At 37.4% G+C, this 57,671-nt stretch carries 57 protein-coding genes (1 of these 57 running past the window's edge); 18 read left to right on the top strand and 39 right to left on the bottom strand.

The window, feature by feature from the left end; genetic code table 11:
• The 5 genes in view from mobF to H4J67_RS07915 are tightly spaced (at most 2 nt apart) and all read right to left on the bottom strand, a layout consistent with a single transcriptional unit that may run on beyond the window.
• Positions 1 to 2,160 carry the 5' portion of a MobF family relaxase gene (gene mobF, locus H4J67_RS07935; RefSeq protein ID WP_182203418.1) on the bottom strand. Its footprint begins 402 nt before the window's first position, so 2,160 of the gene's 2,562 nt are visible here — the first part of the coding sequence; the start codon lies at positions 2,158 to 2,160; its stop codon lies beyond the left edge, outside the window.
• On the bottom strand, positions 2,157 to 3,830 hold the full coding sequence (locus tag H4J67_RS07930; protein WP_182203416.1) for a type IV secretion system DNA-binding domain-containing protein: 1,674 nt from the start codon (positions 3,828 to 3,830) through the stop codon (positions 2,157 to 2,159). The genes mobF and H4J67_RS07930 overlap by 4 nt, the downstream gene beginning before the upstream one ends.
• A complete protein-coding gene (locus H4J67_RS07925) occupies positions 3,830 to 4,123 on the bottom strand; it encodes a hypothetical protein (protein WP_182203415.1) in 294 nt (97 codons plus the stop codon). The genes H4J67_RS07930 and H4J67_RS07925 overlap by 1 nt, the downstream gene beginning before the upstream one ends.
• 2 nt (positions 4,124 to 4,125) lie before the next feature.
• A complete protein-coding gene (locus tag H4J67_RS07920; protein ID WP_182203413.1) occupies positions 4,126 to 4,365 on the bottom strand; it encodes a hypothetical protein in 240 nt (79 codons plus the stop codon).
• Positions 4,365 to 4,553, bottom strand: a complete 189-nt coding sequence (locus tag H4J67_RS07915; RefSeq protein ID WP_182203411.1) for an AlpA family transcriptional regulator — start codon at positions 4,551 to 4,553, stop codon at positions 4,365 to 4,367. Before H4J67_RS07915 ends, H4J67_RS07920 begins: the two co-directional genes overlap by 1 nt.
• A gap of 163 nt (positions 4,554 to 4,716) precedes the next feature.
• On the opposite strand from H4J67_RS07915, the gene H4J67_RS07910 reads away from it, so the two are divergent.
• Positions 4,717 to 5,442 (top strand): hypothetical protein, encoded by a 726-nt coding sequence (locus H4J67_RS07910; RefSeq protein WP_182203409.1) that lies wholly within the window; start codon positions 4,717 to 4,719, stop codon positions 5,440 to 5,442.
• A 247-nt stretch (positions 5,443 to 5,689) separates the two neighbouring features.
• Positions 5,690 to 6,355 carry a YceH family protein gene (locus tag H4J67_RS07905; RefSeq protein ID WP_182203408.1) on the top strand — a complete coding sequence of 222 codons (666 nt, stop codon included), beginning with the start codon at positions 5,690 to 5,692 and terminating at the stop codon, positions 6,353 to 6,355.
• A gap of 68 nt (positions 6,356 to 6,423) precedes the next feature.
• On the opposite strand, the gene H4J67_RS07900 is transcribed toward H4J67_RS07905, so the two are convergent.
• From H4J67_RS07900 to H4J67_RS07890, 4 genes are all read right to left on the bottom strand, one after another.
• Positions 6,424 to 7,020: an HAD family hydrolase gene (locus H4J67_RS07900; RefSeq protein ID WP_182175326.1), complete on the bottom strand. Its 597-nt coding sequence runs from the start codon at positions 7,018 to 7,020 to the stop codon at positions 6,424 to 6,426.
• Between the two features lie 273 nt (positions 7,021 to 7,293).
• Positions 7,294 to 7,416: a hypothetical protein gene (locus tag H4J67_RS20540; RefSeq protein ID WP_259368526.1), complete on the bottom strand. Its 123-nt coding sequence runs from the start codon at positions 7,414 to 7,416 to the stop codon at positions 7,294 to 7,296.
• Positions 7,417 to 7,423: 7 nt separating this feature from the next.
• On the bottom strand, positions 7,424 to 7,753 hold the full coding sequence (locus H4J67_RS07895; RefSeq protein ID WP_182175324.1) for a hypothetical protein: 330 nt from the start codon (positions 7,751 to 7,753) through the stop codon (positions 7,424 to 7,426).
• A gap of 171 nt (positions 7,754 to 7,924) precedes the next feature.
• A complete protein-coding gene (locus H4J67_RS07890; RefSeq protein WP_182203406.1) occupies positions 7,925 to 8,359 on the bottom strand; it encodes a thioredoxin family protein in 435 nt (144 codons plus the stop codon).
• Between the two features lie 154 nt (positions 8,360 to 8,513).
• Here H4J67_RS07890 and rph point away from each other — a divergent pair, with 154 nt between their 5' ends.
• Positions 8,514 to 9,227, top strand: coding sequence for a ribonuclease PH (gene rph, locus H4J67_RS07885; protein WP_182203405.1), 714 nt, complete (start codon positions 8,514 to 8,516; stop codon positions 9,225 to 9,227).
• Positions 9,228 to 9,253: 26 nt separating this feature from the next.
• Complete coding sequence (gene pyrE, locus H4J67_RS07880) at positions 9,254 to 9,907, top strand: orotate phosphoribosyltransferase (protein WP_182203403.1); 654 nt, start codon at positions 9,254 to 9,256, stop codon at positions 9,905 to 9,907.
• Positions 9,908 to 10,030: 123 nt separating this feature from the next.
• Here pyrE and H4J67_RS07875 read toward each other — a convergent pair whose 3' ends face one another.
• From H4J67_RS07875 to bioH, 3 genes are all read right to left on the bottom strand, one after another.
• Entirely contained in the window at positions 10,031 to 11,014 is a 984-nt protein-coding gene (locus H4J67_RS07875) for a putative metalloprotease CJM1_0395 family protein (protein WP_182203402.1), read from the bottom strand.
• 3 nt (positions 11,015 to 11,017) lie between these two features.
• Positions 11,018 to 11,332: a hypothetical protein gene (locus H4J67_RS07870; protein WP_182203400.1), complete on the bottom strand. Its 315-nt coding sequence runs from the start codon at positions 11,330 to 11,332 to the stop codon at positions 11,018 to 11,020.
• 191 nt (positions 11,333 to 11,523) lie between these two features.
• Positions 11,524 to 12,324 (bottom strand): pimeloyl-ACP methyl ester esterase BioH, encoded by an 801-nt coding sequence (gene bioH / locus H4J67_RS07865; protein ID WP_220471623.1) that lies wholly within the window; start codon positions 12,322 to 12,324, stop codon positions 11,524 to 11,526.
• A gap of 68 nt (positions 12,325 to 12,392) precedes the next feature.
• Here bioH and H4J67_RS07860 point away from each other — a divergent pair, with 68 nt between their 5' ends.
• Positions 12,393 to 13,187: a ComF family protein gene (locus H4J67_RS07860; RefSeq protein ID WP_182203398.1), complete on the top strand. Its 795-nt coding sequence runs from the start codon at positions 12,393 to 12,395 to the stop codon at positions 13,185 to 13,187.
• 64 nt (positions 13,188 to 13,251) lie between these two features.
• Here H4J67_RS07860 and H4J67_RS07855 read toward each other — a convergent pair whose 3' ends face one another.
• The gene (locus H4J67_RS07855) at positions 13,252 to 15,828 is read right to left on the bottom strand and encodes a M14 family zinc carboxypeptidase (protein WP_182203397.1); all 2,577 of its coding nucleotides are present in this window, start codon (positions 15,826 to 15,828) and stop codon (positions 13,252 to 13,254) included.
• 244 nt (positions 15,829 to 16,072) lie between these two features.
• On the opposite strand from H4J67_RS07855, the gene nfuA reads away from it, so the two are divergent.
• Both nfuA and H4J67_RS07845 read left to right on the top strand, forming a co-directional pair.
• Positions 16,073 to 16,651: a Fe-S biogenesis protein NfuA gene (nfuA, locus tag H4J67_RS07850; RefSeq protein WP_182203395.1), complete on the top strand. Its 579-nt coding sequence runs from the start codon at positions 16,073 to 16,075 to the stop codon at positions 16,649 to 16,651.
• Positions 16,652 to 16,709: 58 nt separating this feature from the next.
• Entirely contained in the window at positions 16,710 to 16,964 is a 255-nt protein-coding gene (locus H4J67_RS07845; protein ID WP_182175310.1) for a hypothetical protein, read from the top strand.
• Here the strand turns inward: H4J67_RS07845 and H4J67_RS07840 are convergent.
• A complete protein-coding gene (locus H4J67_RS07840; RefSeq protein WP_182203461.1) occupies positions 16,954 to 18,267 on the bottom strand; it encodes an MATE family efflux transporter in 1,314 nt (437 codons plus the stop codon). The genes H4J67_RS07845 and H4J67_RS07840 overlap by 11 nt on opposite strands.
• A gap of 147 nt (positions 18,268 to 18,414) precedes the next feature.
• Between H4J67_RS07840 and H4J67_RS07835 the strand changes: the two genes are divergently transcribed.
• A complete protein-coding gene (locus H4J67_RS07835) occupies positions 18,415 to 19,464 on the top strand; it encodes a polysaccharide deacetylase family protein (protein WP_182203393.1) in 1,050 nt (349 codons plus the stop codon).
• Positions 19,465 to 19,522: 58 nt separating this feature from the next.
• Here H4J67_RS07835 and H4J67_RS07830 read toward each other — a convergent pair whose 3' ends face one another.
• From H4J67_RS07830 to H4J67_RS07810, 5 genes are all read right to left on the bottom strand, one after another.
• Entirely contained in the window at positions 19,523 to 20,155 is a 633-nt protein-coding gene (locus H4J67_RS07830) for an SCO family protein (RefSeq protein WP_182175306.1), read from the bottom strand.
• A 177-nt stretch (positions 20,156 to 20,332) separates the two neighbouring features.
• Entirely contained in the window at positions 20,333 to 21,277 is a 945-nt protein-coding gene (gene cyoE / locus H4J67_RS07825; protein ID WP_182175303.1) for a heme o synthase, read from the bottom strand.
• Positions 21,278 to 21,286: 9 nt separating this feature from the next.
• Complete coding sequence (locus H4J67_RS07820) at positions 21,287 to 22,294, bottom strand: heme A synthase (RefSeq protein ID WP_182175300.1); 1,008 nt, start codon at positions 22,292 to 22,294, stop codon at positions 21,287 to 21,289.
• 1 nt (position 22,295) lies between these two features.
• Complete coding sequence (locus H4J67_RS07815) at positions 22,296 to 22,856, bottom strand: hypothetical protein (RefSeq protein WP_182175297.1); 561 nt, start codon at positions 22,854 to 22,856, stop codon at positions 22,296 to 22,298.
• 26 nt (positions 22,857 to 22,882) lie between these two features.
• Positions 22,883 to 23,614 (bottom strand): SURF1 family protein, encoded by a 732-nt coding sequence (locus H4J67_RS07810; protein ID WP_182175294.1) that lies wholly within the window; start codon positions 23,612 to 23,614, stop codon positions 22,883 to 22,885.
• A gap of 56 nt (positions 23,615 to 23,670) precedes the next feature.
• Here H4J67_RS07810 and H4J67_RS07805 point away from each other — a divergent pair, with 56 nt between their 5' ends.
• Positions 23,671 to 23,886, top strand: coding sequence for a DUF2909 domain-containing protein (locus tag H4J67_RS07805; RefSeq protein WP_182175292.1), 216 nt, complete (start codon positions 23,671 to 23,673; stop codon positions 23,884 to 23,886).
• Positions 23,887 to 23,964: 78 nt separating this feature from the next.
• Here H4J67_RS07805 and H4J67_RS07800 read toward each other — a convergent pair whose 3' ends face one another.
• The 6 genes from H4J67_RS07800 to H4J67_RS07775 form a co-directional block, all read right to left on the bottom strand.
• On the bottom strand, positions 23,965 to 24,849 hold the full coding sequence (locus H4J67_RS07800; RefSeq protein ID WP_182175290.1) for a cytochrome c oxidase subunit 3: 885 nt from the start codon (positions 24,847 to 24,849) through the stop codon (positions 23,965 to 23,967).
• 52 nt (positions 24,850 to 24,901) lie between these two features.
• On the bottom strand, positions 24,902 to 25,483 hold the full coding sequence (locus H4J67_RS07795) for a cytochrome c oxidase assembly protein (RefSeq protein WP_182175287.1): 582 nt from the start codon (positions 25,481 to 25,483) through the stop codon (positions 24,902 to 24,904).
• 11 nt (positions 25,484 to 25,494) lie between these two features.
• Positions 25,495 to 27,087: a cytochrome c oxidase subunit I gene (gene ctaD, locus H4J67_RS07790; protein ID WP_182175285.1), complete on the bottom strand. Its 1,593-nt coding sequence runs from the start codon at positions 27,085 to 27,087 to the stop codon at positions 25,495 to 25,497.
• Positions 27,088 to 27,098: 11 nt separating this feature from the next.
• Complete coding sequence (coxB, locus tag H4J67_RS07785) at positions 27,099 to 28,655, bottom strand: cytochrome c oxidase subunit II (RefSeq protein WP_404842781.1); 1,557 nt, start codon at positions 28,653 to 28,655, stop codon at positions 27,099 to 27,101.
• A gap of 569 nt (positions 28,656 to 29,224) precedes the next feature.
• Positions 29,225 to 29,860, bottom strand: coding sequence for a transcriptional repressor LexA (gene lexA, locus H4J67_RS07780; RefSeq protein WP_182175283.1), 636 nt, complete (start codon positions 29,858 to 29,860; stop codon positions 29,225 to 29,227).
• 76 nt (positions 29,861 to 29,936) lie between these two features.
• Positions 29,937 to 30,755 (bottom strand): alpha/beta fold hydrolase, encoded by an 819-nt coding sequence (locus H4J67_RS07775; protein ID WP_310650656.1) that lies wholly within the window; start codon positions 30,753 to 30,755, stop codon positions 29,937 to 29,939.
• Positions 30,756 to 31,224: 469 nt separating this feature from the next.
• On the opposite strand from H4J67_RS07775, the gene H4J67_RS07770 reads away from it, so the two are divergent.
• The gene (locus H4J67_RS07770) at positions 31,225 to 31,755 is read left to right on the top strand and encodes a DUF6942 family protein (RefSeq protein WP_182203392.1); all 531 of its coding nucleotides are present in this window, start codon (positions 31,225 to 31,227) and stop codon (positions 31,753 to 31,755) included.
• A 120-nt stretch (positions 31,756 to 31,875) separates the two neighbouring features.
• Positions 31,876 to 34,875 (top strand): ATP-binding protein, encoded by a 3,000-nt coding sequence (locus H4J67_RS07765; RefSeq protein WP_259368525.1) that lies wholly within the window; start codon positions 31,876 to 31,878, stop codon positions 34,873 to 34,875.
• A 17-nt stretch (positions 34,876 to 34,892) separates the two neighbouring features.
• Here H4J67_RS07765 and H4J67_RS07760 read toward each other — a convergent pair whose 3' ends face one another.
• The 3 genes from H4J67_RS07760 to H4J67_RS07750 form a co-directional block, all read right to left on the bottom strand.
• Positions 34,893 to 38,063: a two-component regulator propeller domain-containing protein gene (locus tag H4J67_RS07760; RefSeq protein WP_182203390.1), complete on the bottom strand. Its 3,171-nt coding sequence runs from the start codon at positions 38,061 to 38,063 to the stop codon at positions 34,893 to 34,895.
• A gap of 100 nt (positions 38,064 to 38,163) precedes the next feature.
• The gene (locus tag H4J67_RS07755; RefSeq protein ID WP_259368524.1) at positions 38,164 to 39,861 is read right to left on the bottom strand and encodes a S8 family peptidase; all 1,698 of its coding nucleotides are present in this window, start codon (positions 39,859 to 39,861) and stop codon (positions 38,164 to 38,166) included.
• Between the two features lie 292 nt (positions 39,862 to 40,153).
• Positions 40,154 to 42,004 (bottom strand): S8 family serine peptidase, encoded by a 1,851-nt coding sequence (locus H4J67_RS07750; protein ID WP_182175272.1) that lies wholly within the window; start codon positions 42,002 to 42,004, stop codon positions 40,154 to 40,156.
• Between the two features lie 438 nt (positions 42,005 to 42,442).
• On the opposite strand from H4J67_RS07750, the gene H4J67_RS07745 reads away from it, so the two are divergent.
• Positions 42,443 to 44,818: a S8 family serine peptidase gene (locus H4J67_RS07745; protein ID WP_182175270.1), complete on the top strand. Its 2,376-nt coding sequence runs from the start codon at positions 42,443 to 42,445 to the stop codon at positions 44,816 to 44,818.
• Between the two features lie 143 nt (positions 44,819 to 44,961).
• On the opposite strand, the gene H4J67_RS07740 is transcribed toward H4J67_RS07745, so the two are convergent.
• From H4J67_RS07740 to H4J67_RS07730, 3 genes are all read right to left on the bottom strand, one after another.
• Positions 44,962 to 45,132: a hypothetical protein gene (locus tag H4J67_RS07740; RefSeq protein ID WP_310740549.1), complete on the bottom strand. Its 171-nt coding sequence runs from the start codon at positions 45,130 to 45,132 to the stop codon at positions 44,962 to 44,964.
• Positions 45,089 to 45,460, bottom strand: a complete 372-nt coding sequence (locus tag H4J67_RS07735) for a formyl transferase (RefSeq protein ID WP_310740547.1) — start codon at positions 45,458 to 45,460, stop codon at positions 45,089 to 45,091. The genes H4J67_RS07740 and H4J67_RS07735 overlap by 44 nt, the downstream gene beginning before the upstream one ends.
• A 308-nt stretch (positions 45,461 to 45,768) precedes the next feature.
• Positions 45,769 to 47,706 carry a S9 family peptidase gene (locus H4J67_RS07730; RefSeq protein ID WP_182203385.1) on the bottom strand — a complete coding sequence of 646 codons (1,938 nt, stop codon included), beginning with the start codon at positions 47,704 to 47,706 and terminating at the stop codon, positions 45,769 to 45,771.
• Positions 47,707 to 48,165: 459 nt separating this feature from the next.
• Between H4J67_RS07730 and H4J67_RS07725 the strand changes: the two genes are divergently transcribed.
• Entirely contained in the window at positions 48,166 to 48,354 is a 189-nt protein-coding gene (locus tag H4J67_RS07725) for a DUF2892 domain-containing protein (protein WP_182203383.1), read from the top strand.
• Between the two features lie 252 nt (positions 48,355 to 48,606).
• Here H4J67_RS07725 and H4J67_RS07720 read toward each other — a convergent pair whose 3' ends face one another.
• Complete coding sequence (locus tag H4J67_RS07720) at positions 48,607 to 48,870, bottom strand: hypothetical protein (RefSeq protein ID WP_182175264.1); 264 nt, start codon at positions 48,868 to 48,870, stop codon at positions 48,607 to 48,609.
• Between the two features lie 338 nt (positions 48,871 to 49,208).
• On the opposite strand from H4J67_RS07720, the gene H4J67_RS07715 reads away from it, so the two are divergent.
• From H4J67_RS07715 to H4J67_RS07700, 4 genes are all read left to right on the top strand, one after another.
• Complete coding sequence (locus H4J67_RS07715) at positions 49,209 to 49,967, top strand: ABC transporter substrate-binding protein (protein WP_182175262.1); 759 nt, start codon at positions 49,209 to 49,211, stop codon at positions 49,965 to 49,967.
• Between the two features lie 171 nt (positions 49,968 to 50,138).
• Positions 50,139 to 50,510, top strand: a complete 372-nt coding sequence (locus H4J67_RS07710) for a VOC family protein (RefSeq protein ID WP_182175260.1) — start codon at positions 50,139 to 50,141, stop codon at positions 50,508 to 50,510.
• Between the two features lie 133 nt (positions 50,511 to 50,643).
• A complete protein-coding gene (locus tag H4J67_RS07705) occupies positions 50,644 to 50,841 on the top strand; it encodes a CPXCG motif-containing cysteine-rich protein (RefSeq protein ID WP_070375466.1) in 198 nt (65 codons plus the stop codon).
• Positions 50,842 to 51,106: 265 nt separating this feature from the next.
• Positions 51,107 to 51,994, top strand: a complete 888-nt coding sequence (locus H4J67_RS07700; protein ID WP_182175258.1) for an MYG1 family protein — start codon at positions 51,107 to 51,109, stop codon at positions 51,992 to 51,994.
• Positions 51,995 to 52,268: 274 nt separating this feature from the next.
• Here the strand turns inward: H4J67_RS07700 and H4J67_RS07695 are convergent, their stop codons facing one another.
• The 6 genes from H4J67_RS07695 to H4J67_RS07670 form a co-directional block, all read right to left on the bottom strand.
• Positions 52,269 to 52,643 (bottom strand): TPR end-of-group domain-containing protein, encoded by a 375-nt coding sequence (locus H4J67_RS07695; RefSeq protein ID WP_182203381.1) that lies wholly within the window; start codon positions 52,641 to 52,643, stop codon positions 52,269 to 52,271.
• Positions 52,644 to 52,666: 23 nt separating this feature from the next.
• Entirely contained in the window at positions 52,667 to 53,833 is a 1,167-nt protein-coding gene (locus H4J67_RS07690) for a hypothetical protein (protein WP_182203380.1), read from the bottom strand.
• Between the two features lie 17 nt (positions 53,834 to 53,850).
• The gene (locus H4J67_RS07685) at positions 53,851 to 54,039 is read right to left on the bottom strand and encodes a hypothetical protein (protein WP_182203378.1); all 189 of its coding nucleotides are present in this window, start codon (positions 54,037 to 54,039) and stop codon (positions 53,851 to 53,853) included.
• 47 nt (positions 54,040 to 54,086) lie between these two features.
• Complete coding sequence (locus H4J67_RS07680; RefSeq protein WP_182203377.1) at positions 54,087 to 54,227, bottom strand: hypothetical protein; 141 nt, start codon at positions 54,225 to 54,227, stop codon at positions 54,087 to 54,089.
• A gap of 111 nt (positions 54,228 to 54,338) precedes the next feature.
• Entirely contained in the window at positions 54,339 to 54,542 is a 204-nt protein-coding gene (locus H4J67_RS07675; RefSeq protein ID WP_182175251.1) for a hypothetical protein, read from the bottom strand.
• Positions 54,543 to 54,997: 455 nt separating this feature from the next.
• A complete protein-coding gene (locus H4J67_RS07670; protein WP_182203375.1) occupies positions 54,998 to 55,639 on the bottom strand; it encodes a LysE family translocator in 642 nt (213 codons plus the stop codon).
• 115 nt (positions 55,640 to 55,754) lie between these two features.
• On the opposite strand from H4J67_RS07670, the gene H4J67_RS07665 reads away from it, so the two are divergent.
• Positions 55,755 to 56,678, top strand: coding sequence for a LysR family transcriptional regulator (locus H4J67_RS07665; RefSeq protein WP_182203373.1), 924 nt, complete (start codon positions 55,755 to 55,757; stop codon positions 56,676 to 56,678).
• Between the two features lie 222 nt (positions 56,679 to 56,900).
• Here the strand turns inward: H4J67_RS07665 and H4J67_RS20535 are convergent, their stop codons facing one another.
• Positions 56,901 to 57,032, bottom strand: coding sequence for a hypothetical protein (locus tag H4J67_RS20535; protein WP_259368523.1), 132 nt, complete (start codon positions 57,030 to 57,032; stop codon positions 56,901 to 56,903).
• Positions 57,033 to 57,671 lie beyond the last annotated feature (639 nt).

Genomic DNA, 57,671 nt, shown 5'->3' with positions numbered 1-57,671 from the left:
TGAATCCAAGTGTACTCTTAGCCAAATATCACCGTTGTCCATGAGTTGAGCCTTGGTGACAGTGCCAATGTCACCGTTAGTATATTTTTTAGCGTAATCATTTTTTGTGAATCTAATTCTTTCACCAACAGATACCTGAAAGTCGATATCCCTGTCGCTTACAGTTCCTTGAATTTGGATGTTTTCATAACCAACTAATCCTTCTGTTTGTAATTCTTTACGCATACGATTATTTAGCTGGATCACATCATTCCAGCTTTGAGCTATAACAATTGATTTTTTATCAGGTTTGCAGCGTCGATACTCATTCCAAGATTGGATAAGACTTTCTTTTGCTACATCATCATTTTCTGCAAAGTGCAATTGGCCACGTTTGCTGTATTGAGCTAATGCTTGATGCGCATAGCCGTCTCTAAAGTCTGCGACGGCTTGTCGATCCCATGCGTTGTGCTGTCTACGAATAGTTTCAACTCGGGTGGTTCCAATAATTTCAGGTGTGGATAATAACCTAAGTACACCGCCATGTTGAATAGCATCAAGCTGCCGATCTTCACCGACAAGGACAATTTTAAAACCAATCTCTTTAGCAAAAGTTAGCAGCGAATTCATCTGAAATGTACCAATCTGGCCAGCCTCATCGACAATGAGCACATCTCCACTTTCTAGCGGTGGTTTTTTGGAATCGAGAGAGTAAAGTAACCTAGCAATTGTGTGACATTCAATTTTGGCCTCCTTGGCTAAGTTGTTAGCCGCAGCTTTCGCAATAGCAGCCCCGACTACTTTTTTTCCATGAGCCTGATGAATATCCCGCACACAGAGCATTGATGCTGATTTCCCTGCTCCTGCTGACCCCTGCAAAATTGATAATTGTGAATCGTCACAAACATTCATTACCGCGAATTGTTGTTCGTCAGATAACTGAAAGGGCTGATTATTGATTGCAAAATTTATTGCCTCGGTATCAATGGTAGCCCAGTTTGATTTTCTAAGGCTTATTGCCCTTGCTATCATTGATTGCTCAGCAATTAGTACAGACTTGCTAGTAAACAATTTGTTGTTCTTCCAGTCGGTTCCCAAAGAAATTGTTTCTTCAGATGCAATTGATTGCTCGGTTACAACACGTAAAGTTTTAATTGTTTGGTTATATTGTATGACATTTAAACCTGCTTGGTAGAATGCATCTTGGAGGCGGTATGTTGAATTACTCTCTGTAAGCTCGCTAATCAACTGGTCTTCATCAATTGTGTTTAATGATAAGAGATCAATTTTATTATCAGACTTTCTTAGCTCATTAACTGTGTTTAAGTTAAAACCCAATGATACCATTTCCTTTTGCCATTGTGCGAAAAGTGCTGGCCTATCAATTTCAGTTTTAGTATCACGTGTAGCAAGTGCAACAATATCACCTGACTTTGAAAAGCGGGATCTAATTCCACGCTTTTTTAGTTCATTATTTATTTGGACTGAACGTTTTGAAAAGTGCTCACAAAGCTTTTTTGGTACACCTGCGATTTTAAAAGAATCTTTATCCAATTCAGTTTCAAAACCAAGCTCTCGCATTGAAGCTGCAAGACTTCCTTTATAGACCATTCCTGCCGCTTTTTGCCAAAGCATAATTTGTCTTGAATCAATTGTGCCCCAAGTACCGTCAGAACGTTGGGCAACATTGCATAAAACACTATGAGAATGGAGGTGAGGATCTAAATCTCTACTGGTACTATGAGGGAAGACTGCTGTAATAAGCCCTTCGACTTTTTCTCGTTCAGAACCTTGTGCTCCACGCCTTGTATAGGCCGCATGCTCTTCTATTAGACTAATAGAGTCTTTAACAGCGTTAAGCTGGGCCTGTTGAATGCCATCCCTAAGTTTATCGTCTGCAGCCGCCCACAATATGGATACAGATTTTGGAGCTCCGAAGGTTAAATCCCAACCTGCTTTATGATTTTCTCCGGCATTTTGGCAAAGTGTTTCTTTACCATTAGGAGTAGAGCCTTTCATTAAGTTGCTGAGTTGTTTTGCTTCTACTTGCCCTTTTAGATTTAAGCTATAAGTACCTAATCCAACCCATACACCTGGTGGCTCACCACCTTGCAGGTAGTAATCTTCTGCAGCTAGATTTAAATAATAGTTTTCATTACTTACTGCTGAGAATGTCATCATGATGCTTTCTTTCTTGAAAGGCGGTTTTTTTTCTTTATTGTGGTTGGTTTGATAATTTTTTCGATTCGGGCTTCAGCTACTTTTTTAAAATTGGTATAAATAGGCCAATGTACTTTGTAGACGGCATTCAATCCGGAGAGCAATACATACCCATCTACACCATATTTTTTAGTAGGTTGAGGCAAATGAATAATGGCTTCTGGAGGAACTATTGCCATTGATTCTTGTTGTAATGAATGAGTAATTTCACCCTTTTCATTTCTTGATTTTGTAATATATTCGACTCGTCTTTTTCCTAGGGATTGAGAAGCCGACTCTGCTGAACCACCTGATGGGCCTAGCTTTAACGCAATAACATTGCCAAATAAACTTAGTATGGTTTCTGCTTCCTTATCTCCGTATATTGATTGGATTTGAGACAGCGATTGGGTTCCAGCAATTGTGCAAACACCTTTACTTCGTCCAAGTGATAAGACGCGAGTAAGCGACTGTGATTTATTTAAATTTCCTAATTCGTCAAGAACTAGCCAGATGCGTTCATTTCCATTGTCAGGCCTTGACAAAACTAGGCCCGTTGTTACCGACATCATTGCTGTTATTAAAGCTGAGCTCAGAGTTGGTGCGTTCAAATCACCTTGAATAATCAAAGTCGGTTTATCGTTGTTATTCAGCCACTGTTTGAGAGAAAACGATATTTCTGTATTTTTCCATAACTCTGAAACTTCACCTATCCAAGGCAGCTGTGATGCTATTACAGCTCTTATTGATGCAGATGTTTTATCTTCGGGCTTTATTAGTCCTGATGCTTGTACATAATATTTCGAAAGCCATTGATGTAGCTCTTCATCGCTAGAGAAGAGCACTCTATTGAGTTCGAGCCATCCCCATTTTTTACTTCGCTTAACTAACCCTGCGATTACTCCTTTTAAAACAGCTCTCGCTGAGTTTATCCAAAAAGATTCATTACCAGAACCTTCTGTTAATACCGCTTCAGTAAATAACTCCGCCATAGCAAGGCTATTGATATCTTGGCTAATGTTCCAAACTGCGCTTCTCGCGTCGTAGACACTAATAAGAGTAGTCCGTTCGTCATAAAACAATTCTGTATATTCACCTTTGATATCGTATATTAGAGTTTTATCTCCTCGAATTATAATTTGCTGTAGATGGTATTTTATAAGGTTTGATTTACCTGAACCCTGCATTCCATGAATAAGAAAATTTTGCAGTTCTCGCAGCATTGGTAGAGGCATATTATTGTGTAGTTTAAGCCCTGTAGAATCCTCACACTTCACTAACTTTTTAAAGTGATTTATGGCTTTTTTACCGTCTAGTAATTGAGGGCCGTCTAGGTGGTGATAAATGCTCGCTTTGTTCCTCCTAATACGAAAAAACCATACTATGAACGAGCTTATACTAAGCGAAAAAACAGGGATCAGTTTTAAAGCTATTTCGAGTTGTTTAGATATTTCGCCATAGGATGGAAAGTACTGATACAGAAAGACCGTTGGTAACAGTTCAGTTAAGCACCAAAGCAATAAATCGTTAAATTCAGACCACGTTTTAGAAACAAGAACAAACGTAAAGACAGATACAAGCGAAAAAATCGTTGTTAGTGCTAAGGCTACAGCACAATGCTGTAACCATTTTGACTGTCGTGTGAGTAACATTATAATTTTCTCCCTAACATGTCTTCAGCTTGTTTAAGTGCCGCTTTTTTTTCTTGAGCATCTAGCCCTGCAATAGATGAAGTAACTATAAAGTTTTCTTTTGTGATATGTTTTAAAAGGCTAGCGATCAAGCTTTTCATCTCTAGTTGCTTCTCTGCTTGCTGGATACGTTGTCGTGCTATCTCTGCGACTGTAGTGCCTTGGATTTCAGATTCACGTACTAAACATTCAAAATCTCTGACTGGCAAACGAACACTCACCTGCTTTTTTTGTATTGTATTTGAATTACTCATTGCTACTTCTCCTTGAATTCAATGAAGTCATTTATTTCTAAAGGCTTGCTTCGACCAGTGATTGTTAAATTGACTTTAACTCTATGATTACTCGTATCCTTTGCCGGTTCTTGATCAAAGTTGAATTCAAGTTGTTCATTAATGCACCGTAGGTGCGTGGTTGTCTGAAAAGAATCACTGGTTAATTCCAACTTGCTGCTTGCTCCATCATGTACAGCATCTGTCTGCTTTACTTTGCTCATTACTCGGCTCCATTCAAGTTGGCTAGCCAAGTATTAAGTACATCATTTTTCCAGCCAATAAATCGAGGGCCAAATGAAATTGGTTCAGGCAATATGCCCTTGCGACGCCAGTTCCAAAGGGTGACTGTACTGACGCTGAGTGCTGCTGCTAATTCAGCTGGACGTACGATAGGTTGTTTAAAATACATATGAACTCCGTTTCAAATTAATTATTAAGTGAGGCTTTCTTGCCGCACAAATAATATGGTAACGTATTATTTTTATTAATCTTTCAAAAATCACACAACTCTATTAATATGTTCTACTCAATTTATAAAATAATTTAATTAATAGTTTGTTTATAAGGAATAAATGGATAAGAAATTTTGTGTTTTATGCTGGCGTCCTAGAAATACGAAGTATTTTTGTCTAGAGCACTTAGGAAGTGGAAAGACACGGAAATTACAACAAAGGCATAAGAGGCGCCTTCTTTCAGTCCTTGAGGAAAAAGTGCTTTGTATCATTCCAACATTAGAAAAGCCTAATTACTATTCATTCTTATATGAATGTGCATATAAGTTAAGTGTAAAACCAGCTGTTGCCATTCAAGGTGCTTCGTACCCTTCACTTGGAATTCGGAATCAATCCAAGGTGATATGGGGGATAGCCAGTCGGTATTATCCGATTAGCTACAATAAACTTAATCTGTTAAATATTGATCTGTTTATGAATAAGCATGAACTTGTTGGTGCAATTGTCCAGGTGTTGGAAGATTGTGACGACGTCAGCAGTATTAAATCTAGCTATACTGCACTCTCTATAGATTTAGATGCGCAAGTATGGATTCCAAACGTGGTAGAGTTATTGGCTCGGCATGAGTCATTTATGGCAGTCAATGAAGTAAGTGTTAAGCCTGGCCCACGACAAAGAACTAACGAAGACAAAAAGCTTCGTGAAAAGCTTGTTGCTCGAATAAATACTTTTAACTCAAAGGGGCAGGAGTATACTTTGGCTCAATTGGGAAATGAGTTTAATCTGTCGCCTGCTCGGGTGTGTGTGTTGAGAAAGCAGTTAATTAAAAGAAAACTAATAGAATGACAGAAAGCATTACATAAATCATTGTTTTATTTTTAATTGCATCATAAGTCACTGTATTTGATGTACTGTTTAATCTTGAGCGATAAGCAGATCGCTAATATAGAATAAGGTATTAAGTAGGTTTTATTCTTTTAAAAGCCATAGCATACTATGGCTTTTTTTATGGCTAATAAGACAACTTAACATAGTAAATATAGACATAGCTTGCTATAACATCAGCAAAGACTTTTATCAGGAGACTTTAAAAATGATCACACTATCCGCCGATCAATGCCGCATTATTGGCGTAATGCTTGAGAAAGAAATCACAACACCCGAGCAATATCCACTCTCATTAAATGGTATTACCCTAGGCTGTAATCAAAAAAGTAACCGTGAGCCAGTAACGAATTTTTCTGAAAGTGATGTACAAAACTTAGTCGATGAATTGGTAGAAATGAATCAATTAATGGTAGATAGAAAAGCTTCGGTAAGGGTAAATAAATATTTTCATCGTTTTTGTGATACTGAATTTGGTCACTTAAAATTTACACGCCAGCAAAAAGCCATTATTTGTGTGTTATTACTCAGAGGACCTCAAACCCCGGGAGAGTTAAGAACTCGTACCAATCGCTTAGCTGAGTTTACCGATGTCAGTGAAGTTGAAACGACTTTGCATCAATTACAAAATTTAAACAATAAGACATTAGTCAAAAAGCTAACGCGAGAGCCTGGCAAGCGTGATTCTCGCTACGTTCACTTACTTTCAGATACCAATGAAAATCAATTAGCTGAGACTAACATTGTCAATAGGGATGATATATCAGCTGAAAATCAGCCTCATCTAGGGCAAAGAGTAGCAGATCTAGAAAAGCAAGTTACCGTATTGAGTGAACAAGTATCATACCTAACAGTATTACTTGAAAATAAGTAATTAACGATTTAATGTGCATGCAGGCCTACTGTAAAGAACATACACTGTAGATAATTCCATTATGTTTGTTATACAGTTGATACTTGCTTAATGGTCTCGCTTAATTCATTAAGGTCGTGAACGACAACATCTGCCAAATTTTCATAGCTTGCTGTTACACCATAATTAATAAGGCAAGACATGGTGTTAGCATTTTTCGCCGCTTGCAAATCATATAAATAATCACCAACATACAATAAGTTTTCAGGGGCTATCTGCCAAAGCTCAGCTAAATGTAGTAACGCATCAGGAGCTGGTTTAGCTTTGTGATCTTCTCGGGTCAGTAATATCTCAATATCGATATTATTGTTTTTTACTTTTATTGTCGCTGCTTGTCGACAATTTCTGGTAACAATCGCACAAGGTAGAGAAAACTCTGCTAACAAAGTTAAAATTTGGTCGGTTCCCGCCAACTTTTTTGCTGTCAGAGCATCATTTATTTCATATTCGACTATCAGCTCATTAGCTTCAACTTGATGAATTTCGGGTAAAGCATCAATAAAATCTAATAAATCTATGCCTTTTGGACATCCCAAGGAGGCTCTTATACTGTCAAAATCTAAAGATGAAGAGACCAAGGTGTTGTCGAGATCAAATATCACGCCTAGTGGTTTATGTGCTAACAATGCTGTATGACTCCTCGTTATCGGACAAACGGGTTAAGTGTAATAATAACATTCGCTTTGATTAGCGATTTATTACACCAAATTATAATTAAACTGTGCAGTAATACGTAGCTATAGCGAATTCAGATCAGACTTGTCAATTAGCCTTAGAAAATTGATATCTCATTAGAACCTAATCAATAATCTGTTGTGAGAGAATACTTTTACGCCGATCACCCAACGTTTGGGTAACTAGAAATAACGTTTGCCCGTTTCAGATAATAGAAAGCCCACTTAATGATCTAGCCATTGCCAATCTGTACCTTTTGAATTACCGCCATAAGTGGGTAGCGATAACATTACGACAAAAATATAACCCAGCAGATTAGAGCCAGTTTTCTCAAGCTCTCGAGCCACAGCGCCGTCATAGCATGGTTTCTTTTACAACTTTGCTTAACTCAATAAAAGTTTTTTGTAATTGGTTTTGTATATAGCGATTTAACCAACCGACACCTTTAAGAATAAAGTCAATTTCACTTTTTTCAGTAGATTGCTGATACACAACATTATATGAATAAATAACGACTTGTAACTCTTTGATGCTTAAATTACTACTTGATTCTGGTAAGAAATGATCAAGCGCGCCACTCAGAGTTAACCAAAGCTCTTCCTGCAAAGTATCAAAGACTTTATCTTTTTCATGTTCACTTAATGCTACCTTAGGAAGTGCAGAGATTGCCTTTGCTCCCGCCACTAATTTCAATCATTTACAACGAAAAAACTTATGTGGTGACCAAGATGGTGTTTGATAACTTTTATCAAAAATCTGTTGATATTATTTAATGCTTTACCTGACATTGATTTATCCTTTTTTTGCACTGCTTTGTCATTTATTAATAAAGGCTAACCACTGTTTTTTAGAATATTATTTACCAATGAGTAATTCGGCAGTATATTTTGATAAAAGCATTTTACCGCTACTTGTTAATACGTACCTATGAAGATAGCCTAAAACAGGTGTTAACGATTTCATAAACGCTTCATTTTCATTACTGTTACTGACGCTTATTTTTAACAAGACAAACTCACTATGGAGTTTCTGATAAACCTCAGGGTTTTCAGCCAAAAAAACATCCATTTTTTTACACCAACGGCACCAGTTGCCACCAATTTCAATTAGCACATTACGCTGAGTTTTTTGAGCAAGTTTTATTGCCGCATTCGCATCTTTAAAGGGATCGCTTTTTTTATCATAGACTTTACTGTATTTAGGTAAATCATCAGCGTTAATGGCTAAGGCGGGTGTTATTAACAAAAAGGAGGCGAAAGTAACAAGCATTAATACAACAAAGCTTATCATAAGTAGGCTCAATATAAATTAGGATATTGTAAAGTACTGCTAACTAGACCCTAATTAGGTTAACTATATTTCAAATTGTTTTCACGTGATTATGTCAAATTTGTTGCTGAACGATTATAATGCGCAACAATTATTTCACCATAGGTATATTAACATGCGTCCAAGCGGCAGAACTCCAGGTCAAATACGTCCTGTAACCATTACTCGTCAATTTACTACTCATGCTGAAGGTTCAGTATTAATTGAATTTGGCGGCACCAAAGTTATTTGTACTGCCTCAGTAGAAGTCGGTGTACCACGTTTTTTAAAAGGACAAGGTAAAGGTTGGATCACAGCAGAGTATGGCATGTTACCTCGCTCTACTCACACTCGTATGCGCAGAGAAGCAGCTAACGGCAAACAAAGTGGTCGTACGTTAGAAATATCTCGTTTAATCGCTCGTGCATTGCGCGCAGCTGTCGATTTGAAAGCCCTAGGTGAAAATACCATTAGTGTAGATTGCGATGTTATACAAGCTGATGGCGGTACACGTACTGCTTCAATTACTGGTGCTTGTGTCGCATTAGTCGATGCTTTAAATTATATGCGCGCTAAAGATATTATTAAAACTAATCCATTAAAGCACATGATAGCAGCAGTTTCTGTTGGTATTTATAAAGGTGAAGCCGTTTCGGATCTTGATTACCCAGAAGATTCTGCTGCCGATACCGATATGAATGTCGTTATGACAGACACAGGTAAATTGATTGAAATTCAAGGCACAGCAGAAGAGGCACCGTTTAGTTTTGACGAAATGCACAATATGTTAGCGTTAGCAAAAGACAGTATTAACGAATTATTTGATTTACAAAAGTTAGCGCTTAGCTAAATACTCTGATTAAAGTGGGAATAAAGATGAAAGATTATCAACGTGAATTTATTGAATTTGCTCTAGCGAAAGAAGTATTACGCTTTGGTGAATTCACTTTGAAGTCAGGCCGTACAAGTCCATACTTTTTTAATGCGGGTTTATTTAATACCGGTGGTGATTTAGCACGCTTGGGGCGTTTTTACGCACAAGCACTGGTTGATTCTACTATCGCGTTTGATTTGCTTTTCGGTCCAGCTTATAAGGGCATACCAATTGCAACCACCACTGCGGTAGCATTAGCCGATCATCACGGTATGGACATGCCTTATTGCTTTAACCGTAAGGAAGCAAAAACTCACGGTGAAGGTGGAAGCTTAGTTGGCTCTCCTTTACAAGGTAAAATAATGTTAGTGGACGACGTTATTACTGCCGGTACTGCTATTCGTGAATCAATGGAAATTATTAAGGCCCATGGCGCTCAATTGTCAGGTGTATTAATTGCACTTGACCGCCAAGAAAAAGGCCAAGGTGAATTATCTGCTATTCAAGAAGTTGAACGTGATTTTGGTACACAAGTTACTGCCATTGTTACCCTAGCTGACGTGGTCACTTACCTTGAAGAGAACCTTGCTTTGCAACCTGCATTAGCGAAAAGTTTAGCGAGTATTAATAAATACCGTAAAAATTACGGTATTTAGCTGACAATCATTACTATCACTTTAGCTTAATGATACAAGCACAATAAAAAGCCTCATTATTTATTAATAATGAGGCTTTTTCTTTATAGCGCAATAACTTAAGAGGTTTAGGCTTAAGAGGTTTTAGGCCGTTAATTGGAAATGAAAACTGGGTTCTTTTTCATAGGCTTGAGTAATGCCAGCATAAAGGTTTTCAATTCTTAAAGCTCGCTCATCAACAGAGCTATCACGGTTAGCTATAATTTCGTCCTGAGACGCTAATGTGCGATTAACTAGCGTATCAAAATCTTCTGTTTCTTGATTTTCTTCTGCTGAAAAAACATCACTAGACTTACCTTGGACCGTTACATTTTTTCCTTCACTGGTCTCTGCTGAACTAATCGCGGCCAGCTCTGTTTGCGCTTGTAAAATAGCTCTCGACGCTGAAGCTGCAACACGGATGTCTTGAATTGATGGATCTGCAGGTGCTAGTGCGGCGGCATAGACCTTTTGCATTTTCGTTATGGTTGCTCTTGGATCGCCATTAACCGTAGAAAGGTCTGCTGAAACTTCACCACCAACAGCATATTTCTTTCCGTCAGGGCCCGTTTCAAAAGTATATGAAGGTGAGCCTGTTGATGCGCCACCGACAGAAGCATGTGCCAATTCATGAGCACGTACTTCTTGATCTCTTAGTTGTAGCTCATTAATAATTCTTTGTTCGGTAAAATCTTCTCGACTGTTAGGAGCCGGTTTGCCATCAGGGGAGCTTGCTGAATTTTGACCATTTTCACTATCATCTTCAATAGCATTTTTGTTTGCTAAAAAAGCCTCAGCTGCAGATTGTTGCTCCGATGAACCACTTTCGCGATTACTATCACCGCTAATCGTTTTTGTTGCTGATTCCGCTTGCTTTCGGATGCTTTCAAAATCAAAATTTTCATTATTCTGTGCGGGGGTTCTGCCTCTTTCTCTGTCAGAAGCTACCCCTTTTTCTGCTGCAGACTGGTTTGAGGCCGCTGGTTTTGCAATAACTTCACGGATATTATTTTCACGACGCAAGCTATCCGTTTGCGGATTGACCGCAGTAGGAATAGACAGAGTAGGTGCTTGCGGCGTAATATTCATAGGTTATACTCGAACGTCTAATAGCGTACCTAAAGTTTCATCAGCTGTTTGAATAACATCGGCGGACGCTTTCGCTTGAAATTCTGCAACTTTTAAATCGACAACAGCTTTGGTAAGATCAGGTAATTCTGCTGAACTAGCATTTTTACTAGCTGTATATGGGCTAGCTGCATTATCAGTATTGTTTTCTTGGCCGATACCAAAATCTTCAGGACTAACAGCTAAGTTAGCCGCAATATCTTCTGCAGCTTCTGTGACATCGCCTTGCGCTTTTTGAAAGCCTTGTAGACCACTTGCTAATGCTGATTGTATTTCCATAACAAACTCCTCTATACCTATTAATAGAATATCAACGAACAAATAAGTAAATACTTAATTTATAGACTTAATTTACATACTTAGCTTAAATAATCAGCTTAAGTACTCAATTTTCACTTAATTTTTGCTATTTAACCCTGTAACCTCTTGTTCAATTATCATACAATATGGCTAAAAAGTAAAGGTTCGATTTATCGATAAGTATGTTCAACTAAAGGGGCTAGCCAAGTCGTTAGTGTTTCAATAAACGCCCCTGGGTGAGAAATAAAAGGCGCATGTGATGCCTGCTCAAAAATAACAACATCACTGTTAGGTGATAATGCAGTAATAGCTGTAATTGCCTTGCGCGGCACTAAGCCATCAAGCTTTCCGTATAACCGTAAGTAGGGTATCGATATTTGGGCGAGACTCGCGCGCTGATCAACGGTTGTCAATAATTTTAGCGACTCATCTAAGGTTGATTTTGTTGGCATTGGAAACTGCATAACGAGCTCTCGTAGCAATTTAATATCATGACGTAAATGAGGGCTGCCCATCGCCTGAACTTTTAAAAAGTTATTAATCGTCTTGGCGGTATCTTCTGCTAGTTGTCGATGAAATATTGCTAAAACATCTGGCTTAATGCCAAACCAGTTTTCTTGCTCAACGAAACAAGGCGAGCTAGCAACCGTGATTAATGCTTTCACGTGCTTTGGAAAATTTAATGCTATTTCACTAGCAATCAAACCACCTAACGACCAACCTATATATACCGCAGGTTTTGCTACAGACTGCGCTATTAATGATGCAACTTCAGCTAGAGCATAAGGAGATAATGAGTGTTCTAAATTGGCACCAAAACCAGGTAAATCGACAGTGATGACCTCAAAGTGCTCTTTTAATACTTCTACACTCGGTTGCCAAACGCCCGAGTTTAATCCCCAGCCGTGAATAAAAACTAGCGGAAGTCCGCATCCTTGACTCGATATTTTTAAAGTTTCTGCCATGCTCATAATAGAGAGTATTACCGTTAATTTTTATTAAACGAAGTTAACAACAGTTTACTTAAACAAGGTATTAAATGGAATTTAACTACGTAAAATTTATTCAATATTTAAAACAAAATTCATTTAGCTTGATTGATCGTTTAAAGTTGTTTAAAACACAATTAAGTTGTTGTGACTTATGTGGTGGTTGCTGTCAAAGCCAAGCGATTATTTGTGATTTTTGCTTGGCTGATTTACCACTTTTTGATTTAAAAAAATTGCACGGCGATTTATTAACCTGGCCAGCGATAAATACTTTATTACCTAAAAGAGTATTTGATCAGTTAATCTCAGTATCGGCTTACCAATGGCCCATAGACTTATGGGTCAGGCAACTAAAGTATCACGGCCGTTTTGAGTTAGTGGCTTTACTGAGTGTTTTATTATTTAAACAATGGAAAAACGCCTTACGGTATGAATATAAACATTGTTCCCATCAGCCCTTACTATTGTCCGTACCAATACATTTGAAAAAATGGCAAACACGAGGTTTTAATCAAGCGCATTTATTGGCAGAAAATTTTTCCCGCCTTGCACAAATGCCCTATTGCCCAGATGCATTGCAGCGTATTAGTCACGATAAAAGCCAAGCAGGTCAAACAGGTGTTATCCGCCGTAAAAATTTACGTCATGCCTTTAAACTGTCAAACGAATATTTAGCCAATAAAAGTGATCAACACTCTCGTTTACCTGAACACGTATTGCTCCTTGATGATGTGGTAACAACAGGCTCTACGTGTAATGAAATTTGTCGCTTATTGAAAGCTAATGGCGTTAAAAAAGTTACCGTATTAAGCCTTTGTTTATCTTTACCTAATAACAAAATTTAATAACAGTTAACTTATACGGTGTTAGCTTTACACAATTTAAACCTTTTCATCTCTCAAAAAATCATTAATGAGTCGTAGAAACGTTAAAAGCTTTAGCAAAAAATAAGCTGTTCGCTATTAACTTTGAACTGCCTAACCAATAGCCTCTAAAAGCTAAATTGTCAGTACTGGCAATCACTCGCCCATTGCCATAATTATGGGCAACTATAGCTGAAGAACTTGCCACTCGATTGACCATATTTTTATCAGCATAACCGCTCAATAATGGGCGTGCATTATACTTCGCCACTGAGATGAAGGGCTTTGAACTATGTTGCAAAATTAATGTACTGTTGCGAAATAACGGTAAACGGTTATCCGTATAACCATAAGCTAACGGATGCGAAGTATCGAGTGTTGACTCAAAAATCGCGCCAGCAATACGTTTACGTCCAGCCAGTTTTTCTTTGTCTTGGTAGCGGACATTATCCATATCAAATAACTGGTTGATTTCATTAGTAGTAATAAAATTCATCGCCAGTAATTCATATTCTGATAAAAATTTAGCTGCTCGTTTCTGCCCAAAAATAACACCACCACTTTTTGTCCATGCTGCTATTTTATCGACATCATCTTGACCAAGAGAATCGTATTTTCCATCAACCATAATAATATGGCTATAACCACTTAACTCAATTTTTGCTAAACGCTGCTGTTCTACAACCGTTACAGGAATTGACAGGGTATCGTCAAGATAAAATAACATCTCTGCACTCTCGTATTGAGATACGCCTTTACCTCCGAGCATTAAAACCTTTACTGGCGATAATAACCGGAAAGAGCCACTACCTATATCGATACCTTTAACGGTTAATCCTGTCGACAAGCTAATAATAGGTATATCAATTTTTTGACTACTTTGCCTGACAATATCACGCCAATTTAATTGCGTTTGTATGCCTGCAGGAATAATAATACTGCCACGCGCAAAATCTTTATTAACCATTTTTCCATCAATTTTAAATCGTGAAGAAAAAGTTTTTGTGGCAACCTTTGCTTTAATACCTTTATTAAGCAAGTCATTGAGTAATTTTGGGGCTAAAAAATGATGCCACTCAAATGCGTAGGCATACGCCTGTTGCTCAATACCACTGTTATCTGCTATATTTGTTGGCTTGTCCCAAGCATTATCTGCCAGTTTTAATCCCCAAGTACGACCAACCCGATAAAAGTCTATGTCCATTGCCAGTGGCATTGTCCAACCAGAAACATCATAAAAGGTATTGTCTTCGAACTGAGTTTGCTGCGAAAACAACGCTTGAATAACTCGATACTGACGCTGGTCTAATGGCACATAAAAGCTATGCTCTTTAGCATAAACAACACCGGCTAAACGAAAATCGTCAGTCAGCGGATAGGCCTTGATCTGATGTTGTTTTAATTTATCAAGTAAGACGTTGAGGCGATAAGAATCATGTGTTTCATGTAATAAGTAGCCACTAAAGCTCTCTTGATCAGCCAATTTTTCTGACTCTTTATAAAAGTTTTTTTGATAACTCAGTAGCTCGGTCTTATTTTTCCATGCCCCCTCAATGGTAGAGAGTGAAGTTAATACGTGATTTTGAATACCAAACTCAAAGGTTAATAAGCCATTATCACTGTTTTGTTGCATGCCTCGGCTACTTGCTTGTTCGAATAAAATACCGACTCCACCGTTAATGTCTGGGTAAGTAGATCCTTTACCGTAATAAAAGTCATCGAAATTTTCTTGGCTGTAATAAAGGCGATTATCTTTATCAAGTGCCTTCGCATGATAGCTTGCTAAAAGTTGTGTTATTTCTGTATTGGCACTTGGCGTTAATGGGTGAGTACGCGTTGGGATGCCCGGTTGAAAAAAATAACTGCCATTGGCACTCATCTCATGAAAATCCCCTAATACATGAGGCTGATATTGGTGAAAATACGCTAATCTATGTTGACTTTCTTTTTGTGCAAGTAATAACCAGTCACGGTTAAGATCAAAACCAAAATGGTTGGTACGACCGGTAAGCCAACCTTGGTGATGCTCGATATGATTAGGATCCGCATTAGGTGTGCTGCCACGGTGCATATTCGCCCATTGCACAAATCTATCCATGCCATCGGGGTTTATACTTGGTTCAATAACAATTAGGGTATTTTCTAGCATTTGTTTTATATCAGTATTTTCACTTGCCGCCAAATGATACGCCACAGCCATCGCCGCATTAGCGCCACTTATCTCATCACCGTGTACACTGTAGCCAAGCCAAATGACTAGCGGTGAACTTATGTCATCGGTACTACCCGTGGCTGATCTTTTTGCCAAAATTTCACTCAAATTAGCTAAATTATCTTTAGAAGAAATCGTCAATAACACTTGCTGGCGAAGTTCTTGGGTCTGTCCAATATCAGTTAGTGTGATCCGCTCTGAGCTGCTTGCTAATACTTTGACGTAGTTGAGAAGTTGATCATGACGAATATGTCGCTCGCCAATGCCAAAGCCTAATGAGCTTTCCGGGGTAGGAATAGCTTGATTGTAAGTATGATCGGTTGGTAAATAGTCGGTAACTTTTGCCGCATAACCCAATGGTGACAAAATAAAAAAACCGACCAGCACGGCTAAAAACAATCGTGGTAACATAAAATATATCCTTGAATTCAATAACAATAAAATACCAAAATCTATCGAAACACACCAGAATAACTGTCTCTTTTTATCATATTGTTATTTCAATTAACTATAATTTCACTAGCGTATAGGTGGATAACAGCGTAAAATATTAATACCTGACTAAATTAGTCAGGTATTAATATTTTCAATCTTTAAGGTCCGTGAGAAACTTTAGAGAAATTTTGGTAACAAGTGTAAGAGAGTAATAACCGTGATGATCAATATTTCCGAAACAGCACAATCGCATTTCACTAAATTATTAGAACAACAAGCAGAAGGCACAAGTATCCGTGTATTTGTTGTTAACCCAGGTACTGCTAGTGCAGAGTGTGGCGTGTCTTACTGCCCAGCTGACGCGATAGAACCTGAAGATATTGAAATGAAATTCGAATACTTCTCTGCTTATATCGACGGTGACAGTAAGCTGTACTTAGAAGATGCTGAAATTGATTTCACTACAGATCAAATGGGTTCACAATTAACTTTAAAAGCGCCAAATGCTAAATTAAGAAAAGTAAATGACGATGCGCCATTATTCGAACGTGTTGACTACTTCTTAAAAGCAGAAGTTAATCCACAATTAGCTGGCCATGGTGGTGAGTGTACGTTAATGGAAATTACTGACGACGGTTTCGCTATTCTACAATTTGGTGGTGGCTGTAATGGTTGTAGTCAAATTGATGTCACTGTAAAAGATGGTATCGAAAAACAACTTCTCGAAACAATGGCAGGCGAGATAAAAGGTGTTCGTGATATGACTGAACACGAACGTGGTGATCATTCTTACTATTAAGTTATTTGTTCGTTAACCCAACAACTATACTGACTGCTAAGTTATTCATTAATTTAAAATGATAACAATACTTGAAAAATTAGGCCAAGACCCGCAAAGAAGCTTAGTGCTTTTTACTCGCGGACTTGGTCTTTTTGCTATTGGCGCATGCTTAATTTTTATCGGTTACTATTACCATTATTATTGGCAAATCGCCGGCATTATTTTTTTAGCCCTTGGTCTGTTAACCTCTGCTTGGGGTTACAGTGGGATATTTGCTAATCGTTTACTCAATATTTTTGATCGACGAGCAAATAAAAAAATTAAAGACTAATGGCTTGTTTTTCTATAACGCGATAATAATGCCAAGCTAAGCTTAATCCTCGTACCAGCAAAAACACACTAAATGCAGCCCATAAACCATGATTACCAAACCCTTGTAATAGCCACCACATTGGAAAAAAGCAACCAAAGGTCGCAATTATCATGCTATTTCGCATCACATTGGCTTTCATTAGACCAACAAAAACGCCATCAAATAAATAACACCAACAGCCTAATATAGGTAAGATAATCATCCAATGTACATATTGTTCGGTCGTAAAAACAACCTCTGGAATGTCGGTTAGTAAACCAATCAAGAAATCACCTGCTATGGCAAAGAGTGCACTATAAGTTAGCGCAAAGAGTCCTGTCCAAAATAAAGCGATTTTGACGACAAAATTACGCTGTTGAAGATTTTTTTGCCCTTGTGCTTTACCCACTAACACTTCTGCTGCATTAGCAATGCCGTCTAATCCAAATGAAATTAACAAAACAAAGTTCATTAAAATGGCATTAGTTGCTATAACATCGTCCCCTAACCTAGCCCCTTGAAAAGTAATAAAGACAAAACAAATCTCTAAGCATAGTGTTCGAATAAGAATATCTCGATTAAGTTGAAAGTAATTGATCAACGCTGACTTCTCGAATAACTGATCTCTGATATCAGTAAATTTCCCCATCATTTTTATTAATATACTTTTTAGGGATTGTCGATTACCTATCTGTTGCGCAAAGATAATATAAGCCAACCCTATAATAACACCTGAATATTCAGCAATTAACGTTGCTGACGCCACCCCTTGTACTTGCCAGTCAAACACTAAAACAAACAATAGATCTAGCGACAAGTTAATTAAGTTAGTGACGATCAATATCCACATTACCGCCTTCGCTTTATGATTGCCCAACAACCATCCTAATATAACAAGATTTGATAACGCAGCAGGTAAACCCCAAATACGGATATCGCAATATTGTTTAGCATAAAATTGTATTTGTTCAGATCCCCCAGCTAACCCCAAGCTTAGATCAAGATAAAATGACTGTAACAAAATCAGTGCACCACCAATTAAGCAAGCCACTAACAACCCCCGTAGCAGAACCAATAAACTTTTTTGTGCGTTTTCTTCACCTAATGCTTGAGCGGTAAGACCTGTAGTCGACATACGTAAAAAGCCGCACAACCAAGTAACAAAGGTAATAATCATTGCCCCAACTGTACTACCACCTAAATAATAGGCTTGGTCTAAATGTCCTAAAACAGCAGTATCAACTAAGCCTAAAAGAGGTATGGTGATATTTGAAAATATCATCGGTAAGGCGATGAGAAATAGTTGTTTATGGTGTTTGATAGTATTAACGTTCAAAAAAGTATTCCATATAAAAATTACCTGAAGATTTACTATAAAAAGAAAGCAAAACGCGCTATTTTTATGACTGACTAAACAAGGGCTTCACTCATGAAATTTTTATTACCTGCACTATTGCTATCTTGCTTCCACTTTTCTAGCTTTGCCGCTGTAATTTTACAATATCACCATGTTAGTGACAAAACACCGGCAAGTACTAGTATTTCACCGGAACAGTTTAAAGTTCATATGCAGTATTTATCTGATAACAATTTTAATGTCATCGCGCTCTCAGATTTAATGAATTCTATCAAGAAACAGCAACCTATTACTGACAAAACAGTGGCAATAACATTTGATGATGCTTATCTTGATATTCTACTCAATGGTAAGCCCATTCTCGACAAGTTTAATTATCCTTTTACGATTTTTATCAACCCTGCCATTGTTGATCGTGGTTCGAGTAACTATCTTACTTGGCAACAACTTAAAACAATGGCTAATCAAGGCGTTATTATAGCTAACCATGGCATGGAACATGACTCTATGGCCCGTATTAGTGAGGGTTTAACAGAACAGCAGTGGCTAATAAAACATACTGAGCTGTTATTAGAGGCTGAAAGTATTATTAAAGAAAAAACCGGACAAAGTTGGCGCTATTTTGCTTACCCTTATGGTGAGTACACACCGGCAATACAAGAATGGGTAGCAAAAAACGATTTTATTGCTTTTTCACAACAATCAGGAGCCGTAGGCTTAGCGACAGATTTAACAAGCGTGCCACGTTTTCCTGCGTCAAAACCCTATGATCAAATATCTAGTCTGCGAGATAAATTAAAATCTTTACCTTTCAACATGACTTTACGTAATGAAAATGCAAGTACCATTGTCGAGTATAACCAATCGAAATCAGTGACTTTTGATGTTGTTGTTGAAGATTTTCTTCCCGCACAATTGAACTGTTATATTTCGGGTTTAGGTCGACAAAAGATAGAATGGCAAGAAGAAAATAGCTTTACCATTAATTATAGCGCGCCCTTGCCCATTGGCCGTGTTCGCTGTAACTGTACCGCGCCAAGCATTAGTGAGCCAGGACGTTATTATTGGTACTCAAAGCCATGGTTTGTCTTAAAAGAAGGTTTGCAGTGGTATCCACTTTAACAAATATAACGATTTAAAAAACTTGTCAGCCAGTAAAGTTAAGGATGGCAAGTTTCCTTTATTCAGCTAATTTTACAATCTTTGCAAAATCACTGACCAGCTTCTCGCCATCAATGGTAGGTAATACACCCAAGGCTTGTCTTGGCTTAAATATAGCCGCGATATCTCCCTGTGGATTAATTAACACTAAAGAAGCACTGTGATCGACCAAGTAACCATTATTGTCGCCTTCAGGCTCGTTAATCGCATACATCATGCCTAAGTTACGAGCAAACGGAAATAACACACCATGGTCAGCCGTAAGCGCAATAAACTCCTCATTAAAGTAAGCTATATACTGAGCTAATTTTTCTGGCGTATCTCTAATAGGATCAACCGAAACCAATAAAATTTGTGTATCTTTACTGATCGCTTTTAAATCATCATAAACAAAGTTTAGTTCTTGTAATGTAGTTGGGCAAACATCAGGGCAAGAAGTATACCCTAGAAATACCCACGACCATTTATTGGCTAACTGTTCTTTGGTAAAGGCTTGGTTATGATGATCCGTTAATTGAAACGGCTTAACTTCCCGAACCTGCTGATAATATAAAGCATGTTCGGGCTGTGGTAATACTGTCGCTTTTTGAAAGACAAAAAAACCTACTGCACAAGCAACAAGGGCGACAATGACATACAACAACTTGTTCATATTTAATTATTTCCGTTTGTCTTATCCAATAGCCATTTGACAGATTAAATGATCTACTTTTCATCAGTCAAAAATAGATAAATACCCGATATAAAATTTACTAAGTCGTTACCCTACTACTAAAGATTATATCGAAGTAGCTTTGTCTTTAACCCATAACAATGAGCAGATAATTGATCAGCTTGGTATCATAGGTAATAAATAATGGTCAAGCAATAGGATAATAAACAAGCCCATTAAATGTACGATTGAAAATTTAAAGGTGTCCATTGCCGTATTCTCATCGGCATTAAACTTAAGTTTCCAGGCGTAAGCAAAAAACATTAGATTCAATGTTACTGCACCAATTAAATATAACCAATTACTCATTCCCACTAAATAAGGTAACAAGCCAACAACAAAAAGTAACACGGTATAAAGTAAAATTTGGGTTTTTGTAAAATTTACCCCATGGGTTACCGGTAACATGGGAATATTTACTTTTGCATATTCGTCTTTACGGTGTATCGCTAATGCCCAAAAATGAGGAGGTGTCCAAGTAAAAATCAATAACACTAATAACAAAGCATTAGGGTGTATTTCATTGGTCATTGCTGTCCAACCTAACAATGGTGGAATGGCTCCAGCTAAGCCACCTATCGTGATATTTTGAGGCGTAGCTCGTTTCAAATACATAGTATAAACAAAACTGTACCCTACCAAACCTGCAAAAGTAAGCCATGCCGTTAGGGGATTAACCAAGCTATATAAAATGGCAAAACCACTGACCGCTAAAAACATAGCAAACAAAGTTGCATTTCTTGGCGTTAAACGTCCCGTAGCAACGGGCCGGTTATAAGTTCGCCCCATAATACTGTCAATTCGTTCATCAACAATGTGATTTATCGCGGCGGCGGCCGATGATAAAAATCCAATACCCACCATTGAAGGAATAAGCACTTGCCATGGAATGGTACCCGGAACAGAAAGACACATACCCACCAAAGCAGTTAACACTAAGAGTGCCACTACACGAGGCTTAGTGATTTCATAATAATCTCGCCAAATAGCGGTTTTAGTCTCTGTAACTTCAGGGGTAGTTACTGGTCCATTGGGGCTTTCTGTTGATACTGATTCGCTCATAGGTATTCCTTATAATTTCCGTCGTAAACTGTAGGTTAACGTGATCAAAGACAACATTAGACATGCTGCTACCACGTTATGACTCACCGCAACTGCTAACGGTAATGAGAACCAGATATTGCTAATGCCCAATAATATTTGGCAACTAAGAATAAACGCTAAGCTAATAGCTGCATTCTTAAAAAATGCAGATTGAGATTTTCGAAATACCATTAATGCTAACCAAAAAAGATAAAGCCCAGTGACAATGGCTCCCAATCGATGAACAACATGAATCGTTACACGTGAAGCATGAGATAAATGACCAAATTCGTAACTGTCTTTTTCTGGTGGGATCAAATCAAATGAATCTTTGAAGGTCATTTGCTCTTGCCAGCCTGATTGGCAAATAGGTAATTCAGTACAAACCAAGGCAGCATAGTTTGACGATGTCCAGCCCCCTAAACCTATTTGTGCGGTTAACAGTACAATACCAATTAAGCCGTATCTGCCATATTTCTTAATGGCGAAATCACCACCTGGTACCCTAAAGTCAGCCAAGCGTAAGTATAATAAAAATAATAAACTCAAGGTTGTAAAACCACCAAGTAAATGACCCATAACGACAATCGGCATTAATTTCATGGTTACGGTCCACATACCCAAAGCCGCTTGAAAAATAACCACCGCGAGTATTAACATCGGCAACCTTAAAGGCGTTCCTTGATCGCGTTGTCGATAAGACATAAATGCTATCGCTAAAATTAATAAACCCAACGCACCAGCAAAATATCGATGGATCATTTCATTCCATGCTTTATGCACTTCAACTTTTCTTTCTGGAAATGCTTGCTCTGCTTTAATGATTTGTTCTGCAGTTACTGGCACATCGATTAATCCATAACAACCTGGCCAATCTGGACAGCCTAAACCTGCATGCGTTAAACGCGCATAAGCACCTAAACTAACCACGATTAGTGCTAATACAATACTAATTAATACTAAGGTACGAACACGATGATTAACTTGATTTTTCATTTTAACCAACCCTCGAATACTTAAGTAATTTCTTCATATCTGCTAAAATTTCTTTACCAAACATTGCTTGAGCATCATCATTTCTCGGTGGTTTATGCGATAAAACCACATTACCTAAAGGGTCAACAACTAAGACTTTTGCATCTGATAAAAAGTTATCAACTAGGCTTGGAGTAGGAATAATCACCCAGCTGTTTTCAGTTAACCTTTGCGTTTGCTGAGGTGAGAGTGGATTAGGAGAAAGTGCAACACGCTTTACTCTGGGCATTTCTCTACCCAAGGCTATGTAAGAGTTATTAACACTAAGTAACGTTTGTTCACAGTGATCATCACAATGCTGTGGCAAGCTATAAATAATTGACCAAGTATCTTGTAAAGTGGCTTGACTTAAACCTAATTTCTCAAGAGTAAGTTCATTCTCGACTAAAGTGCCCTTGTTTGTCACACCATATTCAAGCCAATTTTGAGTTAAGGCGAGTTTTGCTAATACGATAGGGAGGATAAAAGCGCCCAGCACCATGACCATACTACGACGAGATTTTTTCTGTGATACATCATTCATACACTTACACCTTATTATTTTTTTTATTAGTGATTTAACGTTTGTTCACTATTTTTACCCAACTTGATTGACGCCCATATCATTAACAATAACCATGCTATCGCTAAACTGAACCATTGAAAGGCATAAGCACGATGTTTTTCGGGTGGCATAACAATTGGTTGCCAATTTTTTTCATAACCCACACTCTCTGTTTTATCTAAGTAGACGACAAAGGGCAAGAGTTGACGTGAAATTAATGTTGAAAATTTATCTAATTCTATTTGCTGAACACGCAATGGCCACTCATCTTTAACCAAGACTTGCTCCATTAACATTATGCCTTGCTCGATTTTACGTACGTGACCTGATAGTTGATACCTTCCAATAATAGCCTGCACATCGGGAATTTCTTGACGATTTATAGAACCTACTACCCAACCTAAATTAACTAAGACCGCCTGATCACCACTATTAAACACTTGATAAACACGATAACCTAATTGTCCTTTATTCGTTTGGTTGTCTAATAAAAAAATAGTATTATTATCAAATTCCCCAAACATAGTGATCGGTAGATCATTAATTTCATTTTTTTCTGAAAGTACTTGAGAAAGAGACAAGGCTTGTGTTTGACTCAATTGTGTAATGGTTTCGATGCGTTGCTCTTTTTGTAAAGCACGATCACTTTGCCATAATCCGAGTTTTACTAATCCGGAAAAAACAAGTAGGGTAAATATCAACCAAGGTAGGCGAATGTTTGATATAAAATTTTTCAAACAATTAACTCCTTAAATATGCTTAAAGCGAACATAACAACATAGGAAATTTTTAAATGGCATTTACGATAAAAATAATTATTATTGGCTGCTTAGTCTTCATGGTATTTAGCCTGTTTCAGGCACTTTTTGTCTTAAACAAAAATGACCCAAGTAAACCGTCAATGTCAAAATTTATTGGCCGACGTGTGATGATTTCAGCCTTCATTATTATACTTATGTTAGTCGCTATTTTAACAGGCGTTATTACACCACACCCACGACCGTTCTAATCGACTCGCTTAAAAATAAAAGGTAGGTGAAGCTAGCTCCACCTACAACATTTTTTAAACTTTTATATCAGTAATTGTTTATACAATATAAACAAAAACAAATAGTATCACCCAAACCACATCAACAAAATGCCAATACCAGCTTGTCGCTTCAAAAGCAAAAGCATTGGTTGGGGTAAAGTGGCCTTTCAACACTCTTAAAAACACCACAATAAGCATGATGGTACCTAAGGTAACGTGCATACCATGAAAGCCGGTCAGTAAGTAGAAAGTTGAACCATAGATACCACTGGTTAAGTACAATTTCATTTCTTCTGAATAGCCGTGCATGTACTCGACAACTTGCAAGAATAAAAAGACAACACCTAACAATATGGTAAAACCTAACCATATTTTCAGCATTTTACGATTATCTTTTTCTAAGGCTGAGTGTGCTAAATGGGCAGTAATTGAAGAAGTTAATAACAAAATAGTATTAATTAACGGTAGGCCATACCAGCCCATTTGCGTTGTTTCGGTTCCATCTGGTGTGACTAATAACGGCCAACTTGCGACAAACTCAGGCCATAAAACAGCACCGGTCATGGCATTATTATCTGCACCGCCCAACCAAGGTACCGATAACGTGCGGGCATAAAATAAGGCACCAAAGAATGCTGCAAAAAACATCACTTCAGAAAAAATAAACCAGCTCATCCCTTGACGAAATGAGTTATCCATTTGATGGCTATACTTACCCGCCATCGATTCGTTTATAACATTACTGAACCAACCATAGAGCATGTATATAACTAAACAAATGCCGGCAAGCAATATATAACCGCCAATGCCACCTTCGCCACTATTTAACGTAGAAACATAGTTTCCGGCGCCAATAGCAATTAAAAAAAGTGCCACTGCGCCAACAATTGGCCAATGACTTTGTGATGGTACGTAATAACTTTCATATTCTTTTGTTGTCATTATTATTCCCCTAAACAAATACTGTTACACGCTAAGTGAACAGTATAAATTGCTACGATTCCACTTTTCCGGTCACGTCATACAAAGTGTACGACAACGTTAGCGTTGAAATATCTTCAGGTAATTCTGGGTCAACATAAAACTGTAACGCCATCTCTACCTCTTCATTCGCTTGTAGCGGTTGCTGCGTAAAACAAAAACATTCAATTTTTTGAAAATACGCTGCCGCTAAACCGGGCGATACTGACGGAACTGCTTGGCCAATAATATCGCGGGTGGATTCATTTTTTGCATAAAATTTAACAAGTTTCATTTCACCGGGATGAACTTTTATTTCACGGACCATAGGTTCAAACTGCCAAGGTATACCTTGAGCGGTTCGACTAATAAACTGCACCGTTACAATTCTTTTTGTGTCAATCTGATCAACATTATAGACAGCGGCGGCAGTGGTTGACGTTTTTCCATTCAAACCAGTAATATCACAAAACACATCATATAAAGGGACAAGTGCAAAACCAAAAGCAAACATACCAAAAACAATCATAACCAGCTTTTTTATCACTTGATTGTTTTTCGTTATAGCAGCACTATCTTTGTTATTTGAATTTTGCAATTCGTCACCTTTATTCATATTTTATTAACTTAATCAATTTTTGGTGGTGTTGAAAATGTATGGTACGGAGCAGGACTTGCAACAGTCCACTCTAAACCTTCAGCGCCATCCCAAGGCTTAGCCGCTGCTTTCTCTCCACCTCTAATACACTTAATGACTACCGCTAAGAATATTAGTTGCGAAAGGCCAAAGGCAAAACCACCAATACTCACCCACTTGTTGAAATCAGCAAACTGCAACGCATAATCTGGGATACGACGAGGCATGCCCGCTAATCCTAAAAAGTGCATAGGGAAGAATAGTAAATTAACTGAAATCAGTGAACACCAAAAATGCCATTTAGCTAATGACTCGTTATACATATGACCTGTCCATTTTGGTAACCAGAAGTATGCACCAGCATAAATCGAGAATAATGAACCTGTAACCAACACATAATGAAAATGGGCAACAACAAAGTAGGTATCATGGTATTGAAAATCGACAGGCGTTAATGCCAACATCAAGCCTGAAAACCCGCCTATAGTAAATAAGATGACAAATGCGATAGAAAATAGCATTGGTGTTTCAAAACTCATTGAACCACGCCACATAGTTGCGACCCAGTTGAACACTTTAACACCCGTAGGTACGGCAATTAACATGGTGCAATACATGAAGAACAGTTCACCAAATAACGGCATACCTGTCGTGAACATGTGATGTGCCCAAACAATAAATGACAACACAGCAATCGATGCCGTTGCATAAACCATTGAGCTGTAGCCAAATAACTTTTTACGAGCAAACGCTGGTATAATTGTCGAAACAATGCCAAAAGCAGGTAAGATCATGATGTAAACTTCAGGATGCCCGAAGAACCAGAAAAGATGCTGGAACAATACCGGGTCACCGCCACCAGCGGCATCAAAGAAACTCGTGCCAAAATAAGTGTCCGTTAACAACATAGTTACCACACCAGCGAGCACCGGCATTACCGCAATCAATAAGTAGGCGGTAATAAAAAATGTCCAAACAAACAATGGCATTTTCATGTAAGTCATACCCGGCGCACGCATATTCATAATAGTAACAACAATATTAATGGCACCCATTATTGATGAGATACCCATAATATGAACAGCAAAAACAAAAAATGCCGTACTACCATTTGAATAGGTTGTAGAAAGTGGTGCGTAGAATGTCCAACCAAAGTTAGGCGCACCTGACTCCATAAAGAATGTAGACAAAAGAATCCCAAAAGCAAAAGGTAGAATCCAGAAGCTCCAGTTATTCATACGTGGTAAAGCCATATCTGGCGCACCAATCATCATAGGTATCATCCAGTTTGCAAACCCCGTAAAGGCCGGCATAATTGCACCAAACACCATGATCAAACCATGTACAGTAGTTAGCTGATTGAAAAAATCAGGCTCTACTATTTGCAAACCGGGTTGGAATAACTCGGCTCGAATAACCATAGCTAAAGCGCCGCCGGTTAATAGCATAATAAAAGCAAACCATAGATATAACGTACCTATATCTTTATGATTTGTCGTGTACAACCAACGCTTGATGCCTTTCATTTTATGGTCATCATGATGATCGTCGTGCGATTCTTGTTCTATAACGTCTGTAGTCATTTTATATCCCCCTACTTCGCACTAGCAGCATTAACGGCTGCAGGTTGTACTAAATCACCGGTGTTATTGCCCCAAGCATTACGCTCATAAGTAACAACAGCCGCTATTTCGGTTTTAGTTAACTGGCTACCAAAAGCAGCCATAGCAGGGTTTTTCTTACTGCCATTAATAACCATGTCTATATGCACAGCAATGTCACCCAGTGCAATTACACTATCTTTTAGTGCAGGAAATGCCGGAGGTAAACCCGCACCAGAAACTTGATGACAAGCAGCACAAGCTTTCATGTAAACTTGCTCACCCATAACCATCAATTCATCTTCGCTATACACTCTAGTTAGATCTTCTGCTGGGGCTTCTTCAACAACCACTTCAGCGACTTTTACCGGTGTTTCTGTGTCATTGCCTGAATCGTTAGCAAAACTTTTAACATCAGCGGCTTGTACGACATCGCCGGTATTGTTACCCCAAGCATTACGCTCATAGGTCACAACTGCAGCAATTTGCTTCATACTTAACTGCTTATCATAAGCTTGCATACCTGAACCCGCTTTACCATTGAGTACAATATCAATATGCGCAGCAATACTACCCGTAGCAACAGAGCTTCCTTTAAGTGCAGGAAATGCTGGAGGTAGACCAGCACCAGAAACTTGATGACAGGCAGCACAGTAGGCAACATAGGTAGTTTCACCCAAAGTCATCAGTTCATCCATTGATGCGGAAGCGTTAAGAGACGCTTTCTCAGCAGCAGCAGCTTGCGCATTAAATTCGTGTTGCTCATCGAGCCAAAGAGCATAATCAGCTTCAGACTTTACTTCGACAACAATAGGCATAAAACCGTGATCTTTACCACAAAGCTCAGCACACTGACCTCGGTATAGCCCAGGCTCGTCAACTTTTGTCCATGCTTCATTAATAAATCCTGGGATAGCATCTTGTTTTACTGCAAAAGCAGGTACCCACCAGGCATGAATAACATCGTCAGAAGTGATTAAAAATCTTACTTTCTTATTAACTGGAATGACAAGGTGTTTATCAACTTCGAGTAAATAATTTTCACCTTTGACTTTGTCGCCGGCATCAACACTAAGGTGTTTACCTTCTTGTGTCTCATACTGTGGTCTTGGCGTAGATAAAACGGAGTAGAACTCAATATCTTGATCAAAATATTTATAATGCCACTTCCACTGAGAACCTGTGATCTGAATGGTAACGTCAGAATCGTCGTTATTTTCCATTTCGATCAGTGTTTTCGTTGCTGGTACAGCCATAGCGATAAGAATGACAATGGGAATTGCTGTCCAGAGAATCTCTACTTTTGTACTTTCATGAAAATCTGCTGATTTAGCCCCTTTGGATTTTCGGTGGAAAACCATTGACCAAAACATAGCACCAAAAACAACCACACCGATTGCTACACATATATACATTGCGAGCATATGTAGATCATAAACATCTCTACTTACTTCTGTTACACCCTTGGTCAGATTTAATTGCATATCTGCCCAAGCTGAACTGGAAAGAACACTCCCCAACAACAGCCAACCTAGGTTACGTCTTTTCACACGACATCTCCTTCACCCTATAAAAGTTTAAAACTTGATACCTAGGACAAAACACATCCTTTAGTACGGATTTTTATTATTTTCTTAGCGATTTTGTTATCAACCAGTTAGCGTCGAAAACATCGCCTTATATTTATATTTGTACACATTCCAAACTAGAATTACTTAAAAGTTGATCTGGGTCAATTTAAAAATCGAGCTATTTTAAAATAAAAACCAATAAAAACAATAGAGTATCAACTCTAATATAAAATAATGCCTAATAACAAAGGGCTGTAGCCGTAGTATTAAAAATAAACAGCTAAGTATAACTACGCGTATTACAAAAATTGATAGTGGTTATTTTTTAATCAGAAAAAGATAAAGTTGTTTGAATGGGGTTTAGAATGAAAATTATTCTTAGGAAAGAGGAAGGTTTGCATGAAAAGAATACGAAAGGGTATAAAAGCAAACTTTAGCCTATGTTATAGACTAAAGTTAACGGATCGGTTTGACTTATTTAATAGCGTATTTGTTAGATAAATTGACTTAGTTCGTTACCACTAAGTTTATTAAAAAGATTAACTTAATTACATCCAGTCTGCCGAGCGAATAACGCCAACAGCTAACCCTTCAATATTAAACTCTTGGTCAGACAAATCAACTTTTATAGGAGAGAAATCATCATTTTCAGCATGTAAGTAAACGATATTACCTTCTCTTTTATAACGTTTAACCGTAACATTTTCTTCGACACGAGCAACAATTACTTGGCCATTTTGTACATCGGTCGTTTGATGAACTGCTAACAAGTCACCATCAAGTATGCCAATGTTTTTCATGCTTTCGCCATTAACTCTCAATAAGTAATCAGCGGCTGGATGAAACAAATTACCGTCTACTTTATAATGATCTTCAACATGCTCTGCAGCTAAAATAGGTTCACCTGCAGCAACTCTGCCGATTAACGGTAAACCGGCTTCTTCCATTAACTTCTCAGTCAACCGAATGCCGCGAGAAGTACCTGGTAACATTTCTATATAGCCTTTTTTAGCCAAAGCTTTTAAATGTTCCTCGGCTGCATTTGCTGATTTAAAGCCAAAAAACTTGGCTATTTCAGCACGCGTTGGTGGCATGCCCGTATCGCTTATCTTGTCTTTGATCAGATCAAAAACTTGTTGTTGTCGGTTCGTTAGAGGGCGTAATTCGCTGATTTCATTTAGCATAGGGGGCCTGTAAATTTACACAGTTGTTACTGTGAGTATATACAGGTCATTAGTAAAGGCAAGTTTTCTAGCCGAATTATTTTTGAAAACTCCCTGATTTTAGATAATGGATAACTTGTTCGATAACTTTTTCGTTTTTCATCATAAATGGATGGGTCGTTTCCATTTCAATGTGATCATTCATACCATCAAGTTTGGTACTAGCAACCGAAACTTTACCATCATCTTTATCAGGAATAAGTGTTGATAATATCCAATTAATACTTTGATTACCGGCAATAACACCCAAATCAAAATTAGCATTGCCAAGGTTACTAGGGACACTGAATTCGCCAGTACCTAATTGCATACCCGCATCACCATTTATAAAACTAAAGCCAGGTGTATTTTTAAGTTTATCAACGACTTCACTGCCATTATTTGGTGGGCCCAGCATCACGACTTTATGTAAATTAGGTATTTTGTGCATACTTAAATATTGGCGAACTAATATACCGCCCATTGAATGGGTAACAAAGTTAACTTGACGATTTTCACAAATTAATAGCGCTTTAGAAATCACTTTTTCAGCCAACTCTTCTATCGAATAATCCCTAGAAGGGTAGTTGATATTTATCACAAAATAACCTTCTGCTAACAATCGTTTTTCAATAGCTTTCATCGAGTTAGCGGAACGTGCAAGCCCATGCAGTAAAATTACACATTCACCATTAGATAAAGAATCTACGGGCTCTTCAAAAGAAGCTTGAATTTTATAGCCACGTTCAACCGAAGTATCTAGGCTTTCTTGTTCAATCATATTTTTTAAACGAATTTCTGCATCAGTAATTTTTCTAGCAAATTGTTCCTTAAGGAGTGCTAATTCTGACTTAAGTGCTGTAATTTTTTCATTCATAGCTGCGCTCCATCATTTTTATGTTGAACGTTCATTATTGATACTCTAATCATGTTAAACAATATATTTTCAGCTGCCACAAATATAAAATGCTTTTCTCCAACAATACTTCAAGCAATAACAAGTGTAATGCCATTATTTAGATAAGCTTCTCGCGTGGCTCGTTAGATAGTTATAGGAAGCTATACGATATTAACATTTTATATTAGTTGTCTGGTAGATATTGATAATCATTAATCTATCTAACTTTGCCAGTAACTACATACATTCAAAAAACAAAACGACGTGCTGATGATGGATAATTTCATTAAATAGCCTTCTGTCTCAGACCCACCAATAAATAACGGCTAATAATCTTTTATCAACAACACTTGCAGATACAAACAAAAAATTTTGATGACGTTTTACTTGTCTCGATTATAGATTTACAATTTAACATAATACCCCCCGTTAAACGAAGTAAGTACTATTGAAGAATATTGGTTTAGGTTGTTCAAACTTTAGCATCGCCGTTTATATTGGTAATAAACCGAGTATGCTTGAATATCAGCAATTATCTTGTCTATCGCCGCTAACCTTAGGCGAAATAGAGATGATTAATCAAGCTTGCGGTAATGGTTGGCGGAAAGTTTTCAATGTTTATGCAAAGCTGCTTTACGCACTTGATAAAGAAAAATTCGCTTACTCAACGCTTGCGCCAACTTGGCAAAAATATCGAGAGCGATTTTTGCTGCAGCAAGGCTCTCAAACGGCTTTATTATTTTCTCCGCCTCAGTTAACAACCACTAAGCACACTCTGCATATTATTTGTGGGAAAACCTACGCTAAGCATTTGTTAGCGACAAATCAACTAAACGCTAGTTTCACTTGGCTAGATGAGCAATTTGCTATTGATAAAGCTAAAAATTTAATTGTCTGTCCCTATTTTGATTATCGGCAATTGTCGAATGCTAATATTAAAAAATTAGCCTTTTTACTCAACGATATAAATAGCCAGTGAAAGCTTTTCATTCATTTATATAGTGTTAAATTAATGTATACTATATTTATTAAAGGAGAAAATAATAAGCCTCATGATTAGGCAACATACTAAACGTCACTTTAATATTGGATCACATCATTGCTATATTTTAATAAAAAAATACTTTTATTTATTACAATAATTTTAACCTTATTACCCTATGCAACGATCACCAACACTCTTGATATTTCCTCTGCTCTTTTGCTATCGCTTCCTACTATATTATTACAGGCTACCGCAGTATTCTTTGTTGTTCATAGCTATTTACAGACCAGATCACGTTCATTAAAATTGTTCTGGCAGTTTTTATCTCTCGCTATCATTATTGATCTTATTTCGGGTGTTATCTTTGCCGGTAACTACATAAACACCTCCCCAATCCTGCAAGATTTTTTCTCTTTGTTCAGTTACTTTTTTATCTTACTGGCCATAGAAACCAACCCGCATCTCAGCGAAACACCACTCAATAAATACATTGCGGGTCGAGTACCTGCACTATTTTTTACAGTCACTTGTTTTTGTTATTTCGTACTACTGCCAGAAGAGTTTTCAAAAGCGTTAGATCACAGGTTATTACCGTCATTATTATTTCATATAACCATTTCTGGCCTCATTTTTATTAGACTAATCAGCTGTGTTATTTTTTGTCGTGAAAAGTTTTGGCGCGCTATTTATTGGCCACTAGCCATTGCCTCATTAGCTTTGTTAGTTGATAACACTAATAATTATTTTCTTCTTGAAGAGCAAGCCCTTTATAAAGACAATTATACGAACAGCTTAATAGCGTTAATCCCATACTGTGGTCTTATTTTTGCCGCAAGTGCATCATTAAACATTCAAAGACCGACCAAACCTATTTCAAAAGATACCTTTCCCGAATTTTACATTTTATTGCTGGTGAGTATTATTTTTAGCATTCATATCGTTGGTTTAGAAGTTGGGGCACACTACATTACAAATTCTTTCTGGCAGTCTTTTGTTATTGGTATTTGGGGCGTTATTGCTTTTATTTTAGTCATTCTTATTGCTTACAATAAAAGAAAAAACACGCTTGAATTCAAGGAAAACGCTTTTACTCAGCAACAAGAACAAAAAGCGTTAATACAGACAAACCATAAATTACTCAGCTCAATTCTTAATAGTGAAGACAAAGCCATTGTCCGTGCATCTAATAATGCTATTTTGACGACATCAACGGGCGGCGAAATATTATCGTCAAACCCTGCCGCGGTTCAATTGTTCCAAAGTTTAGAACATGAATTGAAAGGCACGAATGTCAGCGCACTTTTTTCTGCAGAAGACACTATGCACTACTTTTTTGGCTTCAAAAGTAATGTATACGCCTTACAACGTAAAGATATCGGTATTTCAGTAGAGTGTTCCGCTCGACGTGCCGATGGTACTGAATTCCCTGTTCAGGTTGAATTGCAGTGGGCAGATCGCGAAGAACAACCCCTTATTGTTATTACCTTTATTAATTTAACTTCACGAAAGTTAGCTGAAAAGCAGATGTTAGATTTAAAAGATAAGTTTATTGCGAACATTTCCCATGAGTTTAGGACACCATTAACAATTATTAATGGCATTTTAGACCAATACCTACTCAAAGCTCACAGTAAAGAAGAGGGGCTGGAACTTATTACCGCTAAGCGTAATGGTTTGCGCTTAGTTCGTATGGTTGAACAACTATTAGAACTCTCACGCCTTACTGACAACCCTAAGCTTTCATTGTCTACTTATCGATTAAGTCAGTTAATGGCTATGCCAATTGATTCATTTTCACGCTTAGCTAAACAAAATGATTTAAGTTTTGATACTGATATATCTGATGATCTTTGGCTAGAATGTGACGCTCAGGGTTTTGAAAAAATCATCTTCAACTTACTTGCTAATGCGATTAAATATACCCCTGCTGGCGGTAGCATCAAGATCAGTGCTTATGTTGATCAAGATAATGTTATTTTAGAGATTACAGATACCGGCATAGGTATTAATCAAGCATCACAAAGTAAAATCTTTGAACGCTTTCAAAGAGCTGATGATGAAAAAAACCATGCTGTTTTTGGTGTAGGTATTGGTTTATCTTTAGTTAATGAATTGGTAAAAGCGCATAACTGGCGTATCAATTTAGTCAGTGAATACAATAAAGGCAGTAAGTTTTCTCTATCAATACCTTTAGCTACCGCTGTCGAAATAGAAACTCAAGTGCCAATGAGTGTATCTCAAAGCGAAGTATCATCACTGCTGTTAGAGCAAAATAATAATAAAACTAAGACACAAAATCATTTACATAATGTCGTGTTGGTTATTGAAGATAATCTCGATATGCAAAATCACATAAAACGTGTGGTTGAACAGCAGCATCATTGTTTATTAGCAATGAGTGGAGAACAAGGACTGCTCATTGCCGAGGAATATATACCAGACCTTATCGTGTGCGATATTATGTTAACGGGTATTGACGGCTTCGAAGTTCTTAAGCAATTAAAAGAAAATGAACTCACTTCTCATATTCCCGTTATTTTGCTTACCGCCCGTTCAGACCTAGATAGTCGTCTTCACGGCCTTAATTTACAAGCGGATGAGTATTTAAGTAAACCTTTTAATCAGCAGGAATTATTAATACGTATTGAAAATTTGATTGAAAATCGTAAATTGCTCCAGCAGAACTATTTACATAAATTTCGTGACCATCAAAAAGAACAACAAAAAGAAAGTAGCGTAAAAAAAGTGTCGCAGTTAACTCCAAGCGAAAGTGCTATTTTATCTGTTGATGAAAAATTTATAGAAAAACTAGAAACCATTGTTGCTAAGATGTACTTGGAAACTGATTTGGGTATTCAAGATCTAGCCAGTAATATGGCGATGAGTGAACGCCAGCTGCAACGGAAAATGAAAGTAACTCTGGGCACAACACCTAATAACTTCATTAAAGAGTTCCGTCTAGCAAAAGCACAGATATTGCTACAAAATGGTTCTAAAATTGGCAGAATAGCCTTAGATGTTGGTTTTTCTTCACAAACATATTTTGGTCGATGCTTTAAAGAGTCGTTTAACTGCACCCCAAAACAATATCAACAACAATTTATTAAAAGCTAACCAAAAAGCTACTCAGGCTAACCTTGCTTAACTTGGATGTTATGCTTAAGTGTCGCTAGATCAGCGCCTTGAATCACTGCTAAGTAGCTGAAGGGTTGTAACTTAGGTTCACATAAGCCAAGCCAAGCAATCGCTGGCTCTTCGCTTGTTAATGTTAAGCCAAGTTCAATCATCACGCTGACTTGATCCCACGATATTTCCATAGGTTGCTCTCTATTAAACGGATAAAAAGAGTAAGCAATATTCATGGAAATATTATCGTCGAATTGTTTTTCAAATTTACTTGCTAACCGCGCTGCTAATTCACCAGCATTGTTATCTTTTTCATAACCAATAACAGCAAAGGTATCATCGGACCAACGAACAACTAGGTCATCGGTATTTCTGCTAAACAGTAATAAATCAGTAATGTTAATCAACTGGCTATTACTGATATTGGTCAACTCATTGACCTGAACCATTAAGACGTAAAGACGGGGTAAAGTGCTCCGCTGTACTGGTAGAATATTCTGATGAATTTGATTCATCAGCTGGCTAGTTTGCTCAATATAAATATCAAGATAGCGGCGACTTCGTACACCAGTTACTTTATCTACCGTTGCCGACTTTTCAAGTAGAATATTAGCATGTTCAAGTTCGCTATTTTGCGATTGTAACTTTTGCGTTTTATCTTTGACCTGCTCTTTAAGGTAAGATTTTTGTTGTTGTTCAACAAATAGTTTTCGATTCAAAAAGCGTGAGTAGACTAATAACGTTAAAGCAACCGCCATGGCATACAATAAGTAAGCCCACCAAGTATTCCAAGGTGCTGGTTTAACTAAAATATCAAGTGATATCCCAGGTTTACTCCATACATTGTCGTTATTTCCAGCAATAATCTGCAGTGTATAAATGCCTGCAGGTAAATTTGTATAAGTGGCTCGTCGTGATTTACCTGCAGCTATCCACTCCTCATCAAAGCCTAACAAACGATACTTATAAAGAGTTGACTCAGGATTCGCATAGTTTAAACCAACATACTCAAAGGAAATTAGCTGATCACTGTAATCAAATTCCAATTGACTTAAGTTAGATAAATTACTGCCGAGAGGCATAGGTTCATTCAGCTTTAAAATACTGGTTAATCTTACTTCTGGAACAGACAAGCTAGTATTAATTTGTTCTGGGTTAATCGTACTCATTCCTTTGCCTGAACCAAAATACAATGTATTGTTTGCCCCTGAAAAAATAGCACTGTGATTATATTCAAGGTCTATTAGGCCATGAGTCAGGTCAAAGTGCTTAAACTCAGAATTATCAGGTGAGTATCGAGAAATACCCTCACTCGTACTTAACCAGATATCTTCATGGATATCCTGAACTATTCCAAAAACAGTAAGGCTTTTCATCCCATCTTTTGAGTCTAAATGTTTAAATGAGAAGTTCTCATTTTTCATATCTTCGTAACTCAAAATGTCGAGGCCTGTTCCCTGAGTTCCGACCCAAAGATTTTTATATTTGTCTAATAACATAAACAGAATAATATCGTTTGAAAGACTTTTTGATACATTTTTGTCGTGCATAATATGAATGAAGGTTTCAGATTTAGGATCGAAACGATTTAAGCCACCACCATAGGTAGCAATCCATAAATACCCATTATGATCCTCTAAAAGATGCAAAATATGGTTACTACTAATACTTTGCTTAGATGCACTATCATTTTGTGTGAACCGAGTAAAACTACCATCTGTATTTAACTTATTCAGCCCTTGCTGAAAAGTAGATACCCATATATTACCCTGCTGATCTTTAATAATATCGGTAATACTATTAGCGGAGATTGAGTGAGGATTGTTCACTTCATATTGATATTTAATAATATTTTTTGACTTTAAATCGATTTTGAATAAACCAGATCCACGCGTGCCAACCCAAAGAGTATCACTATCAGGCTCAGCTAATAAGGTCATAATCCTCAGCTCAGAAAAGTATTGATTTAAATCTAGCCTAGAGATTTCAATATCATTGGCGGGAAATTGGTAAATTCCCCCACTGTATGTACTAAAAAAGACCATCCCGTTTTTAAACTGCGCAAAACTAGTTACATTGCTATTAATTATATTCTCGTTAGTCTGCGCACTATGTTGACTGAATGTCGCCATACGTGGATCCCAGCTATTGACCCCTGTTAGAGTACCTATCCAAATCATATTATTTTTGTCTTCAAACACAGATAATATAAAGTTACTGCTTAAGCTTCGCTGATTATTTCCTTCATGTGTATACCGATTGAAATTATTTGCTAGTTCGTTGTAAATCAATAAACCTTTATCGGTTGCGATCCATAACTGATTATGGGAATCCTGATAAATCGTTTTGATTGTATTACTAGCGATAGTCGAAACGTCATTTTCATCATAGACATAATGAGTATAATGCCCATTTTTCGTATCATATTTTATTAAGCCATTCTCAGCGGTTCCAATCCAAACATTCCCTAATGCATCTTGGTGTAGGGAATTAACAAACTTACTAATATAAATACTTGATTCTTTATCGCCTATCTTTAATGTTTGTATAAAATAACCTTGTAAATCAAATATGGATATACCACCACCATTAGTCGCTACCCAAACTTTATTATCTTTGGTTTCAATGATTTCGTGTACTGTATTGTGAGTTAAGCTATTCGGATTACCAAGCTCTTGGAGTATGTGCTTTACTTCCCATTTCCCTTGGGATTTCGACAAAATATTAATGCCACTTTCAGTGCCTATCCATAGCTTTCCTTCAGAATCTTCAAATAAGGTATTAATGACATCATTGCTTAATGCAAGATCTTTGGTTTCAGTCGTAATATGAAAAAAATCTTCAGACTGTTCGCGATATAAATTTAGTCCACCGCCGGTGGTTCCAACCCAAAACTGTTGTTTTGAATCGATAAAAATTCGACTTATAGCGTCTGAGCTCAACGAATTAGCCCTGTCATCATCATGATGAAAACTTAAAAATTGATAACCATCAAACCGATGCAATCCTTCATGTGACCCAAACCACATAAAACCATTATCATCTTGCGCAATAGTTCTGACAAACTGGTAGGACATAGGATTGTCGACACCAAAATTTTTAAATAATTTGACTTCTTTGGCAAAAATAGAGGGGCTAACGAAGAAAATGAAAAAGAAGATTAAGTAGTTTTTCATAAAGTTATTCACTTTAGGGGAGTTAGGCATTGCACTATTAAGTTAATAATAGAACAAAAGAACAAGCCACTGAATGATTACAGTGGCTGCTGTTAGAGAGCTATTGTTGTTCGACCCACAGATTTACATCAATTGTGGTATGGTCAGTCCCATCCCAGTTTACTTTCCAAAGCACTGCATCTGACTCAAGGTTGACTTTCCAAAGCACAGCATCTGTTTCGAAATCTACTTTCCAAAGTACTGCATCAGTTGATGCTGTATTTTTCCAAAATTGATTATCTGAGCCATAATTTACTTTCCACAATACCGCACTACCGTCTACTGTACCTTCATTGAGTTTCCAAACATAATCTTCTCCCAATCCTTCGATATAAAAATTACCATCTGAGTCGATGTTGGCAGGTCCTGAAAAGTGTTCATTACCTGCAATGTCTTGTGCAATATCTAATGCTTGATTCGCACATGCTGAAGCCTTACTCGCTAATGCATCAGCCACATTCACCACACCTGAACCTTGTTGAAATACGCTATAAGCAAGTTCACCGTTATTATCGAATGCCGTATGGGCACTGTCCATTAATCGACACTTAACTTCGTCAGGAGTTAACGTTGGATCTTGTGTCAACATCAAAGCCACTACACCAGAAACTACGCCAGCAGCTTGTGATGTGCCTGACATTTCAAAATATCGTCCGCCGTCATGAAATTCTGGATGTTCCTGAACTATTTGCGTATCAAAAGCCATTAAACCTGATAAATGACCGCCTGGTGCGACAATTTCTGGTTTAACAAATCCTTCGACTGTCGGGCCCGCCGAACTAAAACTAGCGACTATGTCATCACTTAAATAAGAAGGCGTATAGTTATCAGTCATCGCACCAACGGTAATTATATAAGGTACATTACCTGGAACGCCGATTGTCATAGGGCCAGAACCACTGTTACCAGCAGAAGCAACAACCACAATACCAGCTTGCCATGCTTTCATTACTGCTTGGTTAAGTGGGTCTTCCCAATAGTATGAACGAGCTGGCCCACTGAACGACATGTTCAATACTTTTAGATTGATTTGATCTTTAACCTGTAACGCCCAATCTATGCCGCGAATAACGTCTGCATAGGTCGCCTTGCCTTCGGCATCAAAGGCTTTAATTCCAACTAATGCAGCATTCGGCGCAACACCATAAACTTTACCGTAAACGTCGTAATCTGCATTGCCAGCAATACTGGCGACATGTGTGCCGTGGCCACTTTCTTCATTACTATAATTACTGACATTGTTATTAACCGCATCATAAGTTCCCCAGAACTTATCCCGACCATATAAATCAGTAGATAAACCTGAAGATGTTCCTTCTAATTGATCAAGGCCTGTATCTAAAAAACCAATAGTTACACCATCGCCAAAATTGTAGGCCGAATGAGCAGCAGAAGCTTCAATCAAGTCATTAACGACAGATTTTGGCTGCCATTTACGCTTGCCCCAGGCATTGCCACCAGACATTTCTACATGATGATTTTGCGTAACCTGAATGTCTAACTGTGCATCTAACTGAGCTAACTGTTCAACATTAAGGGAAACGGCAACAGCATTGATAATAGCTAATTGATGCGTTGGTTGAACGTTTAGCGTTGCTAATTCTGTTTGCAATAATTGATAGTTGTTTGAAGAAATAATGTACGATTGCTTTTGTGCATCTACATTTTTATTAATTGTTGTATGGATGAGCCAAACAGCTAAGCTGATAAGACCTAAAAGTGAGAGTGGTTTTATAATGCTTTTTACAGAAATATTCAAAATTTTATCCCCTTTTCCCGTTACATCTTTTAAAAACGTCAGGGTAATTTAACTTAATGTTTGTAATTTAAATTTAAACAATTGTACATTTAAACAATTTTTAATAATTAGTTACAAAATACACATTTATTGTGAACATAAACTAAACCGGACCCAACCTGTAATAACTTATGAGTATATACATATAACTATAAATCATTAAATGTTGCTAAAATAAAAATATCCAGCTCAAATAATGAACTGGATACCAACTAATTAATAAGACTACTTCCTTGTACTAAAACATATAAATCTAGAAATTAACGGTGGTTTCCGTAGAACAATTACTAGTTCCTTGATCACATACTTTATATGTAAACGAACCAGAAGTTCTAAAGCTGTCGGTATAAGCACCATCGTTTGCTGTTGTTATTCTTAAAGAACCATTACGGATAATATCGACACTTGCAGTAGCGGCACCTGACCAAGTTACGTCAACTTTGTTTTTACCTTTAGCCTTGTATCCTGATGCGTCAGCAGTAATATCGCCACCTTCTACTGGAGGAGGAGTAACACCGCCACCACCACAACCATTAGCGGTTAAGTAATCGCTAGCCGCTTTTGCTTTAACGATACCGTGACCAAAGTAGTCATCGTGACCTGCTGCGCCGTTATCTTCAGCTGTTGATTTTAGTGCATCACGAATTTCTGTACCCGTACAACCGTTATGATTAGACCAAACTAGCGCAGCAATACCAGATACTGCTGGTGTTGCCATTGAAGTACCGCTCATGAAACCGTAATCGCTAATACCAATAGTAATATCAACTGTATTAGCTGCTAATAACGCTGCTCCGTCTTCTTGAGAAGCCCCTACTGCAGGAATGCTAGTTACGTTAGTGTCTCCCAAAGTACCATATAGCATACCAGGTTCGTTATTATATAGAACAGCACCAATACCGCCTGAAAGTTCACAGTTATTCACTTTATCATGGAAAGAAATAACGCCACGCTCTATAACACAAACCATACCGTTTGCGCCTGAGTCAGTAGACTCTGCAGTTCCCATGTTGTAAGTATTACCTGAAACTACCCCTGAGTTCTCCATTGCAGATGAAGCAAAAGCAACGCCATCAGCACTCATTGAAGCGCTAGTTGCCATACCCGCAGGGTAAGTAGATAATGTATCAACACCACCAGCCGTTACTTCAACACAAATAGTGTCGTTCGTCGTTGTCGTCGTTGTGCGATTTTTACCTTTACCTGTTGTCGTTGTCGACGTACAGCTCGGAAATTGCGAGAAATCAGCTATAGCGTTATTATTATCGTTAGCACCAACCATCATTACTGAAGAGTAACCTGCTGGGAATGAACGAACATTGTTACCATCGTTGCCTGCAGCTGCTACAACTAAACCACCAGATTCTGTAAATGCTTTAAAGGCGTTTTCTTCGGTGCTGTTTGCACCACCACCACCTAAACTCATGCTGATGATGTTCGCGCCAGCCCCAGAACAAACGTTTGCTGCATAAGCTAAGTCAGAAGAATATCCCCAACCTGCTTCGTTAAATACTTTTACAATATGCATATCAACGCCAGGTGCCATACCAACAACACCAAAACCGTTATCTGCAGCACCAATGGTACCGGCTACGTGTGTCCCGTGTGGGCCACCGTTTTCATCCCAGTTACCTGTGCCTGAATCATTAGTACCTGTGATATTGTTCCAAATAAAATCTTGGTTAGAGCGATCTAAACCTGAATCGATAACACATACCTTCATACCTGCGCCAGCGTTAAAGTTAACTTGGTCAGCTTGAGATTGAACAACCGCATAAGGAGTAAGTTGAGTTGTAGCAGGGTTGCCTGCAGTATCACTATATACAGAAAGTGGTACACGGCGTTGATCTTCTTCGATCATTTGAATATGTGGGTTATTTAATAAACCTTTAACTTGGCTTAAGTCTTTACCAGCGAATGAAGCAGCGATAAAACCGTTGCCGTCAACTTTTAATTCGCCGCCTAATTTTTTAGCGAGAGCTTTAACAAGGCCTTTTTTACTTTCGTCTACTTTAATAATGTATCGATCATCGGCAGCTTGTGCTGAAAATGCTGCGGTAACGGCTAAAGCAATAATTGATGTCGTAAATTTAGAAGCTTTCATATGTTCTACTCTCTCTTATATGTAGGGACGTTGTTTATATTATTTTTATTATCAACCAACGTTATGTTTTATTGAGCAGTCCTTACTATCTTGATGATGACTTATTTATCTTTGTTAAATCAGTATCGTGCATCTTGCATAATTCGATAATATCAAGTCAGAAAATATTCCCTAGCAAAATAGCGACAGCTTTTCGAACACGCACGACAAAATAAAAACAAAATCTTTTTTTTCATATAGATAACTAAAAAATAAAAACCAACCTGTCGCTTTACTATGAAAAAAAGTCTGTGATTTGCTAGTTAAAAAATCGCAAACAAGCCATTATTTTTAGAGTGGGTTTTCACCCATTAAAGTAATACATAATAAAATACGTTGAAGGTAGCCTAGGCAAACGTTCAAATTAAACGTAAAAATAAACGATGGAGTTTATATCAGATGAGAAATAACAAACGCCTTGCACTCAGTGCAGTAGCCTTATCTATTCTAACCGTAACTAGCGCGGCAAGTTATGCAAGCCAAGCTAAAATTAATAAAGCAAATAAAAGCGGAATGGAATCTGCCCAATCAACAACATTAAGTTTTGCTGATTGGCGTGCACAACAAATGCTCGAAAAGCAGGATTTTACTGATCGTTTAATTGTTAAATATAAAAACAAGAAAAACGGAAAAACAATCCCTCCAGGGTTAGCGAAAAAAGCAGGCTTATCGTTAAAACACGAAAAGATTTTGAAAAATGGTCATCACATTATTTCTTTTGGTAAAGAAAAGAACATTAAAGATGTGAAAACCATGATCAACCGCATGAAAAAGGACTCGTCAATTGAGTTCATTGAACCTGATTACAAACGCTTTTTAATGGCGCAAAATCAACCTTGGGGTATAGCACAAACACAATCAGACCAATTAACTGATAACGACGGCGCAAATATGACCGTGTGTATTATTGATTCTGGTTATGAACAGGCAAACCCTGATTTAAATGCTAACAATGCTTCAGGTACCAATAATTCAGGTACTGGAAATTGGTATCAAAACGGGGGATCTCACGGTACTCACGTAGCAGGTACTATTGCTGGTGTTAATAACAGTGAAGGTGTTGTTGGTATTATGCCAAACATCAATGTAAATCTGCATATTGTTAAAGTATTTAATGAAGCGGGTTGGGGTTATGTTGGCGAGTTAAGTGATGCAGTTGATACTTGTGTAAATAATGGCGCAAAAGTTATTAACATGAGTTTAGGTGGTGCAGGTTCAAGTGTTACTGAGAAAAATGCATTACAAGCAGCTGCAGATTCTGGCGTATTATTAGTTGCCGCTTCAGGTAATGATGGTAATACGACATTATCTTACCCTGCTTCTTATGACGCTGTTATGGCTGTTGGCGCACTTGATAGCAACAATCAACATGCTGAGTTTTCTCAATACACTAGCCAAGTTGAAATATCTGCTCCAGGTGAAGCGGTTTTATCAACCGTTGCTGGCGATGGTCGCTTAGGTTTTATTAATTTAGGTTCAACAACTTATGCTAATGATATCGTGCCACAAACTCATTACATTGAAAGTGGTGGTAGCTTCATCGTAAGCAATGTAGATAGCAGTGCAAACGGTGTTTTAGCAAGTTGTACACTTTCAGGAAGTAGCTACAGCTGTAGTAATGTTGCTGGTAATATTTGTTTAGCAGAACGTAATGACAACCAAAAAGGCAGTAATTACCCCGAAATAAACCCAGCTAAAGCTTGTGCTGATGCAGGTGCCTCTGGTGTTATTGTTTATAGTGACAGTACTCGTCCTGGTTTACAAAATCCATTCTTAGTTGATTCTACTAACGCTGTTTCAGTGCCCAGTGTTTCGGTTAGTCGTGCTCTAGGTCAACAGTTATTAACGCAGTTAGGTAGTGCAGCGACGTTAACGGTTAACGGCTCGCAAAACTATGCTTATTATAATGGTACTTCAATGGCAACACCTCATGTTGCCGGTGTTGCCGCAATAGTTTGGAGTAACAACATTGATTGTAACGCTGATGAAGTACGAAGCGCTTTAAAATCAACGGCTATTGATCTTGATGTTGCGGGTCGCGATGACAAGACAGGCTTTGGCTTAGTACAAGCAAAAGCAGCGTCTGATGCATTAGCTGCAACTTGTGGTGGTAGCGTAACACCACCACCGCCACCAACTGGTGATGATGTATTAAGTAATGGCACGACCAAATCTGGCTTAGCTTCAAGTACTGAACTTAGCTTTACAATGGAAGTTCCAGCGGGTGCAACAGACCTAACCTTTGATATGGCTGGTGGAACTGGTGATGCTGATTTATACGTTAAATTTGGTTCAGCACCTACAAGTAGTAGCTATGACTGTCGTCCTTATGCTGGTGGTAATAGTGAAAGTTGTCCTATTAGTACGGCACAAGCGGGCACTTATTATGTGAAAGTTGTTGCCTACTCAGCTTTCTCTGGTGTTAACTTAACAGGTAGCTTTACTGAACCTGCAACAGGTGGCGGAGCAACTGGTGGCAGTGCATCTTTAACGGATATTAGTGTCGCTCGTCAAGCATGGACTTATTACACCATTGACGTACCAGCTGGCATGGCAACAGTAGACTTCACGATGAGTGGTGGTACTGGTGATGCTGATTTATATATTCGACGTGGCGCACAGCCAACATCATCAACTTATGATTGTCGCCCGTACAAAGGTGGCAATAATGAAGCCTGTTCATTTACCAGCCCTGCAGCAGACACTTGGCATATCGGTATTTACGGCTATTCGGCTGCTAGTGGCGTAAGCTTGGATGTTGTTTATAATCCTTAGAACGTCATAAATTAGCGATTATATTAATAGTAAAAACTAAGGGGGAGCATGATTAATGCTCCCCCTTTTTATTTGCAACAACATATTAGTCAAACTAAAATTTATACTTACAGGTAATGTTGTTGTATAAATTCAATGTACTCTTATTCATCAATGATTTTAAATCCACTTTTTTCAAAGTCTAGACATTCATTTTCATTTGGAAAGGTAAAATAGCTAGCACTCTTTTCTTGTGGCTGAGAACAAAGTAATTCGTCATTTTCAAGTGTTTCAATAGCCGCTAATATCGGTTGCACCTTGCTTATAAAGCTCAAGCACATGCCATAAATAAGATTTATCTCTATTAACTAGTGCGGTAGAAGTCTTAATTATTTTTTCTGTATCTATCGAACCATCGTCAATGGTGTGCAGTGTAGTACCTATTTTATTGTCGTTATTTTTCATTGCCCAAAACGTCGCCATCACGCCTTTATACTTAGGTAATATGCCAGAATGCAGATTAATAATGCCTTTGGTAGGAATATTAATAACCTTTTCTTTTAGAATGCCACCAAAGCGTATCGAAACAATAAGTGCGGGCGCCAACTCTTTCAAACCATTAATCACCTCAGGCGAATTAATTTGCTGGACATCTCGAATCACTGAATTTAAAAAGACGCTAAAGCCATCAAAAGTTTTATAGCTGTCGTTATTACTTTTAATCTTAGGAATTAGCGGACTTAGCAGTTAGTTAAACAAGGGTTGCTCGAAAAACTTTAGCGTCTTTAATGGCGCTGGTATCACACTGCCCTTACCTAATTTAGCTGAGAACCACAGATGAACCTATGGTTTTTACAGATTTTTGGTAGCAGTTTATTCAGTGCGAAATTACTCGACAAATCTTTATTAGCCAAGAATAAAACTCTTCATAATCAAGTTCTTTTGCCTATTTCCATGTTAAGAATATATCATCACTTTGGGCTGACTAAGTGTTGTTTCAAAAATTCGTCAATGGCTGTAAAAGCTTTGTGTCGATTACGCTGAATAGACAAGAAGTGGTCGCCGTCTGCCAATTCAATATATTCAACTGGCTTATTTAAGTCGATTAGCTTCTGGTAAAATCTTTGGCTTTGACGAACATTAACCACGGTATCATTAGCACCATGGAGTAATAACATAGGTATATTAATTCGCTTTGCTTGATAAAAGGGCGAACGGGCGATCAAGTTGTCAACATCTTTACCCATTTGGTGTTCTACAAATTTCTTATTCGTGTAGTAACGACTCTTAAAAACAATATTTCGAAGGTCGCTCACTCCGGCAAAACTGATGGCGCACCGAAATAAGTCAGGTGTTTTTACCGCTGCCATGGCCGCCGCATAACCACCATAACTTCCACCAACAATACAGATACGCTTTGGATCAGCAATTTTTTCTGTAACCAACCAGTTTGTGGCATCAGTTAAATCATCTTGCATAATCAAGCCCCAGTTTTTCATTTGGCTTTGAGAAAATTCATAACCGTAACCAGATGACCCACGAAAGTTAGGTCGAAATACTGCATATCCCCTATTAACAAAAAATGAGCTCCAATAATCAAAACCATTACTATCACGAGCTCCTGGACCACCGTGTGGAAATAATATAGTTGCGATTGGCCCTTCACTGCCAGTTGGTAAGCTAAGAAAACCCTCTATCGTTGTTCCATCCGCAGCTGTGTATTTAACAAGTTTATGCGCGGTTAAATTAGCACCTTTAAGTGCCGGATATTGAGTCATCAAACGATTTACTTTACCGGTTTTTCTATTGGCTAAATAATAAATACCTGGCGTGTAATCATTCTCAACATAGAAAATATAAACATATTCATCTTCACTAAAGTCAACAAGATAATTTGTTGTTTTAGGTCGCGCTTTATCTAACCTTTGTTGAAGGCTCTTACGACTTTCATCCCAATAAATATTACCACTTATATGGTGAATACCAATTACACTACGAGTTTTTTTTGAATAAATAAGTGCGCCATCAACATCATAATCTTTATCAGCAAAAACTAATTGATGAATATCAGTACTTAGGTCAACCTTATAAAGCGCTTTTTTATCATTATTGTATTGAGTGTAATAAAGAATATTAGGGTTTTTATCAAAACCAAGCGCAGTTACCGGGGCATCTTCCAAGCTGTTATATTGAAATAAAATCTGCCAGTTTTGGTTATCACCCTTACGGACAAATATTTTGGCTGCTCCTGTTTTATAGTTTAAAGCACTGCCTAACCTAACAAAGCCCTGCTGATCGGTCATCCATTGTCTAATTTTTAATTTATGGTTTTCTACTTTATTAGCCTTAGCAGTATTTATATTGAGTTTAAATACGCTAGGTAAATTTGCATTTTCAGCATCGAGAGCAATAAGTATATGCGTGGGGTCATCGCGTAATAAATCAATCACCTTATCTTCATGTTGAGAATAGTGTCGCCTACTATAAATCGTTGATGCATTGATTAATCTTCGTTGTTTTGTTTGTTCAGCGCCGACATCAATCGCTAACAACTGAGTATGATCAACTTTTTCTGTATTCATGTGTCTAGAGAATTTTGCCGCCAGTAATACGGTTTCATTATTGGCCCATTTGAACCACCTTATTTGATTAGTCAGATTATCTGTCTGAAGTAAGGTCTTAAACTCACCGCTCTTTAAATCAATATAAATAAGGAGTGTTAAATCAGGATTTTCTACATTTTTCAGATAAGCAATTTTACTTCCATCTGGAGATAATGCTGGTGATTTAATACTTGGCAATCGACTAAATGCTTCAACGGGTAAGTCTACCGCAACAACATTACTGATAAAAAATATAACCAAACAAAAAAAGAAAGTACTAGAACGATAAATGGCTTTAATATTCATTTATTATTGCCCAACAATTTGTTTTAAAGAAACTATTGGTAACGTTAAAGAAGGTAATGCCATTTTGTTCAGTGGGTAAAAGGTGAGTACCTGAAATTTTATATTTACCATTTTTACATACAATCCTTTGGTTAAATTCCTGTCAATTACTGCACCCGTTATCGAAAAAACGAGACTTTATATTACGGGTGTGACTTAAATTAGCAGTGATATAAAAAGTCACTCACTGTGATTAATTGTTTCTCAATAAACTTGGTTATACATTTATCAAAATCATAGCAAGTTAAGCCTATTATTAGAGTATCTGTGTACTCTATATTTAAGAACTATCGATATCGTTTAATATAAATGTTAAATCACTATTAATAGAAGACCTGTCAATAGAAAATATTAGCAATTGCTAATTTAACAAAATCTAATGCAATACTAATTTAACCATGCCAATCTCACGGAGTTACCATGACTAAGAACGATGCATTAAGACTAATAGCAGGCACAATGATACTTATTTCACTTATTTTAACCGTAACATTATCAATAAACTGGTTATGGTTTACTGCTTTTATTGCGGTCAACTTAATACAGTCATCATTTACTAAATGGTGCCCTATGATGGTTTTATTAGAAAAAATTGGCCTAAAAGATTAACCAAAGATTTTATTCTAGCAACAAGCTCAGCGAATATTCTGAACCATCCTTATTAAGGAGTATTAAATGCAATTACTCCCTTTGGGCTTATTCATTAATGCTTTAGTTTAGTGTGCCAACAGCCAGAAATTTGTATCCTTCTATGGCGATTAACTGATCACCTATTTTATCTGCTGGTCAGTCTGTCTTAACCGTTAATATATCAATATTTCATACTATTAATGTATCAGAAAAAATTAATAAGATTACTCTTTATAATCGAGTTATTTTTTCGTTTAGGTTGTAGTTTTTATCGGTAACAATAGCTTCCAATACCTCTATTCGACTTAATTGGTCACCCAGTGTTTTATTAACCGCTGCCGCGACTTCTGTCTCTAAATTAGCTTTTTCTAATCTCAACGCTTCGACTTCTAATTCTTTTATTTTCTTTTTATTGGTACTTAATACCAAAATAATTAAAAAACTCACTAAAAAAATCACAGCGATACTTAAAAATACCCAAAGGTTTATATTCATGGCTAGGTTGTCTCATTATTCATTAAATAAAAATGCTATCTTGCAAAGTTTATTCCTTATATATTTTATCATTATTTCAATCACTTAAAAAACAACAATTTGAAAGTATGGCTATATTGGCTAAGCTTTAGTGAAGATTACTATTATTTCGCAGTATCCCTTTGGCGATACATTTTAATCAGTTCACCTTATAACGATTAAGCTGTCTGCTATAGCACCAATAACTTAGCAGGATTAAAGCCCATTAAATATTTATAATTTCACCATGAGATTTATTCCCTCAACTAGCTATATTCTGCTATGTTTATTGTAAGATCACCGATTGAAAAGAAAGTAAAATGACTCTACGTTGTAAAATAAAGCTATGCTTTATTAATATCCTTCTTATTACATCATGGCCACTCATCGCTAATACCTACAAGGTAATTTCTTACGATCCTGCCAATTCTCCACACAATATCTCTACTATAGATCAACAAGGCAAGGCTACAATATCAGGAATATTTGCCGACATATTTCATCAAATAGGAGAAATTACCGGCGATACTTTTATAATGGTTAAAATGCCTGCCGCTAGAGCTATGCTTGAATTTGATCTTGGCCGTGTTGATATTGAACCCGGAATCAACCCTATTTGGCGCGGTAATTCAAAAGAAATAGGTTTGTATTCCATCGCCTATGAACGTGTTGAGGAAGTGATTGTTTTTCGCTCTGGTGATGAATTTGAAGTAAAAGGACCAAGAGATTTATTTGGACACAAAGTAGGCATAGTTAGAGGCTTCACTTATCCTAGGTTTGAGGCATCATTTACCAATAATGACATCAACAAAGTATTAAATAAATCAGAAAGTTTGCTCATTAAGCAATTATTGGCTGAACGCGTTGACCAAATTTTTATCAGTAAATCCTCAATACAATATATGAAAAGACACCTTCCAACTTTAAGTAATATTGTCGTTGGAGACGTGGTGAGCTCGGTAGAAGTTATGATGCGTGTACACCCAAAAAAACTTGAACTTTTACCAAGGCTAAATAAAGCATTACAACAAATGATTGATAATAAAAGCATTGATAAAATAATTGCTAAATACCAATAAATAGTTAGCCACATTGTTAAAAACAGCTAATATTCATCAAATTGTACGTGTTATAAATCAATAGCGTAATATCTGAATAAACAAGCGTTATTGACATGATTTGGTTAACCTGTTGTAGTTAACATTCTACTTAAAATAAATCACCTTAATCATAATTAAAAAGGAATAGATATGCTTAGCTATGCCACCATCGGTGTAACCGATTTAGAAAAATCAGAAGCCTTTTATAATGAACTCTTGGCACCTATAGGCGCTAAAACGTTAATAAAAATGGAGCGCATTATATTTATTGGTAAAAGTATGAAAGAGCCTATGCTCGCTATTTGTGTACCTTATAACGAAGCACCTCAAAACTGTGGTAACGGCAATATGCTTGCTATTGCGCCGGGCTCAAAAGAGCAGTGTGATGAAATGTATCATAAAGCCATTGCCTTAGGTGCGACTTGTGATGGAGAACCAGGGCAGCGTATACCCAACGTATTTTATGGTGCTTACTTTCGTGATTTAGATGGTAACAAAATCGTTTTTAATCATTTTGGTTAATTACCAGTATTCAGGCATAGCCTTGCGTTATGCTTGAATATGACTTTATCATGACACCTTTCCCACGTATCATTTAACATAACTCTCGATAATAAATGATTATATTACTAACAATTATAGGAAACTGTAACAATTGAATCAATTGACTAAAAAGCGCATAGGATGTCCTTATTGTGGCGAAACAATTAAAGTACTCATCGATTCAGCCGACGTAGACCAGCAGTATATTGAAGATTGCCAAGTTTGCTGTAAACCGATAATTTTTTTAGTTTCAGAAAGCATGGACGGTGATCTTGATGTTAATGTTTACAGCGAAGATGATGCGTTTTAATACCAATTTAGAAAATCTCCTACCGTTTCCCCTTAGCTAAACGCAGATTCAATCAACATTATTAACAAGGATATTATTGTTCTTTATTGATTTTTGCACCGCTATTGAAAACTAGTGTTATTAAAAGCCCACTATTTTTGTGAGCTGTCTTCGTATAGAATCGGCCTTATAATTTCTACACCTTGACGTTGTCCCAAGTCGGCCAGTCAAAATAGTGAAGTTAACTAGCAACATCTTCTTATTCCTTTCTAAAATGATATAAAAAATGAATGATTTAACTATAGCAACTCACAACGGTAATTTTCATGCAGATGACGTGTTTAGTATCGCTGCTCTTAAGCACATTTTTCCTAACTTTAACCTCATACGCACGCGTAATTTAGAGATTATCGGTAAAGCAGATATTGTTATTGATGTTGGTGGTGAATATAACGCAGATGCAGGTCGATTCGATCACCATCAGCGTGGTGGTGCCGGTGAGCGCGAAAATGGAATTCCTTATTCTTCATTTGGCTTGGTTTGGCAGAAATATGGCTTAGAAATATGTCAGGGCAACCAAGACGTAGCAAACGCTGTTGATGCAGGGCTAGTTTCAACAATTGACGCTATTGATTGTGGCTATACCGAAGGCGCTTCTAAAGGTATAAACCAAGGGATTAGCCTTAGCCAAACGATTTCAATGTTCAACCCTACTTGGCAAGAAGATAGTCACTTTGATAACTGTTTTGATGAGGCGGTTGAGTTTGCGACACGTATTTTGACACGGTTTATAGCCTCTGCAAATGGCGGAATTAGTGCAAAAGAAATTGTTGCTAAAGCGATTGAGAATGCAGAAGATCCCAGAGTGATTGTTTTAGATAAATACACGCCATGGAAAAGAACCGTTCATGCTTTGTCTGCACAAGCTTTATATATGGTTTATCCTTCTGGCTCTGGTCCTTGGAGAATTCAAACAGTGCCTGTTGAACCGGGTTCATTCGAAGATAGAAAATCACTACCTCAAGCATGGGCTGGCTTATCTGATGATGCGCTAAAAGCCGTAACCGGTATTGATGATGCAATGTTCTGTCATAATGGCCTGTTTATAGCCGGAGCAGAGACTTTTGAAAGTACTATGAAAATGGCCGCTATTGCATTGCAAGAAGAAGAATAGAAAAACCAAATATTTTGTAGCGTAAATAGCCTGTTTATAGCAGAAGCAGAGTCTTTTGAAAGTACTATAAAAATGGCTGCTATTGCATTACAAGAAGAATAAAAAAATCGCATTGTTCGCACTGTAAAAATCACGTGGCGATTATATGGCTGATTTCACCTCAGTGATATCAGCCATAAACCAAACGTTCTGCCACAAAAACTTATGATTTAACTATAGCAATACTGCACGCTATACAGACAAGAGTATAAATATCGTTATGTCAAAATCTTAATTATTGCTTAAGTACCGCTATTTGTTTTAGCATTTCAGTTTCTAATCGTCCTATTAATGCCGTAAACCTTGGCTGTTGCGCTAAATTGATAAAATAAGGTGATTGTAATAAGTTAGCACGCCAATTATATAAATAACCATTATCAATGGCAGCTTCGAGATACTTAATGGTCTGCTCATCGTTATTTTCGAGTGAGCTACTGATAGCAAGGTTCATGTATTCAATACCCAACAAGCGTGCTTGACCTGTTAAATAAAAAGACTCATCTCGTCCCTTTACCCTATCAACAAGCTTTTCAACTTTAGCTAACTGACCTTGTGCTTTATAAACACGGGCAAGTAGCAAAATGCCATTTACATTTTCTATAGCATTCAATGTTGCGGGGGCGATTGATTAACTCATTCATTTATCCCAGGGATATGTAGGTTAATCAATGCCTCTGCATCGTCAAACTTTTTCTGCTTGAGTAATAAATATACGGCACCAGTAATGAAGCGCTCTTTCAGTTGTTTACTGGGATATACCGTATTAGCATCAGCGACGGTATCGTTAATGAGTATTAACGCTTTAGCGGTTTGCCCAAAACAAATAAGACTGTTCACTTTTTGATTGATAATTTCAGCGTTATTGGCATTAATAGACATTGCTTTTTCTGCATATTCAAGAGACTTAACACCAGATCCCAAAGATAAATAGTAGATCGAAAGTGCTTGAGGAAAATAAGGGTCGTTAGGGTCTAACCTTGCACCATTTTCAGCGAGCTTAATAGCATCAACAATTTGCCCCATATGTTGTGCATATATTTGTCCTAAATAAAAAGGATAAAAAGTATTCTTCGGGTTAACCATAATAGCTTGCTTAAGCGTTTGTTCCACTTCTGAATATTTTTGTAATGTTTGTACTAAATATACTGCAAAAAAATACGGTAAATCAGCATTTAGTGGGTCAACTTTTTGAGCCCTTTTAAATAAAGCCCTGGCGTTATCTTCTCCCATTTCAGCACCATTTGATTGTGCGTGCCTTATGATGATGTCGACATTATTAGGATTTAGCCAATAAGCTTCTTTTGCATACTGATTACGTAACTTACGATCTGTTTTTATAATTAATGACCGAACAAAATAAGCTTCAGCAGAGTTTAGATTAATGCTAAGTACTTCTTTAATTAACGTTTCTGCCTTATCAAGTATTAGCCAATCAAAGCGGCTACCCGTAATAATTTGACGAGCATATATTTCAGCCAATTTAATGCGCGCCATCAAAAATTCAGGGGCAATGTCTGTTGCTAACTCAAGAGCTGCTGCGGTATTGTCTAAACTTTCAAAGGTATAAGTATGAAGTCCCCACAAACCTTGCAGATATAAATCATAAGCTTTAGGGTTAATCGTTTGCGCAGAAGATACTGTCTTAACTAATGATATGCCTAAGGTTTCCTTTCGTGCATCGACAATTTCTGCTGATATTTCATCTTGTACTTGAAAGATGTCATCAAGCTCGCGATCATATGACTCAGACCACAAGTGCTTATCTGTTTCAGCATTGATGAGCTGAGCAGTTATGCGCACTCTTACACCCGACTTTCTCACACTGCCTTCGAGTACGTTTTTACACCTAAGATTTTAGCAACTTCCGAAATATTAATCTTGGTATCTTTATAGGCAAACGCTGATGAACGCGAGGTTACTTGTAGTTTCGGTATTTTTGCTAATACATTTAATATTTCTTCTGAAATACCATCTGAAAAGTATTCTTGTTCTTTATCAGAAGACATATTTACAAAAGGAAGAACGGCAATAGAAGTTCCCTTTGGCTCTGATATTAATGGATTATTTGCATTAACTTTAATGGATTATTTGCATTAACTTTAATGGAAGCTTGGGCAATAACTTCAGCTTGTTCTGTTGGCAATACTGAAGCCGTTGGTGATTGAAAACGACTCTCATAAATAAAGTAGATCAAGGCAATTGCCATAAGGTCAATAATGATAAAATCTAATTTACGACCTGTTAGAACAGCAGTGGAATCTCCAGATGATATCGCGGATTCAAGCTTGATACCGTCGAGGGTTATTTAAAACGCCCAAGCAAAAAAAAGAGCAAAAGGAAAACCAATAAGACCAAAGAAAAATACCGCAGTATTTATCCAATTAGGCAAGTGTAATGCTGGAACAGCAATTGAGGTAATTTTAACAACAACCCAAGCAAGTACAAGGTAGGCAATCCCAACCTTGAAAACATTTCGCCTTTTCAGTTCTGATATCAAAGATTCAGCCACATTTAATCCATAAATATGTTTATTTTTTAGCCATGTATAATCAATGTAATGCTATTAATGACTTAAATCAAACTTGAGAGGTTTAATAAGCCAATTTGCTGAATATAAAATATGACATAAAAAGAACGCCTGCAGAGTGCAAATAGTTATCAGTTACTACCACTTACCGTTACCGGATGACAAACTGTTATCAAATACATTAAATGCACCGTTTCCATTGCCAAAGCCAGGTTAGAGGGTGTAATAGCCTTACCTAAATCATTTAAACGTAAAGAGAGTGCTAAAGGCATAGAAACAATAGAAAATGGCGTAGCTCTTATAGAAAGGCGATGTAATTTAACTCAAGGTTACGGCATGACCAAACCTATGGTTGCCAGAGAAATTACCGCAAAGGCAAATCACTGGAAGGCTGATATAAGTTTGCAGACCTAAATAAACGCCAGAGCAATTCTTGCTTAAACAGCATTCATTAAAATGAGCTTTATAGCAATTATCATCAATATGAACCCTGCGACTTTATCTATTTTTTGTTTGTGACGATTGAAACGAGGCATTATATTAGGGTGTGATAACAATAACGCCACACCGCTGTACCAAATAAAATGAGCCAACATAATAATTACCCCATAACTTACTTGCATTATTAGCGGAGTATCTACAGAAACAACTTGCGTAAAAATACTTAAGAAGAAGATAGATGTTTTCGGATTTAATATATTGCAGGTAAAGCCTCGACGCATCGCATTTAAGGGCGACATTACTGCTGTTTGATTGTTGTGATCATTATTTAATAAATCACGTGTTGTTAATAACTGCCAGGCAATATAAATAAGGTAAGCCGCTCCTAGATATTTGATTGTCGCAAATAACCAGGCCGAGTTTGCAATCAAAACCGCTAATCCTGCAATCGAGTAGCTAGCATGTATACAAACCGATAAACACATACCTAAACTCATATATAACCCCGATAAACGACCATTATAGATACTCGTGCGAGTCACCATGACAAAATCTGCACCAGGTAACATTGCCATAAAAACAGCGATGGTGCTTACCGCAATAATTTCTGTCATGTAAGTACTTATTAACAACTCCATATTTCTCTCTCATCATTTAAAATAGTCTCATAGCAACTCACTTGTTACTGTGCAGCTATGTTAATCTATGAGAAATTTAAAACAATACACCTATTTGTAAAAGGACTTGTGCTTGATGGACACAAATAAACTGATCCCCTTATTATCTGATATGGCTATTTTGGTAACTGTCGTTGAGCAGGGCAACTTTAGTAAAGCGGCAATAAAACTTGGGGTAACACCTTCAGCGGTAAGTCGCCAAATTAGCCGATTAGAAGATGCTTTAGGCATAAAGCTATTACAACGCACTACACGGCAACTAGCGTTAACAGAGTCTGGAACATTAACCTTTAATTATTGTAAACAGATGATAGAGTCTGCAGAGCAAGCCGTTAATGCCAGTAGCTCGACAACATCGACAGTTAGTGGCTTGTTGAGAGTGGCAGCACCAAAATCACTCGCCAATCGCGTATTGCGACCACTGTTTGCTGAGTTTTTAAAGTGCTACCCTGATATTCAATTGCATTTAAAAGTAACCGACCGGATTTTAGACCCTATTCATGACGGTGTTGATTTCTTAATTCATATCAATGACAGCCCGATTGAAGCTTTGGTCAACGTTAAAATTGGTCGCAGTGAACAAGTGTTATGTGCCAGTCCTGATTTTCTCGCTAACCATCCGCTGCCAAAACACCCCGACGATTTAAAAGATTTACCCTGCCTTTGCTTAGGTGAAAATATGTCCGATAGCCGTTGGCGATTTAGTCAAAAAAATCAACAAACAACCGTACAAGTCACTGGTTCATATTTACTTAACCACAGTGAAATGCGTCGAGACGCTATTGAACAGGGCTTTGGTATCGGCTCTCTGCCTGATTATATCGCGCAACAGGGCATTAGCAGTGGCAAGCTCATTCCACTTTTGGAAGATTGGCGGTTACAAGGTAATTACCAAGGTGATATTTGTTTGCAGTATGTACAAAGTAAATATTTACCCAATAAGAACCGCATTTTTATCGATTTTATGAAACAAAAGTTACGAGGAATTCAGCACAACTAGTGAGGCGTTAAACCATTAATTTATAGACACTCACGGTAAAAAGCTAAAAATATGATAAACATACTCCAATATTTATGGAGTCCTCACCTATAAGAAATATTTTGACAATATATTTGTGTGTTAAAGAAAGGTGCAGTCAATTTTCTCCCAAAATAACAATTTTTCGGCAAGGTTATTCACCCAAAGTCTTGGGTTAATAATTCACACCTGTTTTTAATGTCTTCAAGCAAAGAGTTTATTGCAATGGCTTAAGCTATGTCGTCGCTTTAATTGCTGATGCTCGCAGTAATCACTCAGCACATCTTCATGGCCGATAGCACCATGAAATTGTGTTCTAAATTCGGTGGTGATCATTAACTGTGGATCTTCACTAATAATGAGAATTCTCGTTCAGGATTTTCTTGGCTGTAACTAGATTGAGTTAAATCAATTGAAAAATTTACGTCAAAAGTCGTGAGAAAACTATAAAAAACATCACAAAAAATAAGAAAATTTAAAAACCTCCTAAGCTATGTACTGAATGGTCACTTATAGCCAATTGCGGACATTAAGTCTTTACAAATTCAGGAGCATATTTAGGGCAATATTAGCCAAAATTACTGCTCACTTGTAGGGCAAGTTTAAGCTCATTGCCGACTGTGGCGTTTCATCTCAGAGCGCTAACTTTTGCGACTTAAGATACATAGCAAAGTGTAAATTTTACACTTTGCTAACGATCACTTAGATACGAAACCGGACGTTAGCCTTGGCTTATCTAGCGACATTTGAATCGATGAAAATCAGCCCTGCGTAAGATAATAGAATTGTTCTAAATTTCATCAGAAATCTATAAAGTCAAAAATTCTTATTTGATTAGTAAATACCAAAGCGGACATTAGATTAATATGATTTTCGGTATTAAATTCTATGATTTTATGGCGTTTCGGGGTACAAACCGAGATAGCTATTGTGCGCCGGCTTGAGCGTAGTTTAACCTATTCATTATTCATTATT

The sequence above is a fragment of the Colwellia sp. BRX10-4 genome (assembly GCF_014077465.1).
Classification (GTDB): domain Bacteria; phylum Pseudomonadota; class Gammaproteobacteria; order Enterobacterales; family Alteromonadaceae; genus Colwellia_A.
The sequence above is the reverse complement of the archived record's forward strand: the minus strand, read 5'-3'. Positions and strand labels throughout refer to the sequence as shown.

Excerpts from the sequence above, each read along its gene's own strand:
- H4J67_RS07930 (WP_182203416.1), bottom strand. The coding sequence starts at position 3,830 with ATGTTACTCACACGACAGTCAAAATGGTTACAGCATTGTGCTGTAGCC.
- H4J67_RS07720 (WP_182175264.1), bottom strand. The coding sequence starts at position 48,870 with ATGAATATAAACCTTTGGGTATTTTTAAGTATCGCTGTGATTTTTTTA.
- H4J67_RS07730 (WP_182203385.1), bottom strand. The coding sequence starts at position 47,706 with ATGAATATTAAAGCCATTTATCGTTCTAGTACTTTCTTTTTTTGTTTG.
- H4J67_RS07710 (WP_182175260.1), top strand. The coding sequence starts at position 50,139 with ATGCTTAGCTATGCCACCATCGGTGTAACCGATTTAGAAAAATCAGAA.
- H4J67_RS07840 (WP_182203461.1), bottom strand. The coding sequence starts at position 18,267 with ATGATATTTTCAAATATCACCATACCTCTTTTAGGCTTAGTTGATACT.
- H4J67_RS07855 (WP_182203397.1), bottom strand. The coding sequence starts at position 15,828 with ATGTTACCACGATTGTTTTTAGCCGTGCTGGTCGGTTTTTTTATTTTG.
- pyrE (WP_182203403.1), top strand. The coding sequence starts at position 9,254 with ATGAAAGATTATCAACGTGAATTTATTGAATTTGCTCTAGCGAAAGAA.
- lexA (WP_182175283.1), bottom strand. The coding sequence starts at position 29,860 with ATGCTAAATGAAATCAGCGAATTACGCCCTCTAACGAACCGACAACAA.
- H4J67_RS07870 (WP_182203400.1), bottom strand. The coding sequence starts at position 11,332 with ATGGAAATACAATCAGCATTAGCAAGTGGTCTACAAGGCTTTCAAAAA.
- H4J67_RS07910 (WP_182203409.1), top strand. The coding sequence starts at position 4,717 with ATGGATAAGAAATTTTGTGTTTTATGCTGGCGTCCTAGAAATACGAAG.
- cyoE (WP_182175303.1), bottom strand. The coding sequence starts at position 21,277 with ATGAGCGAATCAGTATCAACAGAAAGCCCCAATGGACCAGTAACTACC.
- H4J67_RS07830 (WP_182175306.1), bottom strand. The coding sequence starts at position 20,155 with ATGAACAAGTTGTTGTATGTCATTGTCGCCCTTGTTGCTTGTGCAGTA.
- H4J67_RS07805 (WP_182175292.1), top strand. The coding sequence starts at position 23,671 with ATGGCATTTACGATAAAAATAATTATTATTGGCTGCTTAGTCTTCATG.
- rph (WP_182203405.1), top strand. The coding sequence starts at position 8,514 with ATGCGTCCAAGCGGCAGAACTCCAGGTCAAATACGTCCTGTAACCATT.
- H4J67_RS07905 (WP_182203408.1), top strand. The coding sequence starts at position 5,690 with ATGATCACACTATCCGCCGATCAATGCCGCATTATTGGCGTAATGCTT.
- H4J67_RS07760 (WP_182203390.1), bottom strand. The coding sequence starts at position 38,063 with ATGAAAAACTACTTAATCTTCTTTTTCATTTTCTTCGTTAGCCCCTCT.
- H4J67_RS07750 (WP_182175272.1), bottom strand. The coding sequence starts at position 42,004 with ATGAAAGCTTCTAAATTTACGACATCAATTATTGCTTTAGCCGTTACC.
- H4J67_RS07665 (WP_182203373.1), top strand. The coding sequence starts at position 55,755 with ATGGACACAAATAAACTGATCCCCTTATTATCTGATATGGCTATTTTG.
- H4J67_RS07725 (WP_182203383.1), top strand. The coding sequence starts at position 48,166 with ATGACTAAGAACGATGCATTAAGACTAATAGCAGGCACAATGATACTT.
- ctaD (WP_182175285.1), bottom strand. The coding sequence starts at position 27,087 with ATGACTACAGACGTTATAGAACAAGAATCGCACGACGATCATCATGAT.
- H4J67_RS07685 (WP_182203378.1), bottom strand. The coding sequence starts at position 54,039 with ATGTCTTCTGATAAAGAACAAGAATACTTTTCAGATGGTATTTCAGAA.
- H4J67_RS07915 (WP_182203411.1), bottom strand. The coding sequence starts at position 4,553 with ATGTATTTTAAACAACCTATCGTACGTCCAGCTGAATTAGCAGCAGCA.
- H4J67_RS07875 (WP_182203402.1), bottom strand. The coding sequence starts at position 11,014 with ATGAATATTACGCCGCAAGCACCTACTCTGTCTATTCCTACTGCGGTC.
- H4J67_RS07835 (WP_182203393.1), top strand. The coding sequence starts at position 18,415 with ATGAAATTTTTATTACCTGCACTATTGCTATCTTGCTTCCACTTTTCT.
- nfuA (WP_182203395.1), top strand. The coding sequence starts at position 16,073 with ATGATCAATATTTCCGAAACAGCACAATCGCATTTCACTAAATTATTA.
- H4J67_RS07815 (WP_182175297.1), bottom strand. The coding sequence starts at position 22,856 with ATGAATGATGTATCACAGAAAAAATCTCGTCGTAGTATGGTCATGGTG.
- H4J67_RS07920 (WP_182203413.1), bottom strand. The coding sequence starts at position 4,365 with ATGAGCAAAGTAAAGCAGACAGATGCTGTACATGATGGAGCAAGCAGC.
- H4J67_RS07925 (WP_182203415.1), bottom strand. The coding sequence starts at position 4,123 with ATGAGTAATTCAAATACAATACAAAAAAAGCAGGTGAGTGTTCGTTTG.
- H4J67_RS07800 (WP_182175290.1), bottom strand. The coding sequence starts at position 24,849 with ATGACAACAAAAGAATATGAAAGTTATTACGTACCATCACAAAGTCAT.
- H4J67_RS07890 (WP_182203406.1), bottom strand. The coding sequence starts at position 8,359 with ATGATAAGCTTTGTTGTATTAATGCTTGTTACTTTCGCCTCCTTTTTG.
- H4J67_RS07845 (WP_182175310.1), top strand. The coding sequence starts at position 16,710 with ATGATAACAATACTTGAAAAATTAGGCCAAGACCCGCAAAGAAGCTTA.
- H4J67_RS07670 (WP_182203375.1), bottom strand. The coding sequence starts at position 55,639 with ATGGAGTTGTTAATAAGTACTTACATGACAGAAATTATTGCGGTAAGC.
- H4J67_RS07745 (WP_182175270.1), top strand. The coding sequence starts at position 42,443 with ATGAGAAATAACAAACGCCTTGCACTCAGTGCAGTAGCCTTATCTATT.
- H4J67_RS20535 (WP_259368523.1), bottom strand. The coding sequence starts at position 57,032 with ATGATCACCACCGAATTTAGAACACAATTTCATGGTGCTATCGGCCAT.
- bioH (WP_220471623.1), bottom strand. The coding sequence starts at position 12,324 with ATGAGCATGGCAGAAACTTTAAAAATATCGAGTCAAGGATGCGGACTT.
- H4J67_RS07715 (WP_182175262.1), top strand. The coding sequence starts at position 49,209 with ATGACTCTACGTTGTAAAATAAAGCTATGCTTTATTAATATCCTTCTT.
- H4J67_RS07775 (WP_310650656.1), bottom strand. The coding sequence starts at position 30,755 with ATGAATGAAAAAATTACAGCACTTAAGTCAGAATTAGCACTCCTTAAG.
- H4J67_RS07795 (WP_182175287.1), bottom strand. The coding sequence starts at position 25,483 with ATGAATAAAGGTGACGAATTGCAAAATTCAAATAACAAAGATAGTGCT.
- H4J67_RS07820 (WP_182175300.1), bottom strand. The coding sequence starts at position 22,294 with ATGAAAAATCAAGTTAATCATCGTGTTCGTACCTTAGTATTAATTAGT.
- H4J67_RS07700 (WP_182175258.1), top strand. The coding sequence starts at position 51,107 with ATGAATGATTTAACTATAGCAACTCACAACGGTAATTTTCATGCAGAT.
- H4J67_RS07860 (WP_182203398.1), top strand. The coding sequence starts at position 12,393 with ATGGAATTTAACTACGTAAAATTTATTCAATATTTAAAACAAAATTCA.